The organism is Rhodanobacter sp. 7MK24 (genome assembly GCF_014842995.1).
In the GTDB taxonomy this organism is placed as follows: Bacteria; Pseudomonadota; Gammaproteobacteria; order Xanthomonadales; family Rhodanobacteraceae; genus Rhodanobacter_A.
On sequence record NZ_JACYXL010000017.1, the window covers coordinates 1 to 50,614 of the forward strand.

40 protein-coding genes and 2 pseudogenes are annotated in these 50,614 nt (G+C 64.5%); 23 read left to right on the plus strand and 19 right to left on the minus strand.

Translation table 11 applies throughout. From position 1 onward, the window contains the following. A pseudogene (locus IHE49_RS17845) lies at window positions 1-770 on the minus strand (IS3 family transposase); the annotation flags it as partial. 322 nt (window positions 771-1,092) lie between these two features. Between IHE49_RS17845 and IHE49_RS17850 the strand changes: the two are divergent. From IHE49_RS17850 to IHE49_RS17860, 3 genes are all read left to right on the plus strand, one after another. Beyond that, the gene (locus IHE49_RS17850) at window positions 1,093-1,455 is read left to right on the plus strand and encodes a PadR family transcriptional regulator (protein WP_192160553.1); all 363 of its coding nucleotides are present in this window, start codon (window positions 1,093-1,095) and stop codon (window positions 1,453-1,455) included. Further along, the gene (locus tag IHE49_RS17855) at window positions 1,455-2,384 is read left to right on the plus strand and encodes a sensor domain-containing protein (protein WP_192160477.1); all 930 of its coding nucleotides are present in this window, start codon (window positions 1,455-1,457) and stop codon (window positions 2,382-2,384) included. Before IHE49_RS17850 ends, IHE49_RS17855 begins: the two co-directional genes overlap by 1 nt. Window positions 2,385-2,447: 63 nt before the next feature. Beyond that, window positions 2,448-4,250 (plus strand): amidohydrolase, encoded by a 1,803-nt coding sequence (locus tag IHE49_RS17860; RefSeq protein WP_192160479.1) that lies wholly within the window; start codon window positions 2,448-2,450, stop codon window positions 4,248-4,250. 36 nt (window positions 4,251-4,286) lie between these two features. On the opposite strand, the gene IHE49_RS17865 is transcribed toward IHE49_RS17860, so the two are convergent. From IHE49_RS17865 to IHE49_RS17895, 7 genes are all read right to left on the minus strand, one after another. Next, a complete protein-coding gene (locus IHE49_RS17865; RefSeq protein WP_192160481.1) occupies window positions 4,287-5,366 on the minus strand; it encodes a hypothetical protein in 1,080 nt (359 codons plus the stop codon). Window positions 5,367-5,479: 113 nt separating this feature from the next. Beyond that, complete coding sequence (locus IHE49_RS17870; protein WP_192160483.1) at window positions 5,480-5,641, minus strand: hypothetical protein; 162 nt, start codon at window positions 5,639-5,641, stop codon at window positions 5,480-5,482. Between the two features lie 354 nt (window positions 5,642-5,995). Beyond that, window positions 5,996-6,646, minus strand: a complete 651-nt coding sequence (locus IHE49_RS17875; protein ID WP_192160485.1) for a DUF6348 family protein — start codon at window positions 6,644-6,646, stop codon at window positions 5,996-5,998. Window positions 6,647-6,648: 2 nt separating this feature from the next. Next, window positions 6,649-7,167: a M48 family metallopeptidase gene (locus tag IHE49_RS17880; RefSeq protein ID WP_192160487.1), complete on the minus strand. Its 519-nt coding sequence runs from the start codon at window positions 7,165-7,167 to the stop codon at window positions 6,649-6,651. 65 nt (window positions 7,168-7,232) lie between these two features. Then, window positions 7,233-8,777 carry a DUF1800 domain-containing protein gene (locus IHE49_RS17885; RefSeq protein WP_192160489.1) on the minus strand — a complete coding sequence of 515 codons (1,545 nt, stop codon included), beginning with the start codon at window positions 8,775-8,777 and terminating at the stop codon, window positions 7,233-7,235. Window positions 8,778-8,871: 94 nt separating this feature from the next. Continuing rightward, the gene (locus IHE49_RS17890) at window positions 8,872-10,074 is read right to left on the minus strand and encodes a DUF1501 domain-containing protein (RefSeq protein WP_192160491.1); all 1,203 of its coding nucleotides are present in this window, start codon (window positions 10,072-10,074) and stop codon (window positions 8,872-8,874) included. 129 nt (window positions 10,075-10,203) lie between these two features. After that, on the minus strand, window positions 10,204-11,781 hold the full coding sequence (locus tag IHE49_RS17895) for a DUF1800 domain-containing protein (protein WP_225578552.1): 1,578 nt from the start codon (window positions 11,779-11,781) through the stop codon (window positions 10,204-10,206). Window positions 11,782-11,949: 168 nt separating this feature from the next. Here IHE49_RS17895 and IHE49_RS17900 point away from each other — a divergent pair, with 168 nt between their 5' ends. After that, entirely contained in the window at window positions 11,950-12,558 is a 609-nt protein-coding gene (locus tag IHE49_RS17900) for a class I SAM-dependent methyltransferase (protein WP_192160493.1), read from the plus strand. A 97-nt stretch (window positions 12,559-12,655) separates the two neighbouring features. Then, the gene (locus IHE49_RS17905) at window positions 12,656-14,365 is read left to right on the plus strand and encodes an aspartyl protease family protein (RefSeq protein WP_225578553.1); all 1,710 of its coding nucleotides are present in this window, start codon (window positions 12,656-12,658) and stop codon (window positions 14,363-14,365) included. 112 nt (window positions 14,366-14,477) lie between these two features. On the opposite strand, the gene IHE49_RS17910 is transcribed toward IHE49_RS17905, so the two are convergent. The 7 genes from IHE49_RS17910 to typA all read right to left on the minus strand — a co-directional run bounded on the left by IHE49_RS17910 (window position 14,478) and on the right by typA (window position 26,315). Then, complete coding sequence (locus IHE49_RS17910; RefSeq protein ID WP_192160495.1) at window positions 14,478-14,891, minus strand: DUF3052 family protein; 414 nt, start codon at window positions 14,889-14,891, stop codon at window positions 14,478-14,480. A gap of 138 nt (window positions 14,892-15,029) precedes the next feature. After that, entirely contained in the window at window positions 15,030-16,382 is a 1,353-nt protein-coding gene (locus IHE49_RS17915; protein ID WP_225578554.1) for a carbohydrate porin, read from the minus strand. A 182-nt stretch (window positions 16,383-16,564) separates the two neighbouring features. Continuing rightward, window positions 16,565-18,046 (minus strand): efflux transporter outer membrane subunit, encoded by a 1,482-nt coding sequence (locus IHE49_RS17920; protein ID WP_192160499.1) that lies wholly within the window; start codon window positions 18,044-18,046, stop codon window positions 16,565-16,567. Between the two features lie 184 nt (window positions 18,047-18,230). After that, window positions 18,231-21,344 (minus strand): CusA/CzcA family heavy metal efflux RND transporter, encoded by a 3,114-nt coding sequence (locus IHE49_RS17925; protein WP_192160501.1) that lies wholly within the window; start codon window positions 21,342-21,344, stop codon window positions 18,231-18,233. Further along, window positions 21,337-22,467 carry an efflux RND transporter periplasmic adaptor subunit gene (locus IHE49_RS17930; protein WP_192160503.1) on the minus strand — a complete coding sequence of 377 codons (1,131 nt, stop codon included), beginning with the start codon at window positions 22,465-22,467 and terminating at the stop codon, window positions 21,337-21,339. Before IHE49_RS17930 ends, IHE49_RS17925 begins: the two co-directional genes overlap by 8 nt. A gap of 1,065 nt (window positions 22,468-23,532) precedes the next feature. Next, window positions 23,533-24,303: a TIGR00266 family protein gene (locus tag IHE49_RS17935; protein WP_192160505.1), complete on the minus strand. Its 771-nt coding sequence runs from the start codon at window positions 24,301-24,303 to the stop codon at window positions 23,533-23,535. A 167-nt stretch (window positions 24,304-24,470) separates the two neighbouring features. Continuing rightward, window positions 24,471-26,315, minus strand: coding sequence for a translational GTPase TypA (gene typA / locus IHE49_RS17940; RefSeq protein ID WP_192160508.1), 1,845 nt, complete (start codon window positions 26,313-26,315; stop codon window positions 24,471-24,473). Between the two features lie 168 nt (window positions 26,316-26,483). Between typA and IHE49_RS17945 the strand changes: the two genes are divergently transcribed. Both IHE49_RS17945 and IHE49_RS17950 read left to right on the plus strand, forming a co-directional pair. Further along, window positions 26,484-26,993, plus strand: coding sequence for a peptidylprolyl isomerase (locus tag IHE49_RS17945; RefSeq protein WP_192160509.1), 510 nt, complete (start codon window positions 26,484-26,486; stop codon window positions 26,991-26,993). Window positions 26,994-27,095: 102 nt separating this feature from the next. Beyond that, window positions 27,096-27,527 (plus strand): YidB family protein, encoded by a 432-nt coding sequence (locus IHE49_RS17950; RefSeq protein WP_192160510.1) that lies wholly within the window; start codon window positions 27,096-27,098, stop codon window positions 27,525-27,527. Window positions 27,528-27,650: 123 nt separating this feature from the next. On the opposite strand, the gene IHE49_RS17955 is transcribed toward IHE49_RS17950, so the two are convergent. Further along, window positions 27,651-27,905: a GlsB/YeaQ/YmgE family stress response membrane protein gene (locus IHE49_RS17955; protein ID WP_192160511.1), complete on the minus strand. Its 255-nt coding sequence runs from the start codon at window positions 27,903-27,905 to the stop codon at window positions 27,651-27,653. A gap of 218 nt (window positions 27,906-28,123) precedes the next feature. Here IHE49_RS17955 and IHE49_RS17960 point away from each other — a divergent pair, with 218 nt between their 5' ends. The 4 genes from IHE49_RS17960 (at window position 28,124) to prpE (ending at window position 33,141) form a co-directional block, all read left to right on the plus strand. Further along, a complete protein-coding gene (locus tag IHE49_RS17960; RefSeq protein WP_192160513.1) occupies window positions 28,124-29,323 on the plus strand; it encodes a pyridoxal phosphate-dependent aminotransferase in 1,200 nt (399 codons plus the stop codon). Window positions 29,324-29,430: 107 nt separating this feature from the next. After that, window positions 29,431-30,417, plus strand: a complete 987-nt coding sequence (locus IHE49_RS17965; RefSeq protein WP_192160515.1) for a malate dehydrogenase — start codon at window positions 29,431-29,433, stop codon at window positions 30,415-30,417. 31 nt (window positions 30,418-30,448) lie between these two features. Further along, window positions 30,449-31,039: a hypothetical protein gene (locus IHE49_RS17970; RefSeq protein ID WP_192160517.1), complete on the plus strand. Its 591-nt coding sequence runs from the start codon at window positions 30,449-30,451 to the stop codon at window positions 31,037-31,039. Between the two features lie 206 nt (window positions 31,040-31,245). Continuing rightward, window positions 31,246-33,141 (plus strand): propionate--CoA ligase, encoded by a 1,896-nt coding sequence (gene prpE / locus IHE49_RS17975; RefSeq protein ID WP_192160519.1) that lies wholly within the window; start codon window positions 31,246-31,248, stop codon window positions 33,139-33,141. Between the two features lie 241 nt (window positions 33,142-33,382). On the opposite strand, the gene ahpF is transcribed toward prpE, so the two are convergent. Continuing rightward, window positions 33,383-34,969: an alkyl hydroperoxide reductase subunit F gene (ahpF, locus tag IHE49_RS17980; RefSeq protein ID WP_192160521.1), complete on the minus strand. Its 1,587-nt coding sequence runs from the start codon at window positions 34,967-34,969 to the stop codon at window positions 33,383-33,385. Between the two features lie 191 nt (window positions 34,970-35,160). After that, a complete protein-coding gene (ahpC, locus tag IHE49_RS17985) occupies window positions 35,161-35,724 on the minus strand; it encodes an alkyl hydroperoxide reductase subunit C (RefSeq protein ID WP_192160523.1) in 564 nt (187 codons plus the stop codon). A gap of 189 nt (window positions 35,725-35,913) precedes the next feature. Between ahpC and prpB the strand changes: the two genes are divergently transcribed. From prpB to IHE49_RS18020, 7 genes are all read left to right on the plus strand, one after another. Next, window positions 35,914-36,798 carry a methylisocitrate lyase gene (prpB, locus tag IHE49_RS17990; protein WP_192160525.1) on the plus strand — a complete coding sequence of 295 codons (885 nt, stop codon included), beginning with the start codon at window positions 35,914-35,916 and terminating at the stop codon, window positions 36,796-36,798. A gap of 138 nt (window positions 36,799-36,936) precedes the next feature. After that, window positions 36,937-38,082: a 2-methylcitrate synthase gene (prpC, locus tag IHE49_RS17995; RefSeq protein WP_192160527.1), complete on the plus strand. Its 1,146-nt coding sequence runs from the start codon at window positions 36,937-36,939 to the stop codon at window positions 38,080-38,082. A gap of 430 nt (window positions 38,083-38,512) precedes the next feature. Next, window positions 38,513-39,481, plus strand: coding sequence for a hypothetical protein (locus IHE49_RS18000; RefSeq protein WP_192160529.1), 969 nt, complete (start codon window positions 38,513-38,515; stop codon window positions 39,479-39,481). A 123-nt stretch (window positions 39,482-39,604) separates the two neighbouring features. Continuing rightward, window positions 39,605-39,991: a hypothetical protein gene (locus IHE49_RS18550; RefSeq protein WP_225578555.1), complete on the plus strand. Its 387-nt coding sequence runs from the start codon at window positions 39,605-39,607 to the stop codon at window positions 39,989-39,991. Further along, a complete protein-coding gene (locus IHE49_RS18010; protein ID WP_192160531.1) occupies window positions 39,988-40,677 on the plus strand; it encodes a C39 family peptidase in 690 nt (229 codons plus the stop codon). Before IHE49_RS18550 ends, IHE49_RS18010 begins: the two co-directional genes overlap by 4 nt. 10 nt (window positions 40,678-40,687) lie before the next feature. Beyond that, window positions 40,688-41,527 (plus strand): hypothetical protein, encoded by an 840-nt coding sequence (locus tag IHE49_RS18015; RefSeq protein ID WP_192160533.1) that lies wholly within the window; start codon window positions 40,688-40,690, stop codon window positions 41,525-41,527. Between the two features lie 70 nt (window positions 41,528-41,597). After that, window positions 41,598-42,977, plus strand: a complete 1,380-nt coding sequence (locus tag IHE49_RS18020; protein WP_192160535.1) for an OmpH family outer membrane protein — start codon at window positions 41,598-41,600, stop codon at window positions 42,975-42,977. A 93-nt stretch (window positions 42,978-43,070) separates the two neighbouring features. Here the strand turns inward: IHE49_RS18020 and IHE49_RS18025 are convergent, their stop codons facing one another. Continuing rightward, window positions 43,071-43,739 (minus strand): TerC family protein, encoded by a 669-nt coding sequence (locus IHE49_RS18025; RefSeq protein ID WP_192160537.1) that lies wholly within the window; start codon window positions 43,737-43,739, stop codon window positions 43,071-43,073. Window positions 43,740-44,316: 577 nt separating this feature from the next. Here IHE49_RS18025 and acnD point away from each other — a divergent pair. From acnD to IHE49_RS18700, 5 genes and pseudogenes are all read left to right on the plus strand, one after another. Continuing rightward, window positions 44,317-46,911 carry a Fe/S-dependent 2-methylisocitrate dehydratase AcnD gene (acnD, locus tag IHE49_RS18030; protein ID WP_192160539.1) on the plus strand — a complete coding sequence of 865 codons (2,595 nt, stop codon included), beginning with the start codon at window positions 44,317-44,319 and terminating at the stop codon, window positions 46,909-46,911. A gap of 35 nt (window positions 46,912-46,946) precedes the next feature. Continuing rightward, the gene (locus IHE49_RS18695) at window positions 46,947-47,492 is read left to right on the plus strand and encodes a 2'-5' RNA ligase family protein (protein ID WP_343227604.1); all 546 of its coding nucleotides are present in this window, start codon (window positions 46,947-46,949) and stop codon (window positions 47,490-47,492) included. Window positions 47,493-47,521: 29 nt separating this feature from the next. Next, window positions 47,522-48,706: a 2-methylaconitate cis-trans isomerase PrpF gene (gene prpF / locus IHE49_RS18040; protein ID WP_192160543.1), complete on the plus strand. Its 1,185-nt coding sequence runs from the start codon at window positions 47,522-47,524 to the stop codon at window positions 48,704-48,706. A gap of 133 nt (window positions 48,707-48,839) precedes the next feature. Continuing rightward, window positions 48,840-50,291 carry a bifunctional 2-methylcitrate dehydratase/aconitate hydratase gene (locus IHE49_RS18045; RefSeq protein WP_192160551.1) on the plus strand — a complete coding sequence of 484 codons (1,452 nt, stop codon included), beginning with the start codon at window positions 48,840-48,842 and terminating at the stop codon, window positions 50,289-50,291. Window positions 50,292-50,475: 184 nt separating this feature from the next. Next, a pseudogene (locus IHE49_RS18700) lies at window positions 50,476-50,614 on the plus strand (OmpA family protein); the annotation flags it as partial.

Consider the following 50,614-nt stretch of genomic DNA (forward strand, 5'->3'; position numbering starts at 1 on the left):
AGTGAGCGCCAGGCGATCCAGCACGCGCGTGACGCCCGTGCCGGAGATCGCTCGTTCGACCTCGATGACGACGGCCTCGTGAGTGGCGTCGTCAACGACCGTCAGGCACTTGATGACGCGACCCTCGGCCGTGCGATCGAATACGAAGTCCATCGACCATACCTCGTTGGGGGCCACGGGCCGGAACAAGGGTTGCCGCTCACCTGCGGGCACCTTCTTGCGTTTGCGCCGACGCACCTGCAGCTTCGCGTCCTGATACAGCCGCTCCACGCGCTTGTAATTCACGAGCATCCCTTCTTGCCTAAGCTTGAGGTAGATCATCCCGACGCCGTGGCGCTTGTGTCGCTGCGCCAAGGCCAGGATCCGCTGTCGAAGTTCCACATTGCGGTCCGCGCGCGGCGCGTAACGCAGGGCACTGGCACTCATGCGCAGCACCGTCAACGCGCGGCGCTCGCTGAGTCCTTGGCTCGTCATCTCCCGCACCAGCAACCGTCGCGCCGGTGCGGTCACCACTTTTTTCGCAATGCCTCGCGGGTGATCTCGTTCTCCAGCATTGACTCGGCCAGGAGCTTCTTCAGCCGGGCGTTCTCCGCCTCCAACTCCTTAAGCCGTTTGGCCTCAGGCACCGTCATGCCGCCGAACTTGCTGCGCCACAGGTAGTACGAGGCTTCGCTGAAGCCGTGCTTGCGGCACAGCTCCTTGATCGGCAGGCCGGCGTCCGCCTCGCGCAGGAAGCCGATGATCTGTTCTTCGAAAAAGCGCTTCTTCACGTCCAATCTCCTTCGGCTGGGGGATTGGACTCCAAACGGCCGTGCTACTCAAAACCGGGGGGACGTCGGCCTTAGCCTACGAGAAAATGAAGCCTCCAGGTGGACTTCGGGCGATGCGCGTACGAGTGTCGGATTCAGGCGACTGAGGATCCAAACACCAAAGTTTGTGGGCTGCCGGTTCCCCAAAGTTTGCGTTTGATCCACAAACATTGGAGTTCTGTCCAACCCTGCCAGTAGCGCTGACTATGACTTCCGGCGCATGTACTAGTACGAAGTCAACACTATGCTTCCCTTCAAGCTATGCAGCAGGGCGGGCAAGCACGTGGACGAGATCGACGGCCAACTGAAGAAGTTCCAGAAGGAGCTTTCCGCCGGCACGGTGTCGCTGGTGTTGCTGGCCGTGCTGGGACAGTCGCGCCAGCCGCTGTACGGCTACCAGATCGCCAAGCGGCTGGAGCAGGCGGGCGAGGGCGTGCTGGCCGGCAAGCAGAGCGCGCTGTACCCGGTGCTGCGCAACCTAGAGGGCGCGGGCCTGCTGGACAGCGAAGTGGAGCCCTCGGTAAGCGGGCCGCCGCGCCGCTATTACCGCATCACGAAATTCGGCCGCGAGGTGTTGCGCGCGTGGATTGCCGCGTGGAACGCCAGCCGCGACTCTGTCGACAAGGTTCTGCAAGGGGAAGTGTGATGACCAAGCCACGCACCATCAACGAATACCTCGAACAACTGCGCGTCGCCTTGCGCGGTGCCGATCCCGCGCTAATCCAGGATGCGCTGTACGACGCCGAGGAGCACCTGCGCGCCGAACTCTACGAGCGCCCTGGCCGCGACGAGGTTGCCATGCTCGAGCACGTGGTGGAGAGCTACGGTGCGCCCGAGGAAGTGGCCGAGATCTACCGCGACCAGGAAATCAAGATCCAGCGCGCGATCCGCCCGCCGCCGCCGCCCAAGCGGCGCTCGGTTGCCGGCCGCTTCTTCGGCGTGATTGCCGATCCGCGCGCGTGGGGCGCCTTGTTCTATCTGCTGTTCGGACTGGTCACCGGCATCGCGTACTTCACCTGGGTGGTCGCCGGCCTTTCGATGTCGGCAGGCTTCTCGGTGCTCATCATCGGCCTGCCGTTTATCGTGCTGTTCTTCGGCAGCGTGCGCGGGCTCGCATTGCTGGAAGGGCGCCTGGTGGAAACCATGCTGGGCGTGCGCATGCCGCGCCGGCCGCCGTATCCGCCGAAGGACATGACGCTGTTCCAGCGCATCGGCGCGATGTTCACCGACCCGCGCAGCTGGAGCTCGATGCTGTACGCGCTGCTGCTGCTGCCGCTGGGCATCTTCTACTTCACGCTGATCGTGACCTGGCTCACCGTCTCGCTGGCTTTCGCTACCGCACCCGTGCTGAAGCTGATCGCCGTGCACGAGCAATGGGACATGGGTACCTGCAGCGGCCTGGCGGAATCGACTTGCCGCGGCATCGATTGGTTGAGCGGTTGGGGCGGCGCGGGCGTGCTGTGCGTGCTGGGCGTCTTGCTGTTCTTCACGCTGCTGCATGTGGTGCGCGGGCTCGGCCACCTGCATGGCGCCTTGGCCAAGGGGCTTCTGGTACGCGGTGTGGAGCGCGGTTGACCCCGCAAGGCGGTGTTCCTACGCTGGACCGGCGCAGCTGTGCGCGGTCAATGGGGAGAAACCATGCGCTTCCGTCGAACCGGGCTTGCGGCCCTCTTGCTGGCCTCGCTCGCGGCTGCCGCGGCGGATGCGCCGATCAAGGGCTTTCCGCCCGTGCTGCCCGCTGTCGACCTCGTGCTGCGCGACGCCAGCATAGCCACGCTCGATCCGCTGCAGCCCACCGCACAGGCCTTGGCGGTGAAGGACGGCAAGATCGCCGCGCTGGGCAGCGACGCCGACATCGCGCGCTACATCGGCCCGAACACCAAGGTGCTTGACCTGCATGGCGCCTTCGTCGCGCCCGGCTTCATCGAGGGCCACGGTCATCTGCTGGACACCGGCGATTCGCTGACGCAGCTCAATGCTGGCACCGCGCCGAACTGGGATGCTGTCGTGGCAATGGTGAAGGCCGCGGTGGCCAAGGCCAAGCCGGGCGAATGGATCGTCGGCCAGGGCTGGCAGCAAAGCAAATGGGACAAGGTGCCGCAGCCCAACATCGACGGTCTGCCGTTGCCGGCCAGCCTCGACGCGATCTCGCCGAACAACCCCGTGCTGCTCGCGCACACCAGCGGCCATGCGATCTACGCCAACGCCATGGCGCTGAAGCTCGCCGGCATCGGCCACGACACGCCCGACCCCGTCGGCGGCAGCATCGTGCGCGACGCCCAGGGCAACGCCATCGGCGCGCTGCGCGACACCGCGGGCGACGCGGTGTACGCCGCCTACAACCGTTACCTTGCCGGCCTGCCGCCGCAGGAACTGGCCGCGCGCAAGGAGCAGTCGCTGAAGCTCGCCATGCAGAACGAGGTGAGCAAGGGCATCACCGGCTTCGTCGACATGGGCGAGGACTTCCAGACGATAGACTGGCTCAAGCAGGAGGCGGCCAAGGGCTTCCCGCTGCGGCTGTACGTCAACGTCGGCGTACTGGACGTCGCCAGCCTCGACAAAAACCTCGCCAAGTACCGCACGATAGGTTTCGCGGACGACCACTTCACCGTGCGCGGCGTGGGCGAGGACGTTTCCGACGGCGCGCTGGGCACGCACAGCGCCTGGTTCCTGCAGCCGTACGACGATGCGCCGGGCGTTACCGGCAAGAACGTCACGCCAATGGCCACGCTCGAACAGATCGCAAGGATCGCCGCGCGCGACGGTTTTCAGGTGTCGATCCACGCGATCGGCGACCGCGCCAACCGCGAACTGCTCGACATGTACCAGAAAATCTTCAGCGAAGACCCGACTGCGCACGCGCTGCGCTGGCGTATCGAACACGCGCAGCATCTGGCGCCGTCCGACATCCCGCGCTTCGCGCAGCTCGGTGTGATCGCCTCGATGCAGTCCATCCATGCGTGTTCGGATGCGCCCTACGTGGTGCCGCACTTGGGCGAGCAGCGCGCGAAGGAGGGCGCCTACGTGTGGCATACGCTGATCGAGAGCGGCGCGATGGTGCTGGACGGCAGCGACACGCCGGTGGAGGACACCAATCCCATCGCTGGCTTCTACTGTGCGGTGACGCGCGACAACGGCCGCGGCCAGCGCTTCTTTCCCGCCCAAGACAAGATGCGCATGCAGGCGCTGCGCTCCTACACCTGGAACAACGCCTACGCGCTGTTCGAGGACCACCAGCTTGGCTCACTCAGCCCCGGCAAACTCGCCGACCTAGTGGTGTTCTCCGGCAACCTGCTGACCATCCCCGACGACCAGATCCTGCGCACTCGGGTGCTGTACACGGTGGTGGGCGGCAAGGTGGTGTATCAGCGCAAGGGTGCCGAGGCGTGGCGCAGCGGGCAGCTGTTCAAGGCCATGCCGGAGTTCGATCATGTGAATTGAGCGGCGGTGGATCTGGCGTACTTGGGCTCGAACTGCTCAGGATTCGATGGCGATCTGGTGCCCTACGTTGCGCGGCACGCTGCCGATCTCGCGGTATTCGTCACCAGCTAGATAATCGCTCAACTTCAGGTCGACGCAATCGTTCAGACTGTAGTCAACCTTGCCTGCACTAAGCATCGCGGCCATGGCGCGCAGTATCGTGATGTCCGGGATGACCTCCTCGACGAACAGGAACTGGCCAGCTTGGTTGACCTCCAGGAAATAGATATCGCCGTTGCGATCCACGACCAAGTCAATGCAGCCGAATACGATGCCCAGCCGTTTCATGGTCTCGCGCAATTTGGCTTCAAGCCAGGCATCGACCTCGAATAACTCGGTATGCATATCCTCGTCGTCGTAGTGCGCGCGCCAGTCAAAATAAGCGTCGCCGGATGCCTTCCTTAGCTTGATAGCGAATAGTTTGCATCCGATCATCGTGACCCGAACATCGAAGGCCTTGTCGATGTAGCGCTGGTAAATGCCGGGACTCATCGCGATGGCCGGCTCCGGCAGTTCGCTGGTGGCGTCCAGGGGAACCACGCTCATTCGATAGGTGAGACCCTTGCTGGAGCTTTGCCAGTTTTGCGGATAGAAAGTCTTGAAGACGATCTTTCCCCAGCGCCGGATAAGTGCGGCCACATCGGGCGCATGGTTACCGATGACGGTGTCGGGAATCCGCAGACCCGACGCGCGCGCGGCCTGCAACTGGACGAGCTTGCTTTCAGCCTGCTCGGCGGCACGTGGACGGTTTACCCACAAGGCGGGCAGGAGCTGGTCCGCGGCATCGAACACGCTCCGTTGCAGGCACTTCCATTGGCCTTCGATGAAAGCGCGATCAGCCTCTTGGCACAGGCCTGCTTCGGGAAATGCCGGGCGGCGATACCATACGGAGCGGATGTTCGCGCCATCGATAGCGTCGATTGTCGTGTGATCTTCCGTTCCGCCCAGGAGAATCGAAAAACGGGTGTCGCCATCAACGCGTAACGATGGATTGAATCGGTACGGCACACCATTGCGCCGTAATGCCCATGCAAGTGCCGAGGCGTGCGGGTCGTACGCCTGCGAAAGAATGAACACGGATGCTTCCACACAGTCTCCCATGCCCGGATCATGAGAAGCCGCCAGGGCGAACCGTGGCGGCTTCCTGGTTACAAACGGAAATATCGATTGGGTTGCTTGACCGGGAACAATCAGCCGCCGAAGAAGCCATCTGGCCAATCATTAATGACCTGCCCGGATGGCAGTGAGCGGAGCACGCCGTTTTCCGCCATCAACTCGATGCTCTCGGTGGGGGCTTCAATGGCCATCATGCGTGCAAAGGGGCGGATGCTTTCTACTTGATCGTTCTGCATGAGTATTACCTCTCTGTAGTCGCTGTTATGGCGAGCGGCCATCGCGCTTCCTGCTGGCGCAGAAACCATGCGTACAAAGACACGTCGTAGAGCTTATGTCTGCTTTCCGAGGCAGCAATACTTAATCTCTCTGATGATGGTTTCGATGGTGTGAAGAATTTGTATGCGCGTTGCACCTCACGACATCGGCCACCACGGCAAGGGGCTTGAGTCGTTGTGAAAAGGGCTCTCCTGTGCGAGGCGAAGCCGCCAGAAACGCTGGGGGAGAATCATGCGGAACCTGACAGCCAGTGCAGTTCGGACGTCAGAGCTTCGCGCTGCAGTGCCGACTCGCTGGCCGCCGGAGCTGCTCATTCAGTAATCGCACACGTCCAGCAGCATGAGGCCGTGGACGCTGTAGTCGCCGTGCGGAGACCACGCCAAGGTGGCCAGCGCCTTGCTCTCCGCCGTCCACAGCTCATTTCCGAGCAGGACTTCGCAGCGCGCTTCGCCTTCGGTCGTCTTGCGGCACACCAGCCGTAGCCAATGCAGCTCGGGAGTCAATGCCTCGCGCTGCAGCGCGGATTCGATGACTGCCGGTACCTGTTCCAGCACCTCGAGGTCGGTGATGCCCGCGCCGTGCGGAGTGAACGGGCCGGCGAGCACGTTCCAGGTGCGCACGCCAATCTCCCATGCCGTGTACGTCAGCTTGCGCTCGTCGGTGACGTACCAGCACACGGTCAGCAGCGGGTGCAGCGCGCATTGCCCGAACGCGCGCAAGGTGGTCATGCAGGCGTCCGCGCCGCTGCCGTGGCCTGCGAAGCTTTCCTCGATGCAGCGTTCTTCGCTCAGCACGACGTCGATGTCAAGGTGGCCGGGTTCGTTGGCCGTGCCGGCGTCCCATTGGGCGCGCACGGAGGGGAAGTCGCCGTCGGTGGTGAGCCAGCCGTCCTCGTCGGTGTCGAGTTTCACGCCGTTTCGCTCGAACAGCCGCAACAGGTGTTTCTGCAGTGCCACGCCATCCATCGTTATTCCCGGTGGTCGGTGTCGTTAGGCGCAGGCAGCTCGCGCCAGGTGAGGTACAGGCGCAGGTCGAATTCCCGCTGGTGGTAGTCCGGCTGCATGTACTCGCACAACTGGTAGAACGCCTTGTTGTGCTCGGTTTCCTTCAGGTGCGCCAGTTCGTGCACCACGATCATCTGCAGGAACTCCGGGGCGGCAGCCTTGAACAGGCTGGCCACGCGGATCTCCTTTTTCGCCTTGAGCCGCGTGCCCTGCACGCGCGCGATCGCGGTGTGCAGGCCCAGCGCCCGTTGCACCACGTCGAGCTTGCTGTCGTACAGCACCTTGTCGATGCCTGGCGCGGTCTTCAGGTGCTGCTGTTTCAGCGCGGCCACGTAGGCGTACAGCGCCTTGTCGCTCTGCACGTCATGGCGATCCGGGTAGCGCGTAGCCAGGTGTTCGCCGAGGCGCTGCTGCGCGATCAGATGACGCACCTTGTCCTGCAGGGCCGGCGGATACGCCTGGAGATACTTGAGCGGGGTCATCGACGCATTCTCGCATTGCGCGGCGCGCAGGCATCGGGTGAACGCCGTCACTCCGATGCGAAACCTCATCGGTAATTGAAGTCCGGCGAAGCCAGCAGAAAAGTATTCCACTCCTGCTGCGAATTCGCCTTGGCCAGCGCATCGCGCGTGACCGCGGACAGGTGCGGCTCGATGGCGTCGTAGTACAGCCGCGTGGTCAGCATGGGAAAGCCGGCCTGCCGCGTCTTGCTGCCGGGCGGCGTGAACAGCTGGGTGTTGCCGTTGCCGATCGCGGCGGCGATGTCGAAGCGGGTGGAGAGCTGGCCCGAACCGGTCCAGCTGGCGCCATCCAGCGGCCAGCCATCCGGCGTGATGCGGCCGTACAACGGTTCTCCCAGCTGGTCCAGCCAGTACACCAGCGGCAGGGCGTTGGCGATGGGTTTGCCGTCGTAGGCCAGGCGCACCGAGGACATCACGAAGCGCGTGGGGTCCATGAATTGCCTGCCGCTGGTCAACAGTTCACGCGAGTCGAGCAGTGTGTGCAGCACGGCGGCGATGTCACCGCCGGTCTGGCGGAAGGTTTGTGCCATGCGGGCCACCAGCGCGGGCGGCGGATTGTCGGCCACGAAGTACTGCGCCAGCTGACGCGAAATGAACTGTGCGCAGGCCGGCTGGCGCACGATGATGTCCACCGCCTGCTTCACCTCGTCGAAGCCGCGCCCCTTGATGCGCTGGCCGAGGAAGACCTTGTCGCTGAAGTCGTGCCGGTTCGGGTTGAACTGGAACAGGCCGTGTTGCACCACCAGCGGCGCTGCCTTCGCGTCGAAGTGTTGCGGTTTGCCGTCCATCGGCGCGATGCCCACGCCGGTGAGGATCAACGCCAGCTGCTGCACGTCCTGCTGGGTGTAGCCCGAGCCCACGCCCAGCGTGTGCAGTTCCATCAGTTCGCGCGCGTAGTTCTCGTTGACGTGGCCCTTGGCGTTCTGCGCGTTGTCGAGGAACTCCAGCATTGCCGGGCTTTCCAGCGTGGCCATCACCAGATCTCTGAACTTGCCCAGCGCGTGCGCGCGGATCACTTCCTGCTGGTAATCGGCCAACTCCCAGCGGATGCGGCCCTTGGGCGCATACACGCTGAAGTGGTTGAGCCAGAACCACACCAGTTGTTCCTTGAGCTGGTTCGGCCCGTATACCGCCTGCAGCAGCTCGGCCTGCCGCGCCTGCTGCATCAGCTCGTTGCCGTGTTGTTGCCACGCCTTGTTTGCGGCGTCTTTCTCCGGTCCCGCGGGCAGTGCCTTGGCCTGCTGCTGTGCGTTGTACAGGTCGCCTAGCAATTGGGGCATCGATGTGTTCGTTGCCTCGAAGCCGTGGATCGCCTCCGCGATCTGCGGTGGCAACGAGCCCGGCACGCGGTCGGCCAGCTGTGCATTGAGCAGGCCTTCGCGGCCAAGCTTCCGATAGCGCGCCACGTCCGCGCTGTCCACGCCGAAGCCGTCGCGGCGCAGCCAGGTGAGGTCGTTGCCGTTGAATACGCCATGCGCTGTCGGCGCTCCGGCCTGCGTAGGCTGGCTGGCGCAGGCGGCGAGCAGCAGGGTCGCGGTCGTGAGCAGGGAGACAAGTGCGCGGCAATGCATGGCGGCTATCCGTGCGGTGGTGTAGGAGCGCACCTTGTGCGCGATTGCTTTTGCCTTGACCGAAGCTTAAGGCAATGGCGCACAGAGGGCGCCCCTACACAAGCCGCAGATCCTTCGGTCTGGCCTGCGGAAACACCGCCTGCAGCTGGTTGCCGTTCAAACCCCACAGCCGCGCGAACATGCCGCCCAGCACGTCGCGGTAATCGTTGAGCACCTGGTAGTCGCGGTTCTGCAGCAGGTTGGTCTGGGTTACCGCGAGCTGTTCGCCGGCGATGCGACCGCCGGCCACCTTGCCGCCCAGCACCCAGTGTACGGTGCCGTGGCCGTGGTCGGTGCCATGGTCGCCGTTCTCGCGGAAGGTGCGGCCAAATTCGGAGAGCACCACCACGGTGGTGTCGTTCCATGCATCGCCCATCGCATCGGCGTAGGCGGCGAGGCCTTCGCCAAGGTTCTTCAGATTGTTGGCGAGGCCGCCCTTGGTATTGCCCTGGTTGACGTGGGTGTCCCAGCCGCCGATATCGACGAAGCCGAGACGGTACTGGTCGCGCATCAGGGTGGCGATGCGGCGCGTCTCCGCGGCGAAGTTGTGCGCGCTGGGTGCGCCGCGGCTGGCCGCCACCATCTCGTTGCGCAGGTCGTCGGACACGGTCTTGGGCAGGGCGAGGCCGTCGGCGCTGGCCTGCGCCAGCGCGGTGCCCTTGTACATGCCGGCCAGGATGGCCGATTGCCGATCGTCGAAATGCGCCTTGGGATCGCCCTTCAACGAGATGTTGGGAATGTCGCGGCCCGCGCCCTGGAAGCTCAGCGGCAGGTTGTTGGTGAAGGCGATGGCCGGGGTGTCGTTGTTGAGCACGCCGGAGAGCCGCGCGAGGAAGCCGGAGCGGTAGTTGGCCACCGGGCCGAGCGGCTCGCCGCGTTCGATATGGTCCTGTGTCTCGAAGTGGCTGCGCGAGAGGTCGTTGGTGCCGGCGAAGGGGATGAAGGCGAGCTGCTTCTTCTGCCACAGCGGGTAAAGCGAATCGCGCACCACCGGGCTCAACGCCCAGTTGGCGTCCAGCGGCAGCGCGCTGTCCGGATTGTTCGTGTCGGGCTTGGCGATGGCCAGCGTGGGGCGCGATTCGTAGTAGAAGTCGCTGCCGCAGGGCACCAGCAGGTTGTTGCAGTCGTAGCCGCCGCGCAGGAACACCAGCAGGAAGCGTGGCGTGCCTGCCGGAGCCGCGAACAGCCGGCTGGAGAACGACAGCGTGGACGCGGCGGCGGCGCCGGCGGCGGCAAGCAGGAATTCGCGGCGGTTCATAGCAGATACCTCGACGGTGGCGTGGCACGATTCGTCATTCCGGCGAAGGCTGGAATCCAGCGCCTTGCGACTTGGCCTGAAGTCGCTGGGCCCCGGCTTTCGCCGGGATGACGGTCAAAAATCAGGACATCAGCGATAGTTGAAGTCGGGCGAGGACAGCAGGAAGGTGTTCCATTCCGTGGGCGACTTCGCCTTGGCGAGTGCGTCGCGGGTGGCGTCGGAAAGCGTGGGCGCGATGGCGTCACGATACAGCGCCGAGCCTTGCAGATCGGGAGCGTCGTGCGCCGCGGATTTGGCGTCGCCATCGACAAACAGCCGGTTGCGTCCGCTGCCGATCACCCGCGCGAAGTCGAAGCGCTTGCTCAACTGGCCCGAACCGGTCCAGCTTGCCGAATCCAGCGGCCAGCCATCCGGCGTGATGCGGCCGTACAGCGGCTCGTCCATCTGCCGCAGCCAGTTTTGCAGCGGCGCGGCGTTCGGAATGGGTTGGCCGTCATAGGCCAGCCGCATCGACGAAACGACAAAGCGCATCGGATCCTTGAACTTGCGGCCGTCCACGGCGGCGGCCTCCTTCGACAGCATCATGGTGCGCATCACCGCGGCAATGTCGCCATCGGTATTCCGGAACGTGCGCGCCATCGCGTCCACCAGCGCGGCCGGAGGCTCGTCGGCGATGAAGTACTCGGCGAGCTGGCGCGAGACGAATTGCGCGCAGGCGGGCTGGCGCACGATTAGGTCCACCGCCTGTGCGATCTCGGCGTAGCCGCTGCCTGGGATGGTCTGGCCGAGGAAGGTCTTGTCGCCGTCGTCGTGCTTGGCCGGGTTGAACAGGAACAGGCCATCGCGCACGACGCCGGGGCGCGCCAGCCCGAAGCGGCCGAGGCGTTGCGCCACCTTCGGCGGAGCGATGCCGGCGCCGGTAAGCACGCGCATCAGTTGCTGCACGTCGGCCTGCGTATAACCCGAGCCTACGCCCAGCGTATGCAGCTCCATCAGCTCGCGGGCGTAGTTCTCGTTGGTCTTGCCCTTGACGTTCTGCGCGTTGTCGAGGAACACCAGCATGGCCGGGCTGGTCAGCGTGGCCATCACCAGGTCCTTGAACTTGCCCAATGCGTGCGGGCGGATCGCCTGTTCCTCGTAGTTCGCGGCGAACACGCGCACCGCACCCTTGTTCGCGTACACGCTGAAGTGGTTGAGCCAGAACCACACCAGCTGTTCCTTGAGCTGGTCGCCGCCATACACCGCATGCAGCAGCTCGGCCTGCGCGGCCTGTTGCTCAAGGTCGCGGCGATACTGTTGCAGCGCTTTCTTAGCCGCGTCTTTTCCGGGGCCGGCGGGCATGTCCTTGAAACGTCGCTGGCTGTCGCGGAAATCCGCCAGCAGGTCGGGCAGCGGCGTGTTCACCACCGACAGCGCGTTGATCTGCGCGGCGACCTGCGGCGGCAGCGTGTCGTCGGTGCCGGCCAGCTGTTCATCGAGGAAACGCGTGCGGCCGAGCTGTCGGTAGCTCGCCAGGGTGGCGCTGTCCAGGCCGAAACCATCGCGACGCAGCCAGGCGATGTCGGCGAGCGAAAGCCCATCCACCTGGGCCGTCACCGTGGCGGGGGCCATGCGTTGAGGCGCGGCCTGGCCTGCGCAGACCAGCACGGGCAGGCAACCGAGCAGCAGGCCAAGTGCATGGCGGCGACGTATCGGTGCGGCGGGCATGCGTCCATTCTCCGGCGAAGGGGTCGGACGGGTTCAACGTCGAAGGGGCCCCGGAAGATGACCGCCGTGTCGCGATGCACGGCACGGATTCGCTGGCGATTCATGTTTCGCATCAACTTGCGTCCGGGTGGTGGCGGTTACCATGCACCGTCCTGCCGGAGCCATGCGATGCCCAAGACCTACGACCGCGCCTATTTCGACAAGTGGTACCGCGACCCCGCGCATGCGGTGGGCTCGGCCGCCGAACTCCGGCGCAAGGTGGCGATGGTGGTGGCGCAGGCGGAGTACTACCTCGGTCGGCCGCTGCGCAACGTGCTCGACGTGGGCTGTGGCGAAGCCACCTGGCGCGCGCCGCTGCGCGCCCTGCGGCCCGGCATCGACTACCGCGGGCTGGATGCCAGCGAGTACGTGGTGGCGCGCTACGGCCGCAGCCGCAACATCGGCCTGGCGCGTTTCGGCCAGCTCGAACACCTGCGCTTTGACACCCGCTTCGACCTGATCGTGTGCACCGACGTGCTGCATTACCTCAAGCCTGCGGAAATCCGCGCCGGTCTCGCCGGCATCGTCGAGATGCTGGAAGGCATCGCCTTCCTCGAACTGTTCACTAGCCGCGACGATGTGGATGGTGACCATCACGGTTTCGTATCGCGGGCGCCGGGCTGGTATCTGCGCGCATTCGGCAATGCCGGGTTGTTGCCGTGCGGCTCGCATTGCTACCTGGGGCCGCGATTGGAACGGCGCATCGCGGCGTTGGAGCGGGCGCAGATGCCGGCGTAGTTGCATTGCGATCCGCGCACAATCCGGCGCGACTCGGCCGAACCACAAGGGGGGGAACATGCTTCGGAAAGCGCACGTTCTGTTTTTAGGCATTGCCATGTTGCTGCAAGGCCGTGCGTTTGCGGGTACTTGCCAAGTGGCCGACTACGGCGCATTGCCGGTGGAGATGGTGGGGAATCGGGCTACCACCGAGGTGTCGATCAACGGCCAGAACACGCGCCTGTTCCTCGATACCGGCGCGTGGTTCAACACCATGTCGCGGGCCAACGCGGCTGACCTGAAGTTGCGCACGTCGATGCTGCCCTTCGGCATGCGCGGCTCAGGCATCGGCGGCACCTTCAGCGAGGAACTGGCGCGTATCAAGGACTTCAGCATGCTTGGTGCCACGCTGCACAACGTCGAGTTTCTGGTCGGCGGCTCGGACACCGGTTCGGGCCTCATCGGCGCCAATTTCCTCGACGTGGTCGATCTCGACATCGACCTTGCGCACGGCAAATTGCATTTGATGAAGCCCAACGGCTGCGGCGCGATGGCAATGGCCTACTGGGTCACGGACGGCAACTTCCGCATGGCGGATTTGCTGCCCTCCAGAAACGAGCGTGATCGCCGCAGCTTCGTCAATGTTGTCATCAACGGCAAGAAGATTCGTGCCTTGCTCGACAGTGGTGCCGAGACGACGATGATGACGCGTGAAGCAGCGGAGCGCGTGGGCATCGACCTGTCCGCACCCGACGTGAAAGCTTCCGGGCACATGAGTGGCTTGGGCGCGAAAACCTTCCAGAGCTGGCTGGTGCCCATCGACAGCTATTCCATCGGCACCGAAACCATCAGCCACAGCAAGGTGCTGGTGATGGATGGCAACATCGGCTTTGGCAACGATGCGCCCGACATGCTGCTTGGCGTGGATTTTTTCCTTGCGCATCACATCTACGTCGCCAACAGCCAGGGCCGGATTTACTTCACCTACAACGGCGGGCGCGTGTTCTCGCTGGGGCAGGCCCCCAGTGGCACGGATACCGTAGCGGCGAGTGCCGCGGACGCGCCCAAGACAGCGGACGATTACGCGCTGCGTGGGCAAGCCGATCTCTCACGCGGTGAAACGGCAGCGGCGCTGGATGATTTGAACAAGGCCATCAGCATGGGGCCGGCCAAGGCGGACTGGTATGCCACGCGTGGGCGCGTGCATCTGGCGATGAAGCAGCCGGATGCTGCGATGGACGACCTCGATCAAGCCATCAAGCTCGATCCGAATGACGTCGGAAATCTTCTGCAGCGTGCGAGGCTGAAACTGACCCGCAAGGACAAGGCTGGTGCGGAGAGCGACGTGGCAGCAGCGCAGAATCTGGCGCAGCCGGGGTCGCAGCAGTCCCGCGTGATCGCGCAGTTCTACTACACGACCGGCCAGCCCGCCGAGGCGTTGCCTCTGCTCGATGAATGGATTCGCCTGCACGGCAACGATCACGGCCTGGGTGTCGCGCTCAACGAACGCTGCCGCGCGCGCGCCTTGGCCAATGTGCTGCCCGACAAGGCGCTGAAGGATTGCCGCAAGGCGATCAGTCTCGACGGCGCCACTCCAGCCTATCTCGAAAGCATGGGGCTGGCGCAGTTGCGGATGCAGGACTATGCCGATGCCATCACCAGTTTCCAGCAGGTGGTGTCGCAGCAGCCGCACTGGGCATGGGCGCGTTATGGCCTGGGTCTGGCGAGGATACGCAGCGGGCAGCCCGACGCGGGTAATGCCGATCTTGCTGCGGCCAAGGCGATCAACTCGCAGATCGCCGCGAAGTTCGAGAAGTACGGCATTTGAGCGTACGGACCGCTTTTCTCTGTCATGTCGTGGATGCGCTGGCGCGTACAAGCGTGCGTCCAGCGTGCGGCTGACGGAGAGCTTGCCGCAGCCGGACGCATCGGCGACGCACTCATCGTCGCTCTTTGCGCACGACGAGCTTGAGCCCGGACCATGTCTCCGTGACCGCGCAAACCTTGACGTCGACAAGGTCGAGCGGGAAGGCCAGTTCACGGATCGTGTCTTCGGTCACCGTGGTGGGAACCTTGGAGGCCTTCTTGGGCCAGGACACCCAGATCGTTGCGTGGGGAGCGAGCTTTTGGCGCAGGGCGATCAACTGCCTTGCAAGGTCGGCTTTTTGCGTTGCGAAGACGTGTGCCACTTGGGTCAGCGGACCCGGGCGATGTTCGAATTCGACGCCATTGGGCAAGGGTGCGAGTAGCTCGACGTAATTGTCTGGCGCACCGATCGCACAGACGCGGCTTCCGGGCTTTATGCCTAGTTTCTGCGCCAATGGTGTCCCGGAGTAGCCAGGGCTGGATGGCATGGGAGCGGCTTGGCCGTCGATCGAGCCCCGGTTCGGGCGGTACGCGGCATGCTGGGCGTACCGGTCTACCTGGTCAAGCGGTTTGCCGGTATGTGTTTTCGGAGCATCGAGGGCGACGAGGAACGGCCTCGGCGCAACTCAAAACTCCACATGCGCCCGCACCCCGGCAAACGCCGCCGGCCCGCGATCTCGGTTATAGCCGGGGTTGCGGATCCACTGGAAATCCGGGCTGAGCGTGAGGTGCGCGAAGGGCACGTAGCTGTAGTACAGCTCGGTGATTTCCTCGTGCACGTAATTCAGCGCGCCGTCGCCGAGCACGAAACCGCTGCCACCCATTTCAAGGTATTCGCGGTGCAGGGGTGACAGCGCATTGAGCGCGAAGCCGATGCCGATGTGATCGTCGCCGCGGCCCCAGTGCACGCCGGAAAGCTGGAAGCCGCCGTTGACCGTGCGATCCACTTCGGTGAACACGAAGGATTCGGTGTGGCCGTCGTTCCAGCCGGCGCGCATGAACAGGCCCGTCTCTCCGCCATCTGCCAGCGGCAGCTCACCGTTGGCGACGAAGCCGAATTTGTGCCGGCCAGGGGCGTCGGTGGCTTGCACGTCCGGCACTTCACCGGTGGCGATAGCCTGCGCAATGGCTTCGCTGTAGCTCCCCATGCGCGCGATGTTGCGGAAAGCCAGCAGGCGCAGCACCCAGCCACCCGGTTGCGGATGAAGACTCAGTTGCAACTGTTCGCCGCGTGCGTGGGAGAGATCGCTCTCCAGCCGCGGGCCGTTGGCCTGGTACGGCATGCGATAGACACCGTAGCGCAAGGTCCACGCCGGATTGACCCAGGCCAGCATCAGGCCTTCGGTGTAGCCGCGCGTGTCGGCGGCGAAATCCCACGGCGTGGCGTTGAACAGATCCCAGTTCATGAACTGGGTGCGCGTGCCGTTGGCGTAGCGGTTGGTGTCGAAGTCGTCGTTCACCGCCATCTTGCCTAGCTTGGCCACCAGGCGCTGCGTGGTTTGCGTGCTGGGCAGGTGATCCTGGCTGCGCTCCACGGGTTCGCTCTCGCCGCCCAGCGGCAGCGACCACTGCAGGTAACGGCGCGCCACGTAGGCATGGTTGCTCAGTCCGGCCACGCCGGCGCGTATCACGTCGCCGTTGGTCAGGCCGCCCAGTCCGGTTGCACCGCTGACGCCGCCGCCGCGAAACATTTCCACGTCGAAGTAGAAAGCCAGATGCCAGGGCAGCGCCACGCCGAAATAGGCGCCGAAGGTATCCGAGCGCCTGGTATCGCCTTGCGGTCGCAGGCTCAGCGGACCGGAGTAGGGCGAATGCACGCGACCCTGGTGCTGGTCGACGAAGGTGTATTGCGCGCCCAGCCACTGCGGCACGAACAACGGTGCGGAGGATGGCGCGTCGTCGGCGCACGCATTGCCCGCCAGCGCGAGGGCGCCGGCGAGCAGGATGCAAGGTGTTCGTCGCTTGCGAGAGCCTCGCAAAGCTTTCGTCCCCCCAGCGAAAGCCGGGGTCCGGTGACTTTGACTCCTTGAGTACGACGGCGCTGGATGACTCGCTGCGCCCGCCTCGCCGGGACCAGCCTTCGGCTGTTCAACGCGCGCACAACGCGCCTTTGTCAGGCTTTTGCTGGAACGACGGGCTGAGAAGCAGCTGCGTGGAGAAATCATTTGGCGCCGGCTTCCTCGTCGTGCTGGTCTTGCCACCAGCCGCCGCCCAAGGCCTGAAACAACGCAGCAGTGTCGCTGTAGCGCGCAACCCGTGCCTGCACGAGCGTGACCTCGGCCTGCTGCCACGTCTGTTCGGCCTGCAGCACGGCGAGACGATTCACGTCACCCAGGTCGAACTGGCGGCGGTTGATGTCGAGGCTGTGCTTGGCGGCCTGTTCGGCGACCTGGGCGGCTTGCAGCGCATCGGCATCGGCCTTCAGTGCATACAGCGTGTCCGCCACGTTCTGCATGGCGGCGACCACCGCGCCGCGATACTGCGCCTTGGCCTCGTCCAGCGCGGCTTCGGCGGCGCGCTGCTGGTGCTTGAGCGTACCGGCGTTGAAAACCGGTTCGCTGACGTCCGCGGCGAGGTTCCAGAATGCCGAGCCGTCCTTGAACAAATCGTCGATGTTCATGGGCGAGCTGCCGGCATTCGCGCTGAGCGTGAATTTCGGCAGGCGGTTGGCCACGGCTATGCCCACCTGTGCACTGGCCGCGTGCAACTGCGCCTCCGCGGCACGCACGTCCGGGCGCTGTGCCACCAGTTGCGCAGGCAGGCTGAGCGGCAGTGTATCGGGCAGATGCAGATCGGTGAGGTTGAAGCTGGTTACCGACGCATCGGCGGCCGACTGGCCGAGGAGGGCGGCGATGGCGTCGTTCTGCTGGTTGAGTTGCTTCTGCAGCGGTGGCAGCGTGGCCTGCGTCTGCGCCAGCGTGGCCGTTTGCGCGGTCACGTCCGATGGCGCGAGCTGTCCCAGCTTGAGCTGGCGCTGGAAGGAATCCAGCGTTTCCTGCTGCATGGCGATGATCTTCTGCGTGGCTTCGACCTGCGCACGCAATCCGGCCTGTTGGATCGCGGCAACCACCACGTTGGAGGTCAGGCTGAGCCGCGCCGCTTCCAACTGGAAGCGCTGCACGTCGGTCTGCGCGCGCAATGCTTCCAGCTGGCGGCGATTGCCGCCGAACAGGTCCGGTGCCCACGATACTTCGAGCTGCGCGGTATGCAGCGTGTAGTAGTAGGCGTTGGACGCGGCGGGGCTGGCCAGCGTGCTGGCCACGCGCTGACGGTTCACGTTGTAATCGGCCGTGACCTGCGGAAACAGGGCGCCCTTGCCGGCAGCCTGTGCCTCCTGTGCCTGGCGCAGAGCAGCTTGCGCGGCGTCCAGCCCGGGGTTGGCCTTGAGCGATTGCCTGATGAGTGCGTCGAGTTGCGGCGACCGGAACAGCGTCCACCACTGCGCCGGTACGTCCATGCCGGCGACGAGGTGCTGCGCGTCACCGCTCTGGCCGATGGTGGCCGGTATCGGTTGTGCGGTGTAGCGGTCGTCCTTCGGTGCGTCGGGGCGGTGATAGTCGGGCCCGACCATGCAGCCGGCGAGCAAGGCGGCGCCGGCCAGCAGAGGCAGCGTGCGGAATGTGCAGAGAATGAGTGTCTTCATGCGAACACCTGTGGCGGCGCGCTGTACACGAGCGCGACGCATGTACGGGATTTTTGTTTTTGTTCGTCAATCCGGCGAAAGCCGGAATCCAGTGTCTTTGCATTCAAGAGATCGCAGGCGCTGGATCCCAGCTTTCGCTGGGATGACGAGCAAAAAAAAGCGAGTTGATCTAGCCCCTCATGAGTCAGTGGACGATGCCTTGCGCGGGAACCGGGCTGGGGGTGCGCGGCGGATGCCGGCGTTCAACCCGGCTTTCCATCGCGAAGTACAGCGCGGGCAGCAGGTACAGGGTGAGCAGGGTGGCGATCGCAAGGCCGCCCACCACCACGGTGGCGAGGCCGCGCTGCACGTCGGTGCCGATGCCGGTGGCGAGTGCCGCGGGCAGCATGCCCATGGTGGCCACGGTGGCGGTCATCAGCACCGGGCGGAAGCGCTCCGAGGCGCCTTCCACCACGGCCTGCGCCAGCGCGGTGCCCTGCGTGCGCAGGCGGTTGATGTTGGCCACCATGATGATGCCGTTCTGCACCGCCACGCCGAACAGCGCGATGAAGCCCACCGCAGTGGCGATGTTCAAGGTCTCTCCGCGCAGGTGCAACGCGATCAGGCCGCCCAGCGTCGCCAGCGGCACCACGCCGAGGACCAGCAGCGCCTGGCGCAGCTTGCCGAATTCGCCGAACAGCAGCACGGCCATCAGCGCCATCACCATGCCGAGCACCACGATCAGCCGCGCCTGTGCACGTTCGGCCTCCTGGAAGGTGCCGGCCCATTCGAGCCGGTACGCCAGCGGGTCGTAATGCACCTTCTGCGCGATCAGCGCCTGTGCCTGCGATACCAGCTTGGACAGCGCGAGCCGGTCGTTGTCGACGGTGATCGACAGCTCGCGCTTGCCGCTCTCGTGGGCGATGGTGCCTTCGCCGGTCTTGTAGGCGATGTGTGCCACCAGCGACAGCGGAATCTGCCCGCCGCTGGCCGTGGTGAGCGGCAGTCTGCCGATGGCTTCCGCATTGTTCGCCACCGTATCGGAGACGCGTGCGGTGACGTTGTAGATGCGGTCGGCCACGTACACCTGCGTGATCGGTGCGCCGCCGATGGCGGTCTGGATCAGGTTGCTGATGTCGGACACATTGACGCCGTAGCGCGCGGCGGCATCGCGGTCCGCCGCGATCACCAGTTGCGGGATCGGCGGGTCCTGGAAGATCGACGCCTCGGTACCGGGAATGGACTTCAGCGTATCCACGATCTGGCCACCGAGCTGGCGCATCTGCTTGAAGTCTTCGCCGTACACGTACAGCACCAGCGCGCTGTGCGCACCGCTGACCATGTCGTCCTCGCCGTCGCTGATCGGCTGGCTGACGCCGATGGTCATGCCGGGCAGTTCGTGCGCCAGTTTCGCCTGGAACTTCTCCACAAAGGCAGCCTTGCTCTCGCCACCGGGCCAGCTGTCGTAGGGCTTGAGCCCCACCGCCACTTCGATGTGCGATGGCGTCCACGGATCGGTGCCGGTGTCGTTGCGGCCCATCTGGGTGACCACGTAGGACACCTCGGGGAAGCTGCGCACCACGCGGCGCAGGTCGCCGGCCATCGCGCTGGCCTTGTCCATCGACAGGCCGCTGGGCATCTGCACCTGCAGCCACAGCGAACCCTCGTCCAGCGTGGGCAGGAAGGCGCGGCCCAGCGTGGCACCCAGCACGATCACCGCCAGCAGCGCCACGCCCGCGGCGATGTAGGCGACGCGCAGGTGCTGCAGCAGTCGGCCAAGGCTGGACTTGAAGCCGGCATGCAGCCGCTCCAGCGGCTTGTTGTGGAACGGCTTGCGCGGCTTGCGCAGGGCGAGCCACGCCAGGCTGGGGATCAGCGTGATCGTGCACAGCAAGGCGGCCAGCAGCGCATAGCCCACGGTGAATGCCATCGGCCGGAACAGCTTGCCTTCCGCATGCTCGAAGGCGAACAGCGGCAGGTAGGCGGTAACGATGATCAGCGTGGCGAAGAAGATCGGCTTGCCCACCTGTGCGGTGGCGGCCATCACGTCGGCGCTGGCCAGCTCCTCGTCCGGCTTGGCTTCGCGGCGCAGCAGGATCGCCTCGGTCACCACGATGGCGCCGTCCACGATCACGCCGAAGTCGATCGCGCCGATGGAGAACAGGTTCACGCTCATGCCGGTGAGGTGCATCAGGATGAACACCGTCACCAGCGACAGCGGGATCACGGTGGCCGTCACCAGTGCCGCGCGCGGGCTGCCGAGGAACAGGATCAGCACCAGGCACACCAGGCCCACGCCTTCCATCACGGTGTGGAACACCTTGTCGGTGGTGGCGTGCACCAGGTCGTCGCGGTCGAGGTAGGGCACGATCTTCACGCCCTTCAACGCGAGCTGCTTGTTCAACTCGTCGACCTTGGCATGCAGGTCCACCAGCACCTCGGACGGGTTCTGGTACTTCAGCAGGTCGACGATGCCCTCGACGGTGTCGGGGTTGCTGTCCTTGCCGAGGATGCCTTCGCGCACCTGGTGGCCGTAGCGCAGCTGGCCGAGGTCGCGCACCTTCACCGGCTGGCCGTTCGACTGGCTGACCAGGATGTCGCCCATGTCCTTCAGCGAGTGCACCATGCCGATGCCGCGCACGATGTAGCTCTGCTCGCCGCGCGCGATGCGCCCGCCGCCGGCGTTGGCGGTGTTGGCGGTGATCGCCTGCATCACCTGGCTCACGCTCACGCCGTAGCGCAGCAGGCTGGCCGGGTCGAGCACCAGCTGGAATTCCTTGGTGTAGCCGCCGAAGTTGTCCACGTTGGCCACGCCGGGCACGCTTTCCAGCGCAGGGATCACCACCCAGTCGTTGAGCTCGGACAACTGCATCAGGTTCTGCGTGTCCGATTCCAGCGTGTAGCGGTAGATCTCGCCGGCCGGTCCGGAAACGGGGTCGAGGCTGGGCGTGATGCCGGTCGGCAGCTGTGCCTGCCCGATGCGTTCGGTCACGCGCTGGCGCTCCCAGTAATCCTCACTGCCGTCCTTGAACACCAGGGTGATCAGCGACAGGCCGAAGGTGCTGCTGGAGCGCATGTGCATCAGCCCTGGCGTGCCGGCCAGCGCACGTTCCAGCGGCGTGGTGATCTGCTGCTCGATCTCCTCGGCGGCGAGGCCGGGCACCTGCGTGGTGACCTGTGCGGTGACGGCACTGAGTTCGGGATAGGCCTCGATGGAAAGCTGCGTCCACGAGTACCAGCCGAAGATCGCGACGAGGATGGCGACCACGAAGCACAACGAGCGCTTGTGGAAGCAGAATTCGATAATGCGGTTAATCATTGAGGAGCACTCCGCCGGCGACGACCACGCGGTCGCCAGCCTTGAGGCCCTTCAGCACGCGGGCGCCATCGTTCTCGTCGTAGCTCAGTTCCACCGCGCGGCGCTCGAACGTCCACGGCGCCACTTCCACGAACACGGTGGTGCTGTCGTTGTTCATCAGCAGTGCGGACTCCGGCACAAACACCTGCGCCGGTTGCGCCGCGGCGAGGCTGGCGGTGGCGTACATGCCGGGCTTCAGCGCGTGGTCGGCGTTGTCGATCGCGATGCGCACCGGGTCGCGGCGGCTGGCAGGATCGAGCACGGCACCCACGGAATACACGGTGCCGTGGAATACGCGGCCCGGATACGCCGGCACGCTGGCCGTGGCGGGCTGGCCCTGTTTCACCAGACCCAGCGCATCTTCCGGCACCTCGGCGGTGATCCACAGCTTGTCGATGTTGGCGATGGTCATCATCGATGCGGTGGCGTCGTTGACGAAGGCGCCGGGAGCGATGGACAGCACGGTGATCGTGCCGTCGATCGGGGCGCGCACCTGCATCGGGCGCGATGCACCCTTGGCGTCGGCGTTGCCGCCCAGTGCGTCGAGGCGTGTCTGCGCGCGCCGGTATTCCGCCTCGGCCTGCACGTAGCCGCTCTGCGCGGCTTCCAGATCCTTCACCGCTGCGCCGCCGGCCTGCTGCACGCCGTGCGCACGGTCCAGCGCTTTCTTCGCGAGGTTCAGGGCGTCGCGCGCCTTGTCCACGTCGGCGTAGGCCTGCGCGAGATCGCCGGAGTCGATCACCGCCAGCAGTTGGCCGCGTTGCACGTGATCGCCTAGGTTCACGTCCAGCGAGACCACGCGGCCGGTGAGCGCGGGCAGCACGTTGGCCATGTGCGCGGGGTCGGCTTCGACGTTGGCGGGGAAGGCGAGTTCGTGCGGCGCCTGGTGCATGTCCACCGGCGCGATCTTCAGGCGCTTGCGCAATGGCGAATCGGCGGGTACTTCGAGTTGCTGGCCGTGGACGACGAAGGCGGCCGCCGCTTCCTGCGCTGATTCGTCGTGCGAGCAACCGCCAAGCAGGCAGGCGAGGGTGAAAGCGAGTGTGCAGGCGGCAGCGCGCGGACGGGAGAACGTGTTGAACATGACTGGCATCCGATGCAGCCCGGTCGGGCGAGGGCGGATGCAAGCAGGCATCAGCCCTGCATCGCGCCGGACGCGTCGATCCGGTGTGGTGTGGAATCGTTTGAGACGGAACCGCTCTGAACGGAACCGTTTTGAACCGCGCCGGCATGGGGCGCAGAGGGAGGTCTACTGTCGTCAGGCATGGTGGCCTCCATGATCCATCACGAAGCAGGCCGGAGCTTGAGCGTTCGTGTGCGATCCCCAAACACCCCGCGTTGTCATCGAGTGGCCGTCAGGTGGTGGCGCGTGGCGCAGCGCCTGCCTGGCTGGCAGGTGAAGCCACGCGCTGCCGCGTGGTGGCCACTCGATGGCAACCCTTCGGGCCGGGTCTGTTTGCCCGCATGCCTGCGTCATCACTCGGTCGTGGACGGACGACCACTCCGTCGCTCTTCCTTGGCCTGCGCGCAAACAGCTTCCCGGCGCGGGGTGCTTGGGGATCGCACACGGACTCTGAAGTGCCCGCATGTCGAAACGATGACAGGCGCGCTCAAACACCCGGCGCGGATGCGTCGGGCGCGATGTTCTTGAAGTGAAGCGGTGAAACATGGGCTCGCCTCTGCATGCGCACGCGGCGCACGGCGGCGGCCCGTCTCTCAGTCGAGAAAGACGAAAGCCGACCGCAGGCGGTCGCGTACGCTCATCGGGTTGTTGAACGCCAGCGTCCGCAAATGCTTGCGGTTGCCGGCGCGTCGACTGGGATAACTGTCCATTTCTCGCTGGGAGTGGCCAAAGGAGCCATCAGTCGGACTGAGGGCGGGCGCACTGTAGTTGCGGGCTGCAGGGCTGTCAACGCATCTGGACGGCTGGGTTTGCGGGTTCAGCCAGACTGCGCAAGGCGCTTTGCACAGCAGCAGGCTTACGCGCCTGAATCACTGCTGATGCGAAGCGGTCGAGTCGGGACCATGACGCATGAAGGCCGCCTCGCGGCGGCCTTCGATCGAGGCGACAGAACGGCGTGGCGTGATCGTCGCGTCGCTATTTCGTGCGATCTTCCGCGGCAAAGCCCTGCGTGCCCTCGGTGCAGCCCTAGTTGTTGTCGCCGCCCAGCATCGAACCGATGACTCCGCCAAGCAGGCCGGCACCGATGCCGGTCGATGCCGCGCGATTGCCTTCGCCCGGCATGTATTCGGCGATCTGGTGGGCGAGGCGCGAAATAGGCAGGGTCTGCAGCCATATCGTGCCGGGTCCGGTGAGCGATGCCAGGAAGATGCCGTCGCCGCCGAAGATGGCATTGCGGATGCCAGGCACGGTCGTGATCTGGAAGTTCACCGAAGCCTGGAAGGCGCCGACGTGTCCAGGATGCACGCGCAACGTTTCGCCGGGGACAAGGTCTTTCCGGATGAGTTCGCCGGACAGTTCCAGCCAGGCCGTACCGGTACCGCTGATCCGCTGCAGCAGCAAACCGGAGCCGCCGAAGATGCCCGCTCCCAGCGACTGCTGGAAACCCACGCCGATGCTGACCTGCGATGTGGCGCAGAGGAAGCCGTGGCGATGCACCATGTATTCGTTGCCGGGCCCAACCGGCACGGGCACGATATGGCCGGGCACCTTGGTGGCGAAAGCCACCATGCCAGGGGATTGCACGGCGCGGTAGTCCGTCATGAACAGGCTGCCGCCGCCGGCCACGCGCTTGAACATGCCGAGCAGGCCACCGCCGCCGCCCATCTGGGTGTGGGTGGTCATCTGCACCGAGGCGCTCATCCACGACAACTCGCCGCTTTCGGCAAACACGCTTTCGCCGGGATCGAGCTGCACTTCGAGCACCGGCATGGTGGTGCCCTGGATATGTGTCTGCATGGCGGGTTCTCCTGGTGAGGATGGGGTGGGCGGACTTGTCCACGACGAGCAGATGCCGGCGTGCGATCCGCTGAAGATACGCTTTCGAAAAGCAGGTCGTAAGCCCTCCCATCATGCAAAAGGCCGCCTTACGGCGGCCTTTTGCATCAGCATGTTGACCAACTCGCTCAGCCGCGCGAAGCCCGCTTGCGATCGTTCTCGGTGAGGTGCTTCTTGCGCATGCGGATTTCCTTCGGCGTGACTTCGACCAGTTCGTCGTCGTCGATGAAGTCCAGCGCCTGCTCCAGCGAGAACTTGGTCGCCGGGGTCAGCTGGATCGCATCGTCCTTGCCGGAAGCGCGCATATTGGTCAGCGGCTTGGGCTTGATCGCATTGACGGTGAGGTCGTTGTCCTTGGCGTGGATGCCGACCAGCTGGCCTTCATAGACCGAGTCGCCTTCCGCCGCGAAAAGCTTGCCGCGTTCCTGCAGCGGCCCCAGCGAGTAGGCGGGAGTGGTGCCGGCGGCGTTGGCGATCATCACGCCGTTGAGGCGCTTGGCGATCGCGACCGGCGTGTACGGACCGTAATGGTCGAACACGTGGAACAGCAGGCCGGAGCCCTGGGTGAGGGTCTTGAACTGGTTCTGGAAACCGATCAGGCCGCGCGCCGGGATCAGGTACTCGAGGCGCACGCGGCCCTTGCCGTCCGACACCATGTTCTTCAGGTCGCCCTTGCGGATGCCCAGGCGCTCCATCACGCCACCCTGGTGCTGCTCTTCGATGTCGACCACCAACTGCTCGATCGGCTCCATCTTCTGGCCGTCGATCTCCTTGATGATCACTTCCGGACGCGACACGGCCAGCTCGTAGCCTTCGCGGCGCATGTTTTCAATCAGCACCGAGAGATGCAGCTCGCCACGGCCCGAGACCAGGAACTTGTCGGCGTCGGAACCGTCTTCCACGCGCAATGCCACGTTGTGGACCTTCTCGCGATCCAGGCGCTCACGCAGCTGGCGGCTGGTGAGGAACTTGCCGCCCGACAGATCCTTGTTGCCGACGAACGGCGAGTTGTTGACCTGGAAGGTCATGCTGATCATCGGCTCGTCGACGCTCAGCGCTGGCAGCGCTTCGGGCACGTCCAGCGAGGTGACGGTGTCGGAAATGGTCAGCTCGGGGATGCCCGAGATGGCAACGATGTCGCCGGCTTCGGCGGAATCCTGCTCGATGCGCTCGAGACCAAGGAAACCCAGCACCTGGCCGATCTTACCCTGGCGCTTCTTGCCATGGCGATCGATCACGGCGACCGGCATGCCCTTCTTCAGGGTGCCGCGCTGGATGCGGCCGATGCCGATGACGCCGACGAAGTTGTTGTGGTCCAACTGGCTGATACGCATCTGGAACGGACCTTCCGGATCGACGTCCGGCTTGGGCGCGTGCTGCATGATCGCTTCGTACAACGGGGTCATGTCGCCTTCGCGGGCGTTCTCGTCCAGTGAGGCGTAACCGTTCAGCGCCGACGCGTAGACGATCGGGAATTCCATCTGCTCGTCGTTGGCGCCGAGCTTCTCGAACAGATCCCACACCTGTTCGACCACCCACTCCGGACGGGCGCCCGGACGGTCGACCTTGTTGACGACGACGATCGGCCTGAAGCCCATCGCGAACGCCTTCTGCGTCACGAAGCGCGTCTGCGGCATCGGGCCGTCCATCGCATCGACCAGGATCAGCACCGTGTCCACCATCGACAGCACGCGCTCCACCTCGCCGCCGAAGTCGGCGTGTCCGGGGGTGTCGACGATGTTGATGCGGTTCTTGGTGCCGGTCTTCTTGTTTTCCCAGGTGATGGCGGTGTTCTTCGCCAGGATGGTGATACCGCGCTCCTTTTCCTGGTCGTTGCTGTCCATCACGCGTTCGGCCAGCACGGTGCGCTCGTTGAGCGTGCCGGACTGCTTGAGCAGCTGGTCGACGAGAGTGGTCTTGCCATGGTCGACGTGGGCGACGATGGCGATGTTGCGCAGGTTTTCGATGGACATGGGCGGGGCTCGGGCGACGCGGGGTCGTCACGCAGGTTTCGGTAAGGGGAACTGGCGGATTATACGCGCTTGGGCCGCATTCCGCTCGCGCTTCCGACCTGCGCTATTCTTCGCGACCCACGTGCCGCGCGGCGGCACATCGATTCCGAAACCCAGCCGAGGAACGCCATGGCCATCCAAGTCACCCTGCACACCAACCGCGGCCCGATCCGCCTGAACCTGCACGACGACAAGGCGCCGCTGACCGTGGCGAACTTCGTGAACCTGGCAAAGCGCGGCTACTACGACGGCCTGTCGTTCCACCGCGTGATCGCCGACTTCATGGTCCAGGGCGGTTGCCCGGAGGGCAGCGGCCGCGGCGGCCCGGGCTACCGTTTCGAGGATGAGTTCCACCCCTCGCTGCGCCACGACAAGCCGGGAGTGCTGTCCATGGCCAACGCCGGCCCACGCACCAATGGCAGCCAGTTCTTCATCACCCATGGCCCCACGCCGTGGCTCGACGGCAAGCACAGCGTATTCGGTGAAGTGGTGGATGCGAACGACCAGCAGGTGGTCGATGCGATCCGCCAGAACGACACCATCGAAAAGGTCACGGTGGAAGGCGACGTGGACACGCTGCTCGCTGCCAAGGCCGACCGTGTGCAGGAATGGAACGAGACGCTGGACGCGCGCGGCTGATCCCCACGCGTGGGCCCCCGCCGGGTGCCCGCGTTCTTGCTCCACGCCGGCACGGCGTCTTTGTCCGGCTCCTCATCAAACCTCAACGAAAGGAGATCAGCGGTGTCCCTACTCGACAATTTGAGCAGCTTGCTTGGCGGTGGTCAGGGTGAGGCAGGCGGTGCATCGTCGCTGGTCAACGTGGCCGGCCAGTTGATCCAGCAGGCCGGTGGCGTGCAGGGTCTGGCCAACACCTTGCAGCAGCATGGTCTTGGCGAAGCAGTGCAGTCGTGGATCGGCAACGGCGCGAACCAGCCGGTGTCGGCCGAGCAGCTGGGGCAGGCGCTGCAGAACGGTGGCCTGGGCTCGGTGGTGCAGGACGCGGCAGGCAAGCTGGGTGTGGATCCGGGCCAGTTGATCGGCCAACTGGCGCAGGTGTTGCCGCATGCGGTGGATCACGTCACTCCCGACGGCCAGGCCCCGGCAGGCGGCGGCTTCGATCTCTCAGCGCTGGGCGGCCTGGCCGAGCGGCTGCTCGCAGCACACGGTGGGTGATCTTTGCGATCGTCCCTGATCGCATGGATCACACGGGCGGCCATCCGTGGCCACACTCCTCATAAGGATGGAAATGAAAAAGCGCGGCAGGGCAGCCTGCCGCGCTTTTCCTTTGTGGCGTGCTCAGACGCTGACGAAGCGCAGCAGGTAGACCAGGATGCACGCGCCGACGATCGACATGAGGAACCCGGCGGTGTGGAACTTCGAGCCAGGCTCCGGCTTGCTGAACAGCGTGGCAATGAAGCCGCCGATGAGCGAGCCCACGATGCCCACCACGGTGGTCATGATGAACCCGTAGTGCTCGGCACCAGGCACGATCCAGCGTGCGATCACGCCAACGATGAAGCCGACGATGATGGACCATATGATATGGAACATGCGCATTACCCCTCAGGCAGTCTGAATCTTCGAGTGGAAAGGCCGGATGCTGTCCACCGCCGGTTGGTCTGGCGGCGCCGGCATCATGCCAGCAGGATCAGACGAGGGCGATAGGACGAATTCCTGCCGCAAGCGATTGATGCGGCGCCGCATGCTAAAATCGCAGGGTTCGCTGCATCGAAATCCGACGATCCCCTCCCCACGATCCAGAGGAAGCCATGCCCCAGCTTGCCAAGCGTGTCGGCCGCGCCAAACCCAGCGCGATCATGGTCATCGCCACCAAGGCGAAGCAGCTCAAGGCCGCCGGCCGCGACATCATCAGCTTCTCCATCGGCGTGCCGAACTTCCTGCCCGGCGAACACGTGTATGCCGCCGCGCGCGAGGCGCTCAAGCACGACAGCGGCCAGTACGGCAGCAACCGCGGCGCGGATGCGCTGCTGGACGCCTTCCTCAGGCACATCGAAGCCCTGGGTTTCGGCGGATACAGTCATGCCAACCTTTCGGTGGGCATCGGCGCCAAGCAGGTGCTGTACAACCTGGCCGAGGCGATGCTGGACGAGGGCGACGAGATCGCCTTCGCCGCGCCGTACTGGACCACCTACCACGACATCGCCGACATCGTGGGCGCGAAGGTCAACGTGCTGCATTGCGGCCCGGCGCAGAACTACAAGCTCACGCCGTCGCAGCTCGACGCCGCGCTGGCGCGCAAGCCCAAGGTGTTCCTGTTCAACAACCCGTCCAACCCCACGGGCATGGTCTATACGCGCGAGGAAATCGCCGCGCTGGCCGACGTGCTGGCGAAGCATCCCGATACGTGGATCATCACGGACGACATCTACAACACGATGGTGTTCGACGGCATCGGCTACCACAACTTCGTGTTCGCGAAGCCGGAGCTGAAGGACCGCCTGGTCTTTGTCGATTCCGTTTCCAAGACCTATGGCATGCCGGGCTGGCGCGTGGGCCTGATCGCCGGCCCCGAAAGCGTGGCCAAGGCCATCACCACGCTCAATTCCAACCACATCACCAGCGTGCCGGAAGTGATCACCGCCGCCGCCGTGGCCGCGCTCAGCGGCCCGCAGGATATCCCGCACGAGAAGTGCGTCGAGTTCGCCAGGCGGCGCGACATCGTGATGGACGGGCTCAACGCGATCCCGGGCGTCAGCTGCCCGCGACCGCAGGGCGCGTTCTACGCGTTCCCGGACATTTCCGTGGCATTCGGCAAGAGCCATTCCGGCACGAAGATCACCAACGACGTGGAATTCTGCGCCGCGCTGCTGGACGCCAAGGGCGTGGCCTGCGTGCCGGGTTCGGCCTTCGGCGAACCGCGTGCGCTGCGCATTTCCTACACCTGTCCGTTCGAGCAGCTGCAACCCGGCATCGAACGCATCCAGGAGTTCTTCGCCGAACTCGCCTGACCAAACCCTGTGGAAGCGCGCCATTTGCGCGACCAGCCGTGAGCTACCGCGCATGGGGCGCTTCCGCGAAAGATGTACTGCAAGTCCCACCTGAGGAGTCATCGTCCATGAAAGCCCCCGTTCGAGTTGCCGTTACCGGCGCCGCTGGCCAGATCGGCTACGCCTTGCTGTTCCGCATTGCCGCCGGCGACATGCTGGGCCCCGACCAGCCGGTGATCCTGCACCTGCTGGAAATCACCCCGGCGCTGCCCGCATTGCAGGGCGTGGTGATGGAACTCAACGACTGCGCGTTCCCGACCCTGGCCGGCGTCGTCGCCACCGATGACGTCAACGTGGCCTTCAAGGACGTCGACTACGCGCTGCTGGTCGGCGCCCGTCCGCGCGGCCCGGGCATGGAGCGCAAGGATCTGCTGGAAGCCAACGGCGCGATCTTCGCTCCGCAGGGCAAGGCGCTGAACGATCACGCCAAGCGCGACGTGAAGGTGCTGGTGGTGGGCAATCCGGCCAACACCAATGCGCTGATCGCCCAGCAGAACGCCCCGAGCCTGGATCCGAAGTGCTTCACCGCGATGGTGCGCCTGGACCACAACCGCGCCATGAGCCAGCTGGCCGAGAAGACCGGCAAGCACAACACCGACGTCAAGAAGATGACGATCTGGGGCAACCACAGCTCCACCCAGTACCCGGACCTGCACCACGCCACCGTGGACGGCAAGCCGGCGCTGTCGCTGGTCGACCAGGCCTGGTACGAAGGCGACTTCATCCCCACCGTGCAGCAGCGCGGCGCGGCCATCATCAAGGCGCGCGGTGCCTCGTCGGCGGCTTCCGCCGCTTCCGCCGCGATCGACCACATGCGCACCTGGGCGCTGGGCACGGCCGAGGGCGACTGGGTGTCGATGGGCATCCCGTCCGACGGCTCCTACGGCATCGAGCCCGGCGTGATCTTCGGCTACCCGGTAACGGTGAAGGACGGCAAGTACGCCATCGTGCAGGGGCTGGCGATCAACGCGTTCTCGCAGGCGCGCATCGACGTCACCAACAAGGAACTGCGCGAGGAGCGCGCAGGCGTGGAGCATCTGTTTGCGAAGAAGTGAGTGACCTACGCGCATCGGGACCGCGATGTGCGTGTTTACCAAGCTGCTCCCCTCAAGGGGAGCAGCTTTCTTTTTGCTCACGGGGCTTGGGTTGGCGGTGGCAGACGAAGCGCCACGCAGTTTCGATCCCATCCGCATGTTTCTTGGCCCTGAGTTGCATCGTCAGATGCAGCAACCCGAAGTCCTGGCGTCGGATGGCAGAGGGGGGCATTACAGGATGTTCCTGCTACCGAATTTTCAAAAGAGTGAATTGACCACGCTGGATGTCCTGCCGGACGGCTCCGGCGATGTCCATTACCGCGTCAGTCCGTGTAGTCCGGAGCTGTCGTGTGGTGGTGTTGCCTCGGACCAGCACATTCATGTCACCCGAATTCAGGTAGATGCATTCCGCCAGGAACTTGCCGTTATCGGCTTCTGGCATCGGCTGCGTGTCATCCATGACGACGTCGCTGACGGTGCGGAAATACTCGTCGATGGTGTGAGATCCGGGAAGCGTGTCCAGTTCATGCGTAGCAGTATTTGCCCTGGCCGTGGCAAGTCGATGAGCACCTATGAACAAGTGATGCATGCGTTCGGTCGGCTACGGGGCATTTCTCCGGAGCCGACGTGCATTTATCTATAGCAGACGGTTTTGTCTGTGACGCGCAACGCGTTGGTCTTTCGTATGCGCGCATCGCTGACGTGAGCTAATAGAGCGTCATTGGACGAGGCTATGGCGTCTGCGCCAATGGTTCGACGATGCCAGCGCCGGGACACCTGCGACCATGGTCGCGATGTCGTGGTGACCTTGCCGGTCTAGGCTTGAGTGAAGCAGGCTTGGGAGGGGACATGAATTACGAGTCGTTCTACCGGCAATCGGTCGAGCAACCGGAATTGTTCTGGGCCGAGCAGGCGCGGCGCATCCACTGGGAGGTTCCGCCGCAGCGGATCCTTGATCATTCCAACCCGCCGTTCCGCCGCTGGTTCGTGGGCGGCACCACCAACCTCTGCTACAACGCGGTGGACCGGCATCTTGCCGAGCGCGCCGACCAACTGGCGCTGGTAGCCGTATCCGGCGAGACAGGCATCACGCACGAGTACAGCTATCGCGAGCTGCATCGCGAGGTGAATGTTTTTGCAGCGACACTGCAAGCGCTGAATGTGCGGCGTGGCGACCGCGTGGTGATCTATCTGCCGAACATCGCCGAGGCGGTATTCGCGATGCTGGCCTGCGCACGCATCGGCGCGATCCATTCGGTGGTATTTGGTGGCTTCGCGGCGCACAACCTCGCATTGCGCATCGACGATGCGCAGCCGAAGCTGCTGGTCTGCGCCGATGCCGGCATGCGCGCGGGCAAGATGATTCCCTACAAGCCGCTGGTGGACGCCGCGCTGAACGAGGCCTCGGCGCCACCGCCCAGCGTACTGGTGGTAGATCGCGGGCTCGATACGCAGATGAACCTGACGCCAGGTCGCGATGTGGATTACGCCGAACTGCGTGTGCGGCACGAGGGTGCCGAGGTGCCGGTGGCATGGCTGGAATCGAACGAGCCGAGCTACCTGCTCTACACCTCGGGCACCACGGGCAAGCCCAAGGGCGTGCAGCGCGATACAGGCGGCTATGCGGTGGCGATGGCGATGTCGATCCGCTGCATTTTCGACATCGCGCCGGGGCAGGTGATGTTCTCGACCTCCGATGTGGGTTGGGCGGTGGGGCATTCCTACAACGTCTACGGCCCGCTGATCGGCGGCGCCACGTCGCTGCTCTATGAAGGCCTGCCTACCCGGCCCGACCCTGGCGTGTGGTGGGGGCTGTGCGAAAAATATGGCGTGCGCAGCATGTTCTCCTCGCCCACCGCGATCCGGGTGCTGAAGAAACAGGATGCGGGCTGGCTGCAATCGCACGATCTGTCGACGCTGAAGTGGCTGTTCCTCGCCGGCGAGCCGCTGGACGAACCCACCTCGCAATGGATCAACACCGAACTTGGCGTGCCGGTGATCGACAACTACTGGCAGACCGAAACCGGCTGGCCGGCGATCACCTTGATGCCGGGTCTGGACCTGAAGCCAGCCAAGCCGGGTTCGCCCGGCCTGCCTGCGCCCGGATACCGCATGAAGGTGGTCGATGAGAACAGTGGCAGAGAAGTGCCGACAGGCAGCAAGGGCGTATTGGTGCTCGAACCGCCGCTGCCACCGGGCTGCCTCAGCACCGTCTGGCGCGATGACGATCGCTATGTGCACAGCTACTTCAGCCATTTCCGCGAGTTGCTGTACAGCTCGCTGGATTGGGCGATCCGTGATGCGGACGGCTACACCTTCATCCTCGGTCGCACCGATGACGTGATCAACGTGGCGGGACACCGGCTGGGTACGCGCGAGATCGAGGAATCCGTCGCTGGCCACCCCGCCGTGGCCGAGACGGCGGTGATCGGCGTACGCGACGAATTGAAAGGCCAGGTGCCGGTAGTGTTCGCCACGTTGAAGCAAGAGACAGGTGCGAGCGTCGCCGAAGTTGCGCGCGGCATGCAGCAGCGCGTGGTGGACCAGCTCGGCAGCGTGGCGAAGCCGGCGCGGGTGTACGTGGTCAATGCGCTGCCCAAGACGCGCTCAGGCAAACTGTTGCGGCGTTCGCTGCAGGCACTGGCCGAACAGCGCGACCCGGGCGATCTCTCCACGCTGGACGATCCGGCGGCACTGGAGGAAATCCGCAAGGCGCTGGAGCGCGGGCCGGACCAGGGAAGTTGAGGCGGTACCGTTCAGATAATCGTTGGTGTACATGAGGGAATCCCTCTCCCTTCGGGAGAGGGTGCCGACCTGCAGGCGCTGAAGCGCCTGCGCAACGTCGACGCTGGCCCCGCAGGGGAGGGCGTCAAGGATGGCGCGAATCTAGGCGGGTGAGGGGTGCGGGCGGAGCACAACGCTTTGCTCTGCCCAAACCCGTACCCCAACTCATCTCCCGTAGGGAGAGGGGCTCAATCAAGAGCCGTCAGGCTGCAGCAGTCTCGGCCGCCGGTGCCGACGAGCGGATCAGATGGTCGAATGCACCCAGCGCGGCGGTGGAGCCCGCCCCCATCGCGATCACGATCTGCTTGTACGGCACCGTGGTGGCGTCGCCGGCGGCGAACACGCCGGGCAGCGAGGTCTGGCCGCGCGCGTCGATCACGATCTCGCCGCGAGGGCTGAGTTCCAGCGTGTCCTTCAGCCATTCCGTGTTCGGCAGCAGGCCGATCTGCACGAAGATGCCTTCCAGCGAAAGGCTGTGCATGCTGCTGTCGCTGCGGTCCTTGTAGACCAGACCGCTGACTCTCTGACCGTCGCCCAGCACTTCGGTGCTTTGCGCGCTGACGATCACGTCCACGTTCGGCAGGCTGCGCAACTTGCGCTGCAACACCTCGTCGGCGCGCAGCTTGCCGTCGAACTCGACCAGGGTGACATGGGCCACGATGCCGGCCAGGTCGATGGCTGCCTCCACGCCGGAGTTGCCGCCGCCGATCACCGCCACGCGCTTGCCCTTGAACAACGGGCCGTCGCAGTGCGGGCAGTAGGCCACGCCCTTGTTGCGGTATTCGTTCTCGCCGGGCACGCCCATCTGCCGCCAGCGCGCGCCGGTGGAGAGCACCACCGATTTCGCCTTCAGGCTGGCGCCGTTTTCCAAAGCGATCTCGATCAGGCCACTGGCCGATTCGTTGGCCGGCACAAGCCTGCTCGCGCGCTGCAGATTCATGATGTCGACGTCGTAGTTACGGACGTGCTGTTCGAGGGCGGCGCCCAGTTTGGGGCCTTCGGTGTAGTCGACCGAGATGAAGTTCTCGATGGCCATGGTGTCCAGCACCTGGCCGCCGAAACGCTCGGCGGCGATGCCGGTGCGTATGCCCTTGCGCGCGGCATAGATCGCCGCCGCCGCGCCGGCCGGGCCGCCGCCGACCACCAGTACGTCGAAGGCATCCTTGGTCTTGATCGTTTCGGCGGCGCGCGCGGTGGCGCCGGTATCCAGCCTGGCCACGATCTGTTCCAGGCTCATGCGGCCCTGGTCGAACACTTCGCCGTTCAAATACACGGTGGGCACCGACATGATCTGACGACGATCCACTTCGTCCTGGTACAGCGCACCGTCGATGGCGACGTGCTTGATGTTGGGATTCAGCACGCTCATCAGGTTGAGCGCCTGCACGACGTCCGGGCAGTTCTGGCAGGACAGCGAGAAGTAGGTTTCGAAGCGGAACTCGCCTTCCAGGTTCTGCACCTGCGCGATGGTTTCCTCGGCGGCCTTGGACGGATGACCACCCACCTGCAGCAGCGCCAGCACCAGCGAGGTGAATTCGTGGCCCAACGGGATGCCGGCGAAGCGCACGCCGATGTCGGTACCCAGGCGATTGATTGCGAACGAGGGCTTGCGCGGCTCGCTGTCGTCGCGACGCAGGGCGATCTTGTCGCTCATCGCGGCGATCTCCGCCAGCAGCTCCTCCAGTTCGCGCGACTTCGCGCCTTCGTCCAGCGCCGCGACCAGTTCGATCGGCTGGGTGAGCCTCTCCAGGTAGCCCTTCAGCTGGGCCTTGATGGCTTCGTCGAGCATGGCGAACACTCCTGCGTGGATGCGGGAAATCGAATCGGAAAGGAACGCTTGTGAAAGCGGCCTGCGTCAGCGGGGAGGGGACGGCAGGCGGGGAGCGATGCCGGGCGCAAGCCGCTGGCACAAGCATCCTGGGGAGGGTGGAACCGGGCGGCCTGCGCCCGGTTCCGGTACGGCGTGCGGCGGTATCGCGATCAGATCTTGCCGACCAGGTCCAACGAGGGGGCCAGGGTCTTTTCGCCTTCCTTCCACTTGGCCGGGCACACCTCGCCCGGGTGGCTGGCGACGTACTGCGCAGCCTTCACCTTGCGCAGCAGTTCCTTGGCGTCGCGGCCGATGCCGCCGGCGGTGATCTCGACGATCTGGATCTTGCCGTCCGGATCGACCACGAAGGTGCCGCGATCAGCCAGGCCGGCTTCCTCGATCAGCACCTCGAAGTTGCGGCTGATCACGTGGGTGGGATCGCCAACCATGGTGTAGCCGATCTTCTTCACTGCGTCCGAGGTGTCGTGCCATGCCTTGTGCGAGAAGTGCGTATCGGTCGAGACGCTGTAGATCTCCACGCCCAGCTTCTGGAACTCGGCGTAGTTGTCGGCGAGATCTTCCAGCTCGGTCGGGCAGACAAAGGTGAAGTCGGCGGGGTAGAAGAACACCACGGACCACTTGCCCTTGAGGCTGGCCTCGCTCACTTCGATGAACTTGCCGGCCTTGAGCGCCTGCGCCTTGAACGGCTTCACTTCGGTATTGATCAAAGACATTTCGTGGTCTCCGTTGCGGGTGGTTGAGTGAGTCGATGGGGTCCATTCTAGGCTGCTGATACGATTCGTCCAATTGATTGTTGGCATGGACATCATCGTTCGTGGCTATGGCTGGCGGGCGGATCGCTGTGCTGCAGCAAGAGCTGCAGGGGAGGCGTGGGCTAAAATGAGCGTTTTGACGGAGGCCATATGACTCAATCAGCCACCGCAGGCGCCCGCTTCCGCGCCGCGCTCGCCGCCGACTCCCCGCTGCAGGTCATGGGCGCCATCACCGCCTATGCCGGCCTGATGGCCAAGCGTGTCGGCTACAAGGCGTTGTACCTCTCCGGTGGCGGCGTGGCCGCCAACTCGCTGGGCATGCCCGACCTCGGCATCTCCACCATGGAAGACGTGCTTACCGACGCGCGCCGCATCGTGGACGCCACCGGATTGCCGTTGCTGGTGGACATCGACACCGGCTGGGGCGGCGCCTTCAACATCGCGCGCACCATTCGCAACTTCGAGCGCATCGGCGTCGCTGCGGTGCACATGGAGGATCAGGTCGGCCAGAAGCGTTGTGGCCATCGTCCCGGCAAGGAAGTGGTATCGAAGGGCGAGATGGTCGATCGCGTGAAGGCTGCGGTGGATGCGAAGACCGATGCGGGCTTCGTGCTGATGGCACGTACGGACGCCGCGGCAGTGGAGGGCATCGATGCCGCCATCGACCGCGCCTGCGCCTACGTCGAGGCTGGCGCTGACATGATCTTTCCCGAAGCGATGAAGACGCTGGACGATTACCGGAAGTTCAAGGCCGCGGTAAAGGTGCCCATCCTCGCCAACCTTACCGAGTTTGGCTCCACGCCGTTCTTCACCACAGCGGAACTCAAAGATGCCAACGTGGACATCGCGCTGTACTGCTGCGGCGCCTACCGCGCCATGAACAAGGCCGCGCTGAATTTCTACGAGACGGTGCGCCGCGAGGGCACCCAGAAGAACATCATCGACACCTTGCAGACGCGCGAGGAGTTGTACGACTTCCTGGGCTACCACACCTACGAAGACAAGCTCGACGCGCTGTTCGCCCAGAAGGGCTGACGCCAACCATGTAGGAGCGCACCCTGTGCGCGACTGTCTTTTGCCTTGATCGAAGCGTGAGGCAATCGCGCACAGGGTGCGCTTCTACAGAAATTTCGTTTCACCGTTCGAACTTCCCTGCATCACAGGAGACACCCGATGAGCGAGCAAGTCCTTCCCAAGGCCAAGAAGTCCGTGGCGCTGTCCGGCGTAGCCGCCGGCAACACCGCGCTGTGCACGGTGGGCCGCAGCGGCAACGACCTGCACTACCGCGGCTACGACATCCACGACCTGGCCACCAAGGGCTGCTTCGAGGAAGTGGCCTATCTGCTGGTGCACGGCGTGTTGCCGAACTGGACGGAGCTGCAGAACTACAGGGCCAAGCTCAAGCGCCTGCGCGGCCTGCCGGCGCCGGTGAAGGCAGCACTGGAACTGTTGCCCGCCGCCACCCATCCGATGGACGTGATGCGCACCGGCTGCTCGGCACTGGGCACGGTGCTGCCGGAGAAGGACGACCACAACGTCACCGGCGCGCGCGACATCGCCGATCGCCTGATGGCCAGCTTCGGCTCCATGCTGCTGTACTGGTACCACTTCAGCCACAACGGCAAGCGGGTAGAGACTCAGACCGACGACGAGACGATCGCCGCGCACTTCCTGCACGTGCTGCACGGCAAGGCACCCAGCGAACTGCATGCGAACGCGCTGGACAAGTCGCTGGTGCTTTACGCGGAGCATGAATTCAACGCCAGCACCTTCACCGCCCGCGTGATCGCAGGTACCGGTTCGGACATGTATTCCGCCATCACCGGCGCCATCGGCGCGCTGCGCGGCCCCAAGCACGGCGGCGCGAACGAAGTGGCGATGGAGATCATCGCGCGCTATCGCAACGCCAGCGATGCGGAGGCCGACATCCGCGCCCGCGTCGAGCGCAAGGAAATCGTGATCGGCTTCGGCCATCCGGTGTACACGGTGTCCGATCCGCGCAACGTGATCATCAAGGAAATCTCGCGCAAGCTCTGCACCGAAGGCGGCAACCCGACCTTGTTTGACGTGTCCGAGCGCATCGAGAAGGTGATGTGGGAAATCAAGAAGATGTTCCCCAACCTCGATTGGTACTCGGCCAGCGCCTACCACATGATGGGCGTGCCCACGGCGATGTTCACGCCGTTGTTCGTGATCGCACGCACCTCCGGCTGGAGTGCACACGTGATCGAGCAACGCGAGGACGGCAAGATCATCCGCCCCAGCGCCAATTACACCGGCCCGGAAGACCTGGCCTACATGCCAATCGACAAGCGCTGATGCGCCGGTAGACCAACGCAAATAATAAGGAAAGGGGCCGCAAGGCCCCTTTCCTTTGGGAGATGCGAAAGCCGGCCTTTAGCGGGTGTTTCGCAGCCGTGGTGGTTGTAACAGCAACGATACAGTCTTGAATAATTGATCGATTTTCGTGTAACTAATTGATATTTAATTGTAATTGGCATGTGATGGCCGGCTCGAATCGGGAGCGGCCGAGAAGGGTGTATCAGAAATGCATCACCCGGAATCCGTTACGCCCCCATTATGCGGGGGCGAGGCGGAAAGCCTTTCTCCAATTGATTGATTGGTAGGGCTTTGTTTTCGGATTGCCGGGTGCCTGGCGGCTGGCATGCAGTTTGCCAGTCATGAAAGCTTGCTGAACAAGCAATGCAAAAAAGCAGGGGGTCAATTCGGCATTCCGGGAGAAATCCATATGCGCAAGACACTTCTTTTCACGGCACTGGCGCTTGGCTTGGGACTAGCCCTCCCGGCCATGGCTAACAACAATTCCAACCAGCACAACAACAACTCGTCGAACGAGCACAACAACAGCTCGGTCAATCATTCGGGCAATACCAACACCAACTCGAGCACCAACACCAAGACCGTCACCAAGAACCTGAGCCTGAGCGATGTCCAAAGTTCCGGTTTCGGAACGGCGGCGGCGGACAACGGTGGAATGGCCAGCGCTTCGGTCAGCGATGCATTCAACAAGAGCATCGCGGTTGCCAACACCGATCTTGAAGGAGCCGTGAGCAACGTCAAGGTATTCGGTATCGGCAACAGCGCCGATAACCTCGGCAACGCGAATGGTGCACGCGGCGGCAATGGTGGCAGCGGCAGTGGCGGCCGTGGCGGCAATGCCAACGGCGGATCGGGCGGCGACGGTGGGAATTCCTCCGCGCACAGCGGCTTCGCAGGCGGCTCAGGTTCGAGCAGCGGCGATTCGGCAGCCGGTAGTGGCGCGTTTGGCGCCAATGGCTGGGGCGCTGGCGGCAATGCCACGGCCAATGCCGACAATCACGCCGGGACAGACGGCGCCAAGGGCGGTGCCGGTAGTGCGGATGGCGGCAGCAACAAGGCCGGTGCGGCGACTTCGACCAGCGGCGACAGCTCGTCGATGGGCGGCTCCAGCGGCTACGCCGCGAGTGCTGGCGGCCACGGTGGCGCCGGTGGCGCCGGTGGCATGAGCACGGGCGGCAACGGCAGTGGCGGTGCGGCCGGCAACGGTGGCAATGGCGGTACGGCTGCCGCGGATGCTGGCTCCTTCGACATGGCTAACAGCATGAACAACGCCGCGGAGGGCGCGGCGGGCATCACGACGATCGCCCAGAACAGCGGTGCGGCGTCGTTGATCCAGCAAGGCGTGACTGTCCAGGCCAACCTGAGCGTAGGTCACTGAGCGACGATCACCCGACACGATGGGGCGCGCATCGCCCCATCGTGTCGCTGGTGTTGGCCGATCGCCGTGGGCGATCGGCACTTGCGTCGTTTTCGACGCGCAGAGCGCTTGAGGAGCGGTGTCATGCCTTTGATGAGAGCTTCGCTTGGAGCGTTGCTGCTGGGGCTTGCGGGAACGCCCGCGTGGACGGTGGCTGCGACCGCGCCGAATCACGCTGGCCAGCAACCGCAAACAGCCGCGACGTCGCCTCCCGTCTATGTCGGCGGATTGGGGCAGGCAGTGAGTGCCGAGACGCTGGATCGCTACAGCGGCGGTACCAGCGTTCGCAACAACCAGAACCTCAGCGGCACGGTGTCGAACAACAGCGCGACGAAGGTGAACACCGGATCGAATGTGATCAGCGCCAATTCGTTCAGCGGCGCAACGGGTTTGCCGACGGTCATCCAGAACACCGGCAACAACGTGCTGATCCAGAACGGCGTCATCGTCAACGTGCAGTTCAAGCCATGAAGAGGTGGCTGCCAGTGCTGGCGATCCTGGCTGCCGTGGCGAATCCCGTCAGCCTGCAGGCCGCATCGGCACTGATCAACAACAGCTCGCAACAGGCCGTTGTGCTGCATCTGACCACGCTCAAGGAAGCCAAATTCAGGAACACCATCCGGCAGAAATACGATTTCAGCTGCGGCTCCGCGGCCGTGGCGACCTTGCTGACCTATCAGTACGGCTATCCGGTCAGTGAGCAGACCGCCTTCGAGCAGATGTACGTACATGGCGACCGCGCCAAGATCAACAAGGAAGGGTTCTCGCTGCTGGACATCAAGCGTTTTCTGGCGGCCAACGGTTTCCAGGCCGACGGCTTCCACGCGTCGCTGGAAAAGCTGCAGGAGGAGCACCTCCCGGCAATCGTGCTGATCGAAGAGAAGAAGTACCACCACTTCGTGGTGATCAAGGGGCTGGCCTACGGACGCGTGCTGATCGGCGATCCCGCCTTGGGCACACGCACGATTCCACGCGATCGCTTCGACCAGCTGTGGAAGAACAAATTGCTGTTCGTCATCTATAACCGGCGCGATTTTGCCCAGTTCAACACGGTCGACGATTGGAAGGCCGCACCGTACGCGCCGCTGACGGCAGGCGTCGATCGGCGCCCGCTGTACTACCTCACCATGCCCAAGTTCGGGCCTGGCCAGTACTGAGGTGATCGAAATGAAAAAGCTCTTGCGCGCGGTACGCATCACATTGCCGCTGTGCCTGTTCGGTGGCACAGGGATCGTGCATGCGATGACAGGGACGGCGCCCGCGGATCCGGACGCCAGGGCGCTGCTCCCGGCCGACGCGAATGCGAGCCAGAGCGTGGCACCTGCCGACCGGCGGGAGGGCGGCTCCGACTTCGGCGCGCCGGTGGACGACGCGGGGCTCGACTCGGTACGCGGTGGTTTCGATCTAGGCAACGACCTGCAGGCGTCACTCGGTATCGAACAGGTCACCTACATCAACGGCAAGCTGGTGACCTCCACCGACATCAATATCCCGGACATCGCCCAGATCACCCAGCAGCAGGCAGTGGCCTTGGCAACCGCGCTCAGCAACCTCAATGTGGTGGTCCAGAACGGGCCGGGCAACAGTGCCGACTCGTCCGCGGCGGTGCGCGACGATGTCGCGACGATGCTGGGCCAGGGTGCATCAGGCAGCTCGCCGGCTTCGACGGGACAGGGTGCTGTTGCAACGGGACAGGGGGCTGTTGCGACCACCTCGGTTCAAGGTGCATCGGGTAACACGAACACTCCGGTTTCGGTGACGCAGGCGTCTTCGGTGCCGCTGGCCAGCATATCGTCAACGAACGCGGGCGCATCGAATGGCGTAGCGACAGTCTCCCTGCCTGGATTGAACGGCGGCCTGGCGACGGTCATCCAGAATTCGTTGAACAACCAGTCCATCCGCACGCTCACCACGCTCAACATTTCGCTGAATACCTTGCAGATCCTGCGCAACATGAATCTGCAGAGCACCCTGCAGTCGGCACAGATGCTGTCGCTCGGGCATTGAGCGCCCGCTCAGATGCCAACTCCTGCGGTGGGCACCAATCTCCTACATCTCGGTTTCGCAAGGAGCTGACATGGATCGCAAAAGGTCGCGATGGGTGTGTTCGGCGGGTTGTGCCGGATTCCTTTTCCTCGGCGGCTGGGCTGGGGCACAAGAGGGGCCGGCACCAGCCACTCCGGCATCCGGCGACGCATCGGCATCTTCCGCGGCGATACGCAAGCAGTTGCAGGAGCAGGACGAACGCATCAATGCGCTGCGCCAGCAGATCGATGCGCAGTTGGTGCAACTGGGGGCGATGCGCAAGGAGCTCGCGCAGCAGCAGTCCGATTACCGGGCCTTGCGTCACGCAGTAGGCGTGCAGGAGCTGGAGCAGCAGCGTGGCGGCAACCTGGGTGCCTCTGGCACCAGTGCATCGACCGAGCCGATGCCGGCGCCTGATGCCATGCAGTCGGTCGCTGCCGCACAGCAGCCGGTCGGGGTGGCGCCGCCGAAGGACGCCCGTCCGCCGGAAGTCGCGCCGATCTCCAATCAGCCGGGCGTGCTGACTCCCAAGGGCAAGCTTGTCATCGAGCCCTCCTACCAGTTCGGCTATTCCTCCGCCAGCCAGGTCGATCTGGTCGGTTACACCGTCATTCCGGCCATCCTTATCGGTCTCATCGACGTACGTACCGTGCGGACCACCACTCAGACGACCACGCTCACCGCACGCTATGGCATCACCAATCGCCTCGAGCTGGAATTGCGCGTGCCTTACGTGTGGACGGGCAGCAACATCGTCAGTCGTGAGATCTTCACAGGGACGGCGACCAACAACGTGCTGAGTTCGAGTGGCAGCGGTCTGGGCGATATCGAGGCCACCGCGCGCTACCAGTTCAACGACGGCGGCGCGGACAAGCCGTATTTCATCGGGTGGTTCCGCTTCAAGTCGCGCACCGGCACGGATCCGTTCGACGTGACCACCGACTGCGTGACGCGTTGCGTGGAGAACGTCACCGGTACCGGACTTCCGCTGCAACTGCCCACCGGTTCCGGCTTCTATTCCGCACAGCCCGGCATGACCTGGCTGCTGCCCTCCGACCCGGTGGTGTTCTTCGGCAACCTGAGCTACCTGTACAACTTCGAGCGGCACGGCGTGTGGGAAGACCTGGTGCTAGGCAGGCAATACCTGGGCACTGTGAGAGTCGGCAATGTCGGCGACGCGAGCCTTGGCATGGGTTTCGCCCTGAACGACAAGGCCACGCTCAGCATCGGTTACGACCAGAGCATCATCGGTGTCACCAAGGAGATGGGCCAGACGGTGCCCGGCTCGACCAAGGTCTGGCTGGGGCAGTTGCTGATCGGCGGCGCTTATCGACTGAGTCCGACCCGCACGGTCAACTTCACGCTGGCCGCTGGCGTCACCCACGACACGCCCGACGTGCTGGTGACGGTGCGTGTGCCGATGACATTTTGATTTGTGACCCGAAGTCACCCGACCCGCCATGACCGTCTGTGCCTAAGGCCGTTGGACGAGGAGGGCGATTGTCGTGCGTCGGACATGGCGGTCTCAGTCGACCGGCGGTCGCCGGTGTCGCCGCCACCATCCGACGGCGCAGACGCACACGGCCACCAGCAACCCAAGCGCGTGCGTCAGGCCGTGGTGCGCATCGAAGAGCTCATGCAGCAGATGGTCGTGCGCGATCATGCGGACAGCCGTCCAGGTGATCGTGCCGGCGCCTAGGTAGACGATGACTGGGAAGCGCTCGATCAGCCTGAGGATCAGGGTCGAGCCCCATACCACCAGGGGCACGCTGATCAGCAGGCCCAGCGTGAGCAGAGGCAGGTTGCCGTGCGATGCGCCGGCGATCGCCAGCACATTGTCCACGCCCATCAGCGCGTCGGCGACGATGATGGTACGCAGCGCCGACCAGAAACCGTCAGCGGCGGAAACTTCATGCGCAGCGTCGTTCTGCTTCAGCAATTTCCAGGCGATCGGCAACAGCAGTACGCCGCCCAGCAGCATCAAGCCAGGCAATCTCAGCAGCCAGATCAGCAAGGCGCTGAGCACGATGCGCACCGCCACGGCACCGACCGTACCCCAGAGCACCGCACGCTTCCGCAGCGTTCCTGGCAGGTTGCGAGCGGCCAGTGCGATCACGATGGCGTTGTCGCCGGCCAGAACCAGGTCGAGCAGGACGATGGCCATCAGGCCGGAGAGGAAGCTGGTGGGTGCCATGTGTCGGTTCCTGCGCGTAGGACAAATGCAGTGACGACGGACACGCGCGGTCCGTCATGACTGCAAAAGTCTCGTTCGCGGCAGAGCCGCTGCAGCGACCGGAGCGGTGCTCCGCTCGTGATGACGACCGCTGCAAGGACACCCGAAGAAACGGTGTCCGGAACTACTCCCTTTTGGGATCAGTACGCATCCATTGTCGATGCCGTCATGCATGGCCGTCAAACCATAACCTTTGGAGGCTGCTCACGATCTCCCCATGGCCTGCGCCGGGAGCTGTTTGCGCGCACGCCAAGGAGGAACGAAGAAGTGGACGCCTGTCCATGACGGAGCGATGACGCCATGCAGGCAAACAGACCCGACTCTTCGGGTGCGTTGCCGTGGCCGCCATGCGGCAGCGCGCGGCTTGATCTGTCTGTCAGGCGGGTGCTGCGCCACGTACTACCGTCTGACAGCCACGGCGAAGCAACGCTGGCTGCGGGGAGATCGTGAGCAGGCTCTTAAGGAAGAGGCCTCCACCCGCTAAAATGTACGGTAAACACGTCAGTCGGGCGTTTCTCCCCAGGGTTCCTGAATTCCTATGAATACTGTCTACCGTCAATCCCTTCCCGGCACGTCGCTGGATTACTTCGATGCGCGCGCCGCCGTGGAGGCGATCCAGCCGGGCGCCTACGACACCCTGCCGTATACCTCGCGCGTGCTCGCCGAAAACCTGGTGCGCCGTTGCGATCCGGCGATCCTCGCCGAGTCGCTCAAGCAGATCATCGAGCGCAGGCGCGATCGCGATTTCCCATGGTTCCCGGCGCGCGTGGTGTGCCATGACATCCTCGGCCAGACGGCCCTGGTCGACCTGGCCGGCTTGCGCGATGCGATCGCCGACCGCGGCGGCGACCCGGCCAAGGTGAATCCCGTGGTGCCGGTGCAGCTGATCGTCGACCATTCGTTGGCGGTGGAGTGCGGCGGCTTCGACCCGGACGCGTTCGCCAAGAACCGCGCGATCGAGGATCGCCGCAACGAGGATCGCTTCCACTTCATCGAGTGGACCAAGAAGGCATTCGAGAACGTCGACGTGATCCCGCCGGGTAACGGCATCATGCACCAGATCAACCTGGAGAAGATGTCGCCGGTGATCCAGGTGCAGGATGGTGTCGCGTATCCGGATACCTGCGTGGGCACCGACAGCCACACGCCGCACGTAGACGCGCTCGGTGTGATTGCCATCGGCGTCGGTGGCCTGGAAGCCGAGAACGTGATGCTCGGCCGCGCGTCGTGGATGCGCCTGCCGGACATCGTCGGCGTCGAGCTCACCGGCAGGCGCCAGCCCGGCATCACCGCCACCGACATCGTGCTGGCGCTCACCGAATTTCTGCGCAAGGAAAAGGTGGTCGGCGCTTACCTGGAATTCCGCGGTGAAGGTGCGGCGAGCCTCACGCTCGGCGATCGCGCGACGATCTCGAACATGGCGCCCGAATACGGTGCAACGGCTGCGATGTTCTTCATCGACGGCCAGACGACCGACTACCTGCGCCTCACGGGCCGCAGCGACGAGCAGGTGAAACTGGTCGAGACCTACGCGAAGGCGGCCGGCCTGTGGGCCGATACGCTGAGCAACGCGCAATACGAGCGCACGCTGACGTTCGACCTGTCGAGCGTCGTGCGCAACATGGCTGGCCCATCGAACCCGCACAAGCGGCTGCCGACGTCCGATCTCGCCGCGCGAGGGATCGCCGGCCAGTGGGAAGAGAAAGCGGGCGAGATGCCCGACGGCGCGGTGATCATCGCGGCGATCACCAGCTGCACGAACACCAGCAACCCGCGCAACGTGATCGCGGCTGGCCTGCTCGCGCGCAACGCGAATGCGAAGGGCCTCGTGCGCAAGCCGTGGGTGAAGAGCTCGCTCGCGCCTGGCTCGAAGGCGGTCCGGCTATATCTGGAAGAAGCGAACCTGCTGCCCGAACTCGAGAAGCTCGGCTTCGGCATCGTCGCGTTCGCGTGCACGACCTGCAACGGGATGTCGGGTGCGCTCGACCCGAAGATTCAACAGGAGATCGTCGAGCGCGACCTGTACGCGACAGCCGTGCTGTCCGGCAACCGCAACTTCGACGGCCGCATCCATCCGTATGCGAAGCAGGCGTTTCTCGCATCGCCGCCGCTCGTCGTCGCGTATGCGATCGCCGGTACGATCCGCTTCGACATCGAGAAGGATGTGCTCGGTCACGACCAGGACGGCAAGCCGGTCACGCTGAAGGACATCTGGCCGACCGACGAGGAGATCGATGCGATCGTCGCGACTAGCGTGAAGCCCGAACAGTTCCGCAGGGTCTACGAACCGATGTTCGCGCGCCCCGCCGGCGCGGGCGAGCGCGCGGCGCCGCTGTACGACTGGCGGGCGCAGAGCACGTACATCCGTCGTCCGCCGTACTGGGAGGGTGCGCTGGCCGGTGAGCGCACACTGAAGGGCATGCGTCCGCTTGCGGTGCTCGGCGACAACATCACGACCGATCACCTGTCGCCGTCGAACGCGATCCTCGCGAACAGCGCGGCCGGCGAATACCTGACGAAGATGGGCTTGCCGGAAGAAGACTTCAACTCGTATGCGACACACCGGGGAGACCACCTGACCGCGCAGCGCGCGACTTTCGCGAACCCGACGCTCATCAACGAGATGGCAGTTGTCGACGGCGCGGTGAAGAAGGGCTCGCTCGCGCGTGTCGAGCCGGAGGGCAAGGTCATGCGGATGTGGGAGGCGATCGAGACGTACATGGATCGCAAGCAGCCGCTGATCGTGATCGCCGGCGCCGACTACGGCCAGGGCTCGTCGCGCGACTGGGCGGCGAAGGGCGTGCGGCTCGCGGGCGTCGAGGCGATCGTCGCCGAAGGGTTCGAGCGGATCCACCGCACGAACCTGATTGGGATGGGCGTGCTGCCGCTCGAGTTCAAGCCGGGCACGAACCGCACGACGCTGGGCATCGACGGCACCGAGATCTTCGACGTCGTTGGCCAACCGACGCCGGGCGGCGTGCTCAGCCTCGTCGTGCACCGGCGCAACGGTGAGACTTTCGAGGTCCCGGTGCGCTGCCGCCTCGACTCCGACGAGGAAGTCTCGATCTATGAGGCCGGCGGCGTGCTGCAACGCTTCGCGCAAGACTTTCTCGCATCGAACGCGGCGGCATGAGTCGGATTGCGGGGCCGCGTTTGTTCTTCTTGGCCATGCCTCCGCCGGCATGGGTGGATGACACGCTCGTTCGGCTGGCGCGGCTTGGGGTGGACAAACATCTGCGAAGCGCCCTGTTTGCACCGGCGAATTGGCATCAGTCGTTTTCCGAGCGCATTTTTTCGCCGACCGAGGAAGAACGCGCTGCGCTGCTGCAGGTTGGCTCGGCCGTTTCCGCATCCGCGTGCACGCTGCATTTCAACCGCATCGATGGATCGGGCGACATGCCAGGCCGGATCCATTGGACAATGCGCGCGCGTGGCGTGCCGAAAGCGTTTGCCGCCTTGTTGCAGGAGGTTCGTGGCCGCCTTTGCGACGCTGGATTCGATCGCATCGCCACCGGCGTGACGCCGCACATGACCTTGAGCTATTGCGCGCGCGATACGCTGGACAAGATCGTGCTCGAACCGCCCGTCGCGTGGACCATCGACGCGTTGTGCCTCGCCATCGGTGGCGGCGATCCATACCGCTACGACATCATCGGCCGCTGGCCATTGCTGCCTGAAATTGATCCACCCGCCACGCAACCCGGCTTGTTTTGAGGCGGCGGCGAACACTTCCGGAGATTCCCATGTCGCATGCTGCACAAATCCGCATTCCCGCCACCTATATGCGCGGCGGTACCAGCAAGGGCGTGTTCTTCCGTCTTGAGGACTTGCCCGAAGCGGCACGGGCGCCGGGCGCCGCGCGCGATGCGCTTCTGCTGCGGGTGATCGGCAGCCCCGATCCCTACGGCAAGCAGATCGACGGCATGGGCGGCGCCACCTCCAGCACCAGCAAGACGGTGATCGTGTCCAAAAGCAGTCGACCGGACCACGACGTGGATTACCTGTTCGGCCAGGTGGCGATCGATAAGGCCTTCGTCGACTGGAGCGGCAACTGCGGCAACCTGTCCGCGGCGGTCGGCCCGTTCGCCATCGCCGGCGGCCTGGTCGATCCTGCATGCGTGCCGCACGACGGCGTCGCCATCGTGCGCATCTGGCAGGCGAACATCGGCAAGACCATCATCGCGCACGTGCCGATGACCAACGGCGAGGTGCAGGAAACCGGTGATTTCGAGCTGGACGGCGTGACGTTCCCCGCCGCCGAAGTGCAGCTGGAATTCATGGACCCGGCCGCCGAGGAAGATGGCGCGGGCGGGGCGATGTTCCCGACCGGCAAGCTGGTGGACGATCTGGAGGTGCCGGGCGTCGGCACGCTCAAGGCGACCATGATCAACGCCGGCATTCCCACGATCTTCGTCGAGGCCGCCGCGATCGGCTACACCGGCACGGAACTGCAGGACGCCATCAACGGTGATGCGAAGGCGCTGGCGATGTTCGAGACCATCCGCGCACATGGTGCGCTGCGCATGGGCCTGATCGCATCGCTGGACGAGATCGCCACGCGCCAGCACACGCCCAAGGTGGCTTTCGTCGCCGCGCCGGTCGACTACGTCGCTTCAAGCGGCAAGCCCGTGAAGGCCGGTGACGTCGACCTGCTCGTGCGCGCCATGTCGATGGGCAAGCTCCATCACGCCATGATGGGTACGGCGGCAGTGGCCATCGGCACTGCGGCGGCGATTCCGGGCACGCTGGTGAACCTCGCGGCTGGCGGTGGTGAGCGCCAGGCAGTGCGTTTCGGCCATCCGTCGGGGACGTTGCGGGTAGGCGCCGAGGCGGCGCTCATTGACGGCACATGGACTGTCACCAAGGCGATCATGAGCCGAAGCGCGCGCGTGTTGATGGAAGGCTGGGTGCGCGTGCCCGCGGGTTGAGTCATTGGCAGGGGCTGGCCTCCATTCATCCTGGGGGCACCGGCAGGCAGCTTCGAGAAGGTCTTGCGTCAGGCTGCAGGGTGGAACCTCATTGCGCGGCGGCAGGTTCCTCGTTGCTCTGGAGGTGACACCCATGAGTGTGCATGACATCCGCTCCGCTGTTCGCCCAGATCCTGATCAGCCGATGGTTGATATCGCCAATTACGTGGCCGACTACCGGATCGAGTCGGAGGAGGCCTATGACACCGCGCGCTACATGCTGCTGGATTCGCTGGCCACCGCGATGATGGCGATGAAATTCCCCGAATGCGTCAAGCACCTGGGGCCGCTGGTGCCAGGTGCCACGCTGCCCGGTGGTGCGCGCGTGCCCGGCACCAGCTACGAGCTGGATCCGGCGCAGGCAGCGTTCGCGATCGGCACGCAGATCCGCTGGCTGGATTTCAACGACACCTGGCTGGCTGCCGAATGGGGCCACCCGTCGGACAACCTCGGTGCGATTCTGGCCGCGGCCGACTGGCTGGGTCGCAAGGCGGAGCGTGAAGGCGGTCATGCGCTGACGGTGCGCGACGTGCTGGGTTATGCCATCAAGGCGCACGAGATCCAGGGCTGTTACGCGCTGAAGAACAGCTTCAACCGCGTGGGTCAGGACCACGTGATCCTGGTGCGTCTGGCGTCCACTGCCGTAGCCACGCATATGTTGGGTGGCGACAAGGAACAGATCGTCACCGCCATCTCGCACAGCTGGATCGACAACGGCTCGCTGCGGACCTACCGCCACGCCCCCAACACCGGTCCGCGCAAAAGCTGGGCGGCAGGAGATGCGTGCCGTCGAGCCATGATCCACGCCATCAACGCCGTGTACCGTGGCGTGCTCGGCTACCCGTCGGCATTGAGCGCCAAGACCTGGGGCTATTACGACGTCGCTTTCGGGGGCAAGGCATTCCAGTTCGAGCGCCCGTTCGGCAGCTATGTGATGGAGAACGTGCTGTTCAAGATCAGCTTCCCGGCCGAGTTCCACGCGCAGACCGCGGTGGAGTGCGCAATGAAGCTGCATGGCGAGGTCGCCGGCAGGATCGAGCAGATCGAGAAGGTGGTGATCGAGACCCAGGAAGCGGGCATGCGCATCATCGACAAAACCGGCCCGCTGGCAAACTACGCCGATCGTGACCACTGCATCCAGTACATGGTTGCGGTGCCGCTGATCTTCGGTCGCCTTACCGCTGCCGACTACAGCGATGACATCGCTTCCGACCCACGCATCGACATGCTGCGCGAGACGATGGTGGTCAGCGAGAATCCGCAGTTCACCAGGGACTATTTCGACCCGGAGAAGCGCTACATCGGCAACTCCGTGCAAGTGTTCTTCAAGGGCGGTGGCAGTACGGAGAAAATATCCATCGATTGTCCGATCGGCCACCGCACGCGTCGCGCGGAAGGTATCCCCGTATTGCTGAAGAAGTTCGAGGCAGCCATGCGCGGCCATCTGCCGGCAAACAAGGTCAAGGTCATTCTTGAGGCCACAGGCAATCCCGCGGAGCTTGAGGGGATGCCGATCCAGCAGTTCCTGGACATGTTCACGCTTTGAATGCGCCGTGGTGGCAAATCTAGTCGCCATGCTCGTGATGGCCTGGGGAGTCTGGTGTTGCAAATTGTCACGACGAACCGAATATGTTAGTTTTGCGTAAATACGCGTCATCGGCTGGGTTCGTGCAAGCGCTGCCGCATCCGAAAAGCGGTGCGATTTCAAATACCGAAAAGGGAGAGACTGGATGAAGCACAAGGGCCTTTATTTCATGGTTGCGCTGGCGTTGGGCGGCGTAGGTGCCGTTCATGCGCAGGACAACGCAGCAACCACGGGCAGCAGCGACAGCACCGCGGCTCCGGCGTGGCCGAATGGCTTCGATGACC

Excerpts from the sequence above, each read along its gene's own strand:
- typA (WP_192160508.1), bottom strand. The coding sequence starts at position 26,315 with ATGTCCATCGAAAACCTGCGCAACATCGCCATCGTCGCCCACGTCGAC.
- IHE49_RS17855 (WP_192160477.1), top strand. The coding sequence starts at position 1,455 with ATGACCAAGCCACGCACCATCAACGAATACCTCGAACAACTGCGCGTC.
- IHE49_RS17870 (WP_192160483.1), bottom strand. The coding sequence starts at position 5,641 with ATGCAGAACGATCAAGTAGAAAGCATCCGCCCCTTTGCACGCATGATG.
- IHE49_RS17965 (WP_192160515.1), top strand. The coding sequence starts at position 29,431 with ATGAAAGCCCCCGTTCGAGTTGCCGTTACCGGCGCCGCTGGCCAGATC.
- IHE49_RS17910 (WP_192160495.1), bottom strand. The coding sequence starts at position 14,891 with ATGCCATCCAGCCCTGGCTACTCCGGGACACCATTGGCGCAGAAACTA.
- acnD (WP_192160539.1), top strand. The coding sequence starts at position 44,317 with ATGAATACTGTCTACCGTCAATCCCTTCCCGGCACGTCGCTGGATTAC.
- IHE49_RS17905 (WP_225578553.1), top strand. The coding sequence starts at position 12,656 with ATGTTGCTGCAAGGCCGTGCGTTTGCGGGTACTTGCCAAGTGGCCGAC.
- prpB (WP_192160525.1), top strand. The coding sequence starts at position 35,914 with ATGACTCAATCAGCCACCGCAGGCGCCCGCTTCCGCGCCGCGCTCGCC.
- IHE49_RS18695 (WP_343227604.1), top strand. The coding sequence starts at position 46,947 with ATGCCTCCGCCGGCATGGGTGGATGACACGCTCGTTCGGCTGGCGCGG.
- prpC (WP_192160527.1), top strand. The coding sequence starts at position 36,937 with ATGAGCGAGCAAGTCCTTCCCAAGGCCAAGAAGTCCGTGGCGCTGTCC.
- IHE49_RS17930 (WP_192160503.1), bottom strand. The coding sequence starts at position 22,467 with ATGTTCAACACGTTCTCCCGTCCGCGCGCTGCCGCCTGCACACTCGCT.
- IHE49_RS17885 (WP_192160489.1), bottom strand. The coding sequence starts at position 8,777 with ATGCATTGCCGCGCACTTGTCTCCCTGCTCACGACCGCGACCCTGCTG.
- IHE49_RS17875 (WP_192160485.1), bottom strand. The coding sequence starts at position 6,646 with ATGGATGGCGTGGCACTGCAGAAACACCTGTTGCGGCTGTTCGAGCGA.
- IHE49_RS18000 (WP_192160529.1), top strand. The coding sequence starts at position 38,513 with ATGCGCAAGACACTTCTTTTCACGGCACTGGCGCTTGGCTTGGGACTA.
- IHE49_RS17860 (WP_192160479.1), top strand. The coding sequence starts at position 2,448 with ATGCGCTTCCGTCGAACCGGGCTTGCGGCCCTCTTGCTGGCCTCGCTC.
- IHE49_RS17925 (WP_192160501.1), bottom strand. The coding sequence starts at position 21,344 with ATGATTAACCGCATTATCGAATTCTGCTTCCACAAGCGCTCGTTGTGC.
- ahpC (WP_192160523.1), bottom strand. The coding sequence starts at position 35,724 with ATGTCTTTGATCAATACCGAAGTGAAGCCGTTCAAGGCGCAGGCGCTC.
- IHE49_RS17955 (WP_192160511.1), bottom strand. The coding sequence starts at position 27,905 with ATGTTCCATATCATATGGTCCATCATCGTCGGCTTCATCGTTGGCGTG.
- IHE49_RS18010 (WP_192160531.1), top strand. The coding sequence starts at position 39,988 with ATGAAGAGGTGGCTGCCAGTGCTGGCGATCCTGGCTGCCGTGGCGAAT.
- IHE49_RS17935 (WP_192160505.1), bottom strand. The coding sequence starts at position 24,303 with ATGCAGACACATATCCAGGGCACCACCATGCCGGTGCTCGAAGTGCAG.
- IHE49_RS17960 (WP_192160513.1), top strand. The coding sequence starts at position 28,124 with ATGCCCCAGCTTGCCAAGCGTGTCGGCCGCGCCAAACCCAGCGCGATC.
- prpF (WP_192160543.1), top strand. The coding sequence starts at position 47,522 with ATGTCGCATGCTGCACAAATCCGCATTCCCGCCACCTATATGCGCGGC.
- IHE49_RS17880 (WP_192160487.1), bottom strand. The coding sequence starts at position 7,167 with ATGACCCCGCTCAAGTATCTCCAGGCGTATCCGCCGGCCCTGCAGGAC.
- IHE49_RS17890 (WP_192160491.1), bottom strand. The coding sequence starts at position 10,074 with ATGAACCGCCGCGAATTCCTGCTTGCCGCCGCCGGCGCCGCCGCCGCG.
- IHE49_RS18045 (WP_192160551.1), top strand. The coding sequence starts at position 48,840 with ATGAGTGTGCATGACATCCGCTCCGCTGTTCGCCCAGATCCTGATCAG.
- ahpF (WP_192160521.1), bottom strand. The coding sequence starts at position 34,969 with ATGCTCGACGAAGCCATCAAGGCCCAGCTGAAGGGCTACCTGGAGAGG.
- prpE (WP_192160519.1), top strand. The coding sequence starts at position 31,246 with ATGAATTACGAGTCGTTCTACCGGCAATCGGTCGAGCAACCGGAATTG.
- IHE49_RS18020 (WP_192160535.1), top strand. The coding sequence starts at position 41,598 with ATGGATCGCAAAAGGTCGCGATGGGTGTGTTCGGCGGGTTGTGCCGGA.
- IHE49_RS17945 (WP_192160509.1), top strand. The coding sequence starts at position 26,484 with ATGGCCATCCAAGTCACCCTGCACACCAACCGCGGCCCGATCCGCCTG.
- IHE49_RS18025 (WP_192160537.1), bottom strand. The coding sequence starts at position 43,739 with ATGGCACCCACCAGCTTCCTCTCCGGCCTGATGGCCATCGTCCTGCTC.
- IHE49_RS18015 (WP_192160533.1), top strand. The coding sequence starts at position 40,688 with ATGAAAAAGCTCTTGCGCGCGGTACGCATCACATTGCCGCTGTGCCTG.
- IHE49_RS17920 (WP_192160499.1), bottom strand. The coding sequence starts at position 18,046 with ATGAAGACACTCATTCTCTGCACATTCCGCACGCTGCCTCTGCTGGCC.
- IHE49_RS17900 (WP_192160493.1), top strand. The coding sequence starts at position 11,950 with ATGCCCAAGACCTACGACCGCGCCTATTTCGACAAGTGGTACCGCGAC.
- IHE49_RS18550 (WP_225578555.1), top strand. The coding sequence starts at position 39,605 with ATGCCTTTGATGAGAGCTTCGCTTGGAGCGTTGCTGCTGGGGCTTGCG.
- IHE49_RS17895 (WP_225578552.1), bottom strand. The coding sequence starts at position 11,781 with ATGCCCGCCGCACCGATACGTCGCCGCCATGCACTTGGCCTGCTGCTC.